The sequence below is a fragment of the Nocardiopsis sp. ATB16-24 genome (genome assembly GCF_030271535.1).
In the GTDB taxonomy this organism is placed as follows: Bacteria; Actinomycetota; Actinomycetes; order Streptosporangiales; family Streptosporangiaceae; genus Nocardiopsis.
Map to the genome: position 1 here is coordinate 114110 of NZ_JASCXJ010000011.1, position 56441 is coordinate 170550.

The following is a 56441-nucleotide window of genomic DNA, read 5'->3' on the forward strand; positions in this document are numbered from 1 at the left end:
ACATCGCGTTCGACGGGACCAGCCACACCGCGCCGAGTCTGGTCATGGCCACCCCGGTGGATCTGGCCGAACACGTCCCCGACCTGGCCCCGGTCAGTTACTGGAGCGGGCCCCACGGCCGGCTGTCGATGATCCGCACCCCCGACGTCTGGCGGATCGCGATGACCGTCGAACCCGACACGGGGCCCGAATCAGCGGTCGAGGACAGCGGTCGAGACCCCAGGGTGGCACGGGCGCTACGCCCCCTACTGGGTGGACGGAGCCTTCCGCTCCTCCAGCACCAGACCTACCGCAGCCATCAGCGCGTGGCCTCCCGCTTCCAGCGGGGGCGGGTGTTCCTGGTCGGCGACGCCGCCCACATCAGCGCCACGACCGGCGGCATGGGCCTCAACTCGGGGATACACGACGCCTGGTACCTGGCACGTCGCCTGGCCCCGCACCTGGACGCGGACCCCGCCCACATCGGCGACTACGAGCGCGTGCGGCGCGAGGTCGCACTCCGTGTGGTGCAACCGGCCACCGACGACAACCGCAGACAAGGCGACCTGTACATGCCCGAGGAGCGCCGTGAGCGACTCCGGAAGCTGAGGGCCCAGGCCGACGATCCGCAGGCCCACCGCTCCTTCGTCGAACGCATGAGCATGCTCGACGCCGTCCCCCGACCCGTCGTTTGATCGGCACACCCTGGAGTTTCCGTTGTCCCTGGTCCACTCGCCCATCACCGGTACCGTCCTCGCGGAGGTCGCCGACACCACCCCCGTGGGGGTGGACGAGGCCCTGAACGCCGCGGTGGCGGCCTTCCCCGCCTGGCGGGCGACCTCGCCCACCGAACGCGGTCGACTACTCCACGAGGTCGCCCGACGTATGCGAGGACACGTCCAGGAGGTCGCGGAGCTGGAGAGCCGGATGACCGGCAAACGGATCGCCGACACCCGGCGTGAGGCCGAACGCGCCGCGGCCTGCTTCGAGTACTACGCCGGGTACGCCGACAAGGTGACCGGGACGGTGATCCCCGTTCCGAGGGAACACCGGGTCCACACCGAACGGGAGCCCCACGGCGTCGTGGTGGGCATCGTCCCCTGGAACGTCCCCTACTTCTTCGCGGCCAAGAAGATCGCCCCCGCGCTGGCGTTCGGCAACACCGTCGTGCTCAAGCCAGCGGCCGAAACGCCGCTGACCGCCCAGTTCCTGGCACGGATCCTCCGTGAGGCGGGCCTACCCGAGGGCGTGGCCCAGGTCGTGCCCGGAGGGGCGGAGACGGGCCGCCTGTTGGTCGCCGATCCCCGCACGGACCTGGTCGTCTTCACCGGCTCCGACCAGGCCGGAGCCCACGTCGGCGCGGCCGCGGCCGGACACTTCGTGCCCTCGGTCCTGGAACTGGGAGGCAAGTCGCCCCAGCTCGTCTTCGACGACGCCGACATGGACGCCGCCCTGGAAGGGGTGGTGGAGGGGGTGGTGGGCTCCTGCGGCCAGATGTGCGTGGCGGGCTCACGCGTCTACGTCCAGGAGCGGATCTACCGGGAGTTCACCGAGCGCCTGCGAGAGCGCGTCGAGCGACTGCGGGTCGGCGACCCGACCAAGGAGGGGACCGACGTGGGCCCCCAGGTGACCAGGGCGCAGGCCGACAAGACCCTCGCCCACATCGCCGACGCCCGGGAACGGGGAGGCACCGTCCTGGCACAGTCCGACCTTCCCCGGGATCCCGCGCTCTCGGGAGGCTATTACGTCCCCCCGACCCTGTTCGAGAACCTTTCCCACGACGCCCCCGCGGTCCGGGAGGAGATCTTCGGTCCGGTCGCGGCGGTCTTCCCCTTCGGCGATGAGGAGGAGGCACTCCGGCTGGCGCACGAGAGCGACTTCGGGCTGGCCGCCGGAGTGTGGACCAACGACCTGGGCCGGGCCCATCGCATGGCCGCCGAACTGCGGGTGGGCACCGTGTGGGTCAACACCTACCGGGTGCTGTCCGACCTGGTCCCCTTCGGCGGCGTGGGGCGATCCGGCTACGGGCGGGAGAACGGCGCCGAGGCGGTCAACGTCTACACCTGGTCCAAGAGCGTCTGGATCGCCACCGAGCCCGGACTGCCCGCCGCCTACCGAGGAAAGAACACGGCATGAGCGGAACCGGAGAATTCACGCGCACGGAACTGTTCTGGGACGGGGCCTGGCGACGACCGCGAAGCACACGGCGGCTCGACCTGGTCTCCCCCTCCACCGAGGCCCTCCTGGGAAGTGTGCCCGACGCAGACGAGGAGGACGTGGACGCCGCGGTGCGGTCGGCCCGGACCGCTCTGGCCCCCGGGTCGGAGTGGACCCGCCTGCCGCAGGCGGACCGCGCCGAGGCCATCGAGCGCCTGGCCTTGGCGTTGCAGGCCCGCGACCAGCCGATCAAGGAACTGCTCGCGCATGAGATCGGCCGCCCCCTCCACACTCCGCCACGGCCCAACCGGGCGGCGGAGATCCTCCGCTACTACGCCACCTTGGCGCGCACCCGGGAGGTCGAACGCACCCGCCCCTCCCCCGACCCGCGACCGGCGGGAGCGGTCCGCTCCAGCAGGGTGCGGTACGAACCCGTGGGGGTGACCGCCGCGATCGTCCCCTACAACGGCACTTTGGAGATGGGGCTGTACAAGGTCGGCCCGGCTCTGGCCACCGGCGGGTCCGTGGTGTTCAAACCCTCCCCCCAGGCGCCGCTGGAGGCCTACCACCTGGCCGAGGCGGCCGTGGAGGCGGGGATCCCCCCGGGCGTGATCAACGTCGTCACCGGTGGAGCCCGCGCGGGTCGCGCCCTGGTGGAGCATCCGGGGACCGACCTGGTCGCCTTCACCGGCTCCACGCCGACCGGCCGAATGATCGCCGAGTCCTGTGGCCGGGCGCTCAAACCCGTGGTCCTGGAACTCGGTGGTAAATCCGCCGCCCTCGTCCTGGAGGACGCGGACCTGGACCACTTCTCCCGCATGGTCCCCTACCTGTGCTTCACCTTCGCCGGGCAGAACTGCTTCATCCACAGTCGGATCCTGGCCCCCCGTTCCCGCTACGACGAGGTCGTGGACGCGGTGGTCACCGCGGCGCGCTCCATCACCGTCGGCGACCCCTTCGATCCGGACACCCGCATGGGCCCGCTCATCAGCGCCGAGCACCGCGATCGCGTGGAGGACATGATCCGGACCGGCACCGCGGAGGGCGCCGTCGTCGCCACGGGAGGAGGACGCCCCGGGCACCTGTCCCGTGGCTGGTACCTGGAGCCCACCGTCTTCGCCCACGCCGACAACCACATGTCCATCAGCCGTGAAGAGGTGTTCGGTCCGGTCACCGCGGTCATCCCCTACGAGGACGAGGAGGAGGCCGTGGAACTGGCCAACGACTCCGAGTACGGGCTGGCCGGTTCGGTGTGGACGGCCGACCCGGCCCGGGGCGAGGCGCTCGCCGCCCGGATCGACAGCGGCTCCGTCGGAGTCAACACCTACGGCTTCAACAGCGCGGCGCCTTTGTGCGGGCGGCGCGCGAGCGGGCTCGGTGGCGAACTGGGACCGGAGTCCCTGCACGTCTACACCCGTTACCAATCCCTGCACTTGACCGACAGCGACCGGGCCACGGCCCCCGCATGAGGAGGAGGACGGCAGTGAGGCACACACCCGCCGCCACACCGGTGGACGCCGGGCGCGGCTTCATCGGAACGATGACGGCCCTGCCCGCCTATGACGACGAGAGCTACCTGGACTTCGTCGAGGGTCTACGTGGTTTCGCCCTACGCAAGGTCACGCCCGTGGCCGCCTCCCAGGTCCGGAGGGAGGCCGAACGGCGAGGTTCGCCTCAGGGCATCGAGGAGCTGCGGGCCCTGAGCGATCCCCTTCCGGCCGTGGCGGCCCGCAACCGTCTCCTGCGCAGTACGCAGGGCATGAACTGGGAGCGGGTCCTGGAGTCCTACCAGACCCGGCGCGAGGAGTTGGAGGCCGAGCTCGCCCGCTATGAGGACCAGGGCCCGGCACGCCTGGAACTGGACCCGGACTTCGTCTATCCGGAGTACTACGACTCCGTCCACTACCACCGCCAACCCGGCGGTTACCACGCCGACGCCCTGGCGGGGTACATCTACCACTACGGCACCAAGGTCTTCCACATCGGCGGCAACGACCACGACGAGTCGAAGATCGCCAACGCCGCCGCGGTCGCGGAGCCGGCCGACGGCCGTGTCTCACGGGTGCTGGACGTGGCCTGTGCCATCGGCAGCACGACCGTGGCCTTCAAGGATCGCTGGCCCGAGGCCGAGGTGTGGGGGGTGGAGGCCTCCGCGCCACTGCTGCGCTACGCCCACGCACGGGCCGTGCGGCTCGGCGCCGAGGTGACCTTCTCCCAAAGGCTCGCGGAAGACCTGCGCCTTCCCGACGCGCACTTCGACGTCGTCTACATGTCGACCCTGTTGCACGAGATGCCGGTCGAGGAAGGTCGTCGGGCCCTGCGCGAGGCGCACAGGGTCCTACGCCCGGGCGGGGTCCTGGAGATCCGGGACATGCAACAGGCCTCGTCGCCGATCGACCCCTGGGCCGACTACAGCCGCGACTTCGACTCGCGGTTCAACACCGAGCCCTACGCCTACCCCTTCGTCCATTCGAACGTGAGCGCGTTCCTCAAGGAGCTCTTCACCGAAGTGGACATCACCCCCGGCCACATGACGATCTGGAGGTGCACGCCTTGAGCACGCACACCCGAACCGAAGACGACCCCCGGGACAAGACCACCCCCGGCGTGGGCGACACCTGGAAGGTCTCCTATCCCGAACCGCTGGGCGCGCTCCTTCCGGACGGGGTCAACGACCAGTTGCTCCACATCAGCGTCGGCCTGGCCGCCGAACTGTGGGTGGTGCGGCGCAGACTGGCCGCGTTGGAGGACCAACTGGTGGACTCGGGTGCGGTCACCAGCCCCGACCAGGTGCGCCACGAGCCCGATGACGTCATCGGCACCCCCGAACGGGACGCGTTCATCGCGCGCGTCTTCGGTGCGTTGATCACACCCGTGGATCGATGAGTTCCTCGTCGTGGCGCCGAGGCCCGGTCCGGGCCGGACCGATCCTCGGTGCCACGGTCATCGTCGCCGACCCGGAGTCGGCCCGAACCGAGATCGCGCCGGCCCTGGGCTGGCCCTCCCCGGAGGAGGGCCCCCCGCTCTCGGTGGCGGAGGCCGAACGTTGGGGGACCCCCACGCTGGCCGGCGCCCCGACCCGGATCCTTCGCCCTTCCTCCGGTGAGGGGGGCTGGATCAGGGTGCTGGCCGGTGGCTCGGGGACTCCGGTTCCCCCGCCCCTGGCCACGGTGGGCTGGCGTGCTCTGGAACTGATGGTCCGGGACGCCGAGGCCGCCGTGGAGAGGGCGAAGGAACAAGGGTTCCGCGTACTGGGACGACCACGCCGTTTGGGGAACGACGGCTCGCTTCCGTTGACCGCAGGGCAAGTCATGAGTCGAGACGGTGTCATTCTTTATCTGACACAAGTCCTCAAACCAATCGACGGCTTTTCCCTCCCTCGCCTTCAAGGGGATGTCGACGGTATTTTCATAGCGGTCCTCGGGGCCCGGGACCTGGTGGCGACACGGGCCTTTTTGGAGGAGCGGATCCGCCTCTTTCGGGCCAGCGACAGGTCGTCCCCGGTCGGTGTGGTCAACGAGGTCCTCGGCCTGGCGAAGGACACCGCGCATCGACTCAGCAGTCTCCAGCTTGAGGGCTCTCACCTGGTAGAAGTCGATCAGGTGCCTCACCTGGGGTCGGCTCCCCCACCCCCGGGTGGGCCACCCTCACGAGGGGTGGCGGTGGTGGCCATGGAGGCCGACGTACGGCACGCCCACACGCTGCGCACCCCCGAGGGGGCGCTGGTCGATCTCATTCCACGAGTAACTTCAGAATATCATCCATAACCCTTCGGTTACTTTCAGGCGACTTTTTCCGCCTGTTTTTGTCGTGCGATCCTCCATCCTTAAAAGATCCCGGATGCGAGAAGAAAATCCTTGACTAGAGGTGTGACGTACTGCATGCTCCCATCCAAGGATAGAAACAGCGTTCCACTGAGAGGTACGGGTAGCTGCGATGTTGAGACGTAGACTAGGAGCCATCGGGGCGGCGACCGCCCTCCTTGCAGTGGCCGCGTGTGGCGGCGGAGCCGACAACGGCGACACCGCCGAAGGAGCGCCCGGAGGCACTCTCCGCGTCGCCGTACCCGACCTTCCCCCGGGTCAGGGGAACCCCTTCACCGCGGTCGGATCACCCAGCGTCTACACCTGGGCGGCGATCTTCGACTCCCTGACGGTGATCACGGCCGAAGGCGAGACCGATCCGGCCCTGGCCACCGAGTGGGAGAACGTCGACGAGACCACCTGGCGCTTCACCCTTCGCGAGGACGTCACCTTCTCCAACGGGGAATCCTTCGACGCCGAGGCCGTCGCCGCGACCGTGGACTACCTCCTCAGCGAGGAGGGCTCGACCACGGTCGTGGGCGGTGAGTTGAGCACCCTGGCCTCGGCCGAGGTCGAGGACGAGCACAGCGTCGTGATCACCACGGACGAACCCGACCCCATCCTGCCCACGCGCATCAGCGTCATGCCCATCGTGGCCCCCCAGGCGTGGGAGGAACTCGGCCCTGAGGGTTTTGCCACCGAACCGGTGGGCACGGGCCCCTTCAGCGTCGACTCCCTCACCCAGAACGAGGTCAACCTCAGCGCCTACGAGGACTCCTGGCGTGCCCCCGAGGTCGACTCCCTCAGCATCACCCGGTTGGCGGAGGTCACCCCCCGCACCCAGGCGCTCCAGTCCGGCCAGGTCGACCTGGCCATCCGCGTCGCACCCGACCAGATCGCCTCCCTGAGCGACGCCGGTTTCCAGATCGAGACCGCGCCCGCGCAGATCATGTCCCTGGCCTTCCGTCAGGTCGACGAGGACAGCCCCATCGCCGACCCCCGGGTGCGCATCGCCCTCAACCACGCGGTGGACCGCGAGGCCATGGTCGAGTCACTGCTCGGCGGAGAGGGCGGTGTCCCGACACAGGGCACCAGCGCCACCACCTTCGGGCACAACCCCGACCTGCCCGGATTCGAGTACGACCCGGATCTGGCCCGTGAACTGCTGGCCGAGGCCGGCTACGAGGACGGCATGGAGCTGACCTCCCAGATCGTCGTCGGCAGCTTCGCCGCCGACTCCGAGATCTACCAGTCCGCCGCCGCGAACCTGGCCGAGGTCGGCGTCGACCTGCACCTGGAACAGGTGAGCTTCGCCGAGTGGCTGGAGCGGTACCAGACCGACAACTGGGACCTGGACATGTTCGGACTGTCCTGGAACGCCGCGCCCATCCTCGACGCCAGCCGCCCCTACACCATCTTCTCCTGCCTCAAGCCGTCCGCGTTCTTCTGCGACGAAGAGGTCGCCGACCTGATCGGACAGGCCGACACCGAGTTCGACCCCGCCGCCCGGGAAGGCCTGTTGCAGGAGGTCGCCGCACGCATGCAGGAGAACCCGCCCTCCCTGCTCCTGGTGGAACAGGCCGACATCAACGCCACCAGCCCGCAGCTCCAGGGCTACGTGGACGAGAACCGACTCATCCGCTACGAGGACATCACCGTCCAGTAATCCCCATGTTCGAAGGGCCTGTCCATGGTTGACGTGCGAACCTCACCCCGAAGTCCCGGGGTCGAACTCGCCCTGTCGATGGCACGTAACGCGGCCGTACGGCTGTTGCAGGTGGCGATTCTCCTCTGGGTCATCTCCACGGCGCTCTTCTTCCTCCTGCGCCTGTCAGGAGACCCCGCGCACACCATGGCGGGGGAGAACGCCTCACCGGAGATGATCGAGCAGATCCGTGTCCAGTACGGACTCAACGGTACGTTCATCGAGCAGTACCAGGCCTTCGTCGGCCAGATGCTCGTGCTCGATTTCGGCGCCTCGCTCTCCACCGGGCGCGACGCCATGGAACTGGTCCTCGAACAACTTCCCCCGACGCTCTTCCTGGCGGTGGCCGCCATCGCGATCAACATCGTGGTGGCGCTCCCGCTGGGAGGGTGGCTGGGAACCCGTCCCGAGACCGGTGCCAAGCGGTTCACCGGCGTCCTGGTCGCCATCGTCCAGGGCGTGCCCGGGTACGTGATCGGTCTGGTGTTGATCCAGATCTTCGCGGTCTCCCTCGGGATACTGCCCTCCGTGACGGGAGGAGGAGCCGGTTCCGTCCTCCTCCCGGCACTGACGTTGGCCAGTTTCCAGGTTCCCAAACTGGTGCGCGTGGTCGCCTCCAGTGTGGCCGAGTCCATGGAACAGGACTACGTCCGTACCGCGCTGGCCAACGGTGCCACGCCCTCCGAGGTGCTGTTCCGGCACGCGATGCCCAACGCACTGCTGGCCACGACGGCCCTCATCGGCGCACAGTTCGCCTTCCTGCTCTCAGGCTCGCTCATCACCGAGTACCTGTTCAACTGGCCGGGTCTTGGCCTGCTCCTGGTCAACTCCGTGACGCGGCTGGACTTTCCCGTGGTGCAGGCCGCCGTGTTCGTGATCGCCCTGTTGGTGTTCGTGGTCAACACCGTCATGGACCTGCTCTTCCAGGTCGCCGACCCCAGGTTGAGAAGAAGGTGATCGAGCCAGTGACCGAACTCCGACAAGAGCGGCCCGCCCCGCGCGGACCCCTGTTCGCCAGACGGCGGACCTCCTCGACGCCGGCGGCGCTGTGGATCGGCGCGACCATCGCCGTGCTCATGCTCCTCACCACCCTCGTGACCCTCTTCCTTCCCCTGGACGGGGCCCAGACGACCGACCTGGCCGCACGTCTGTCTCCGCCCGGCTCCGAACATCCCCTGGGGACCGACCAGCTCGGCCGGGACATGGCCGCACGCCTGCTCAGCGGGTTCGCCTGGTCCCTGGGCATCGGTGCGGTCGCCACTCTCCTGGCCATGCTGATCGGCGTCGTGATCGGGATCCTGGGCGGCTGGTACCCGGGGATCGTCCGGGCCGTCCTGAACAGGGTCATCGACATCGGGATCTCCTTTCCGTTCCTGGTCGTGGCGGTCACCGTCGTGGCGGTGGTCGGTCGGGGCTTTTGGCCACTGGCACTCACCCTCGGCGCGGTCTCCTGGCCCACCGTGGCGCGCGTGGTCTACGCCGAGACCCTCAGCCTGCGCGAGCGCGAATTCATCGTCGCGGCGAAGTTGATCGGCGTGCGCGGACCGTGGTCGATCCTGACCCACCTGCTGCCCGCGCTACGGCCCACGCTCCAGGTGATCGCGGCCTTCACCTTCGCGGACCTCCTCGTCGCCGAGAGCGGTCTCTCCTTCCTCGGACTCGGGGCTCCTCTGGGCGACGCTACCTGGGGGAACATGCTGGCCGACAGCCGCGCCTTCCTGGCGTCGGCGCCGTGGATGATGCTCGCCCCCGCCACCGTGATCGTTCTGGCCGTGCTGGCGGCCAACCTTCTGGGCGATGGCCTCAGCGCCCGGGACCGCCTCAGAAACAAAAGGGGTACAACGGCATGACCTCCACACAGCACACCCCGGCTCTGCGGACGGAAGACCTGCGTGTGTCCTTCCCCGGGCCCGAAGGGCCGGTCGAAGTGGTCCGAGGGGTGTCCTTGGAAATCGGCCGCGGCGAACGCGTCGCGATCGTCGGCGAATCCGGATCCGGCAAGACCATGATGGGTCTGAGCATGCTCGGCATCGCCCCGGACCAGGCCCAGGTGAGCGGACGCGTCCTCGTCGGCGGTACCGACATGGTCACCGCCTCCCCCGCGACACTGCGCCGCATGCGCGGCGGGGCCGTCTCCATGGTCTTCCAGGACGCGCTCAGCTCCCTCAACCCTGTGCGCACGATCGGCTCCCAGCTGACCGAATCGGTGCGCCGACACAACGGCGTGTCCCGGCGGGCCGCCCGCGAGCGGGTGCTGGAGGTACTCGACGCCGTGGGCGTCCCCGCACCCACCGAACGCTTCGGGGCCTATCCGCACCAGCTCTCCGGCGGGCTCAGGCAACGGGCCATGATCGCCCTGGCCCTGGTCAACTCGCCCCTGCTGGTCATCGCCGACGAACCGACCACCGCCCTGGACGCGACCATCCAGGCACAGGTCCTCGACGTACTCCGCTCCGGGCTCAGCGGGGCGGCCCTGCTGCTCATCACACACGACCTGGCGGTGGCCGCGCGCGTGTGCGACCGGGTCAGCGTGGTCTACGCGGGCCGGGTCGTGGAGTACGGCCCGGTGGAGGAACTCCTCCACGACCCGCGTCATCCCTACACCCTCGGCCTCATCGGTGCCGTCCCCCGTTTCGATCCCGGCAGAGCCGACCTGCGGCCCATTCCCGGGAATCCGCCCACGCCGGGCAGCGGTGGGCACGGCTGCTGGTTCGCCCCACGTTGCGACTTCGTCCAGGACGACTGCCTCACCCGCGATCCGACGCTGTCAGAGCGCACACGAGCCGCGTGCTGGCACCCCAGGGAAGGAGTTTCGGCATGAGCCCGGACGCACCACCGCGACTGTTGGCCGCACAGGACGTCAGCGTCACCTTCGGTAGTGGAAGGCGCAGACTCCACGCCGTGGACGGGATCTCCCTGTCCCTGTCCCGAGGCCAGACCCTCGCCGTGGTGGGGGAATCGGGTTCGGGCAAGTCCACCTTGGCCTTCGCCCTGATGCGGGCTCGCAGACCCGACTCCGGCCGGATCCTCTTCGAGGGCGCGGACATCACGCGTGCGCGAGGAGGTTCACTGCGATCCTTCCGTCGCCGTGTCCAGATGGTGTTCCAGGACCCCTACTCCAGCCTCGATCCGAGGATGAGCGTGGAACGGATCATCGCCGAACCGCTCCGCGCCCACGGGGTGGGGTCCAAGGAACAGATCCGAGAACGTGTGCTGCAGCTGCTCACCCTGGTCGGTCTGGGCCCCGAGGTGCGGATGAGGCGTCCCTCCCAGTTCTCCGGAGGCCAGCGCCAGCGCATCGCGATCGCCCGGGCCATGGCGCTGGACCCGGACGTCCTCATCGCCGACGAACCGGTCTCCGCCTTGGACGTGTCGATCCAGGCGCAGATCGTCAACCTGTTGGGAGAACTGCGCCGAGAACGAGGCATCGCCTCGCTGATCATCTCCCACGACATGGCGCTGGTGTACCACCTGGCGGACCGGGTCGCCGTGATGTACCTGGGCCGGGTCGTGGAGGAGGCCGACTGTGACGACCTGGTCTCCTCCCCCCAGCACCCGTACACCGCGGCCCTGCTCTCGGCCACCCCGACCCTGGGAGAGGCCTCCCGAAGAGAGCGCATCGTCCTGCGCGGCAGTCCCCCTTCGGCCCTGGACCGGCCCACCGGGTGCTCCTTCCACCCGCGCTGTCCCATCGCGGTGGACCGATGCCGCGTCGAGACGCCGCCGCTGGCCGAGCTCGGAAACGGACGAAAGGTCGCCTGCTTCTTCCCCGGGGAACTGCCCGGCCCCCAACTGATCGAACACACGACCCTGAGGAGTTCACCTTGATGGACCGCCCGTTCATCGAGTTCATGCAGGTGCAGAGACTGCCCTGGACCGGTGAGGCGGCGCTGGGCCCCGGAGTCCGCGACGGGGCGCGTATCCGTCTGCTGAGCGTCGACCCGTCCGACGGCGGGTGCAGCCTGATGATCCAGTACCCGCCCGGGTGGCGGCGTGACCGAAGCGAAGTGCTCACCGCCGACGAGGAGTTCTTCGTCGTCTCGGGCACGCTGACCATCGGCGACCAGGTCTACGGCCGGTACGGATACGGACACCTTCCGGCCGGACACCACCGACACGGCATGTCCTCCTCCGAAGGGGCCGTCGTCCTGACCTTCTTCTCCGCCCACCCCGAGAGCAGGGAGGCCTCCTCCCACGCCGCCGGTTGGCAGGAGGAGCGCCTGGTCGCCCACGTCGACGCCCTGGCCGGAGAGTGGGGAGGCAACTTCCACCCCCAGTTCCCCCCGGGAGCCGGCCGCAAGTGGCTGCGCCGCGACCCCGTGACGGGAGACGACACGTGGATCCTGGGCACCATGCCGATCCGATCCGGCCGTCGCGCCGAGAAACACCCCGTGGTGGAGGAGATGTACCTGCTCTCGGGGGAGCTCCACGGTCACCTCGGGGTCATGCGGCCCGGTGCCTACTTCTGGCGCCCACCGGAGGAGTGGCACGGGCCCTTCGGATCCCTGACCGGAAACGTGTTGCTCTTTCGCACGGTCGGCGGTCCGCTGACCACCGAGTACCGAGAAGAGGAGACGGAGTTCTCCTGGTTCCCCCCGGACCGCCCGATCCTGCCCCCCGAGCTGGACTCGCTCCCGCAGTGGAGCGGCTGCTCGTGCACCGCCTACTGAAGACCGCCCGCAACCGTTGAGAGGAGAAGACGTGAAAGACGTCGAAGAGGGCCTGACGCTGGACGAGCGCTCGGCCGTGGACTTCGTCGCGGGCCTGCGCGGGCAATGGGCCAGGAGCGTGTACCCGGCCCTCGTCGCCGAGGCCGGGGAGGCGGGCGCCCGCGCGGGAGATATCGCCGAGGCCTCCGAACTGCTGCGCTCCCTGCGCCTGTACCCATGGTTCTCCTACCTGGAGCGACAGCAGCAGAAGATGATGTGGCGGGCGGCCGGGGACACGGTCCTGCGCCGGCGGGAGGAGCTGGTGACCGCGCTGTCGGCACCGGCCGACAAGGGCTCCGCCGTCCTCGAGCTCGACCCCGACCTGGAGCTTCCCTCCTGGTACACCGACGTGGACATCCACATCCAGCCCGGTTCCTTCCACGCCGACGACGCCTCCGCCTTCATCTACGAGTTGGGCGCGCGGGTGGTGATGCTGCGCGACAACGACGGCTACAAGTTCCACCGTCTGTTCTGCGAAACAGCGCTTCCCGACATCGCCGGGGCCACCCGCGTGGTGGACGTCGGCTGCGGTTTCGGCAAGAGCACCCGGCCCCTGCCGGCGCGTTACCCGGGCGCGGAGGTGGTGGGGATCGACCTGTCCGAGCCCAACCTGAAGCTGGCCCGCGCCGAGGCCGACGCCGAGGAGCTGCCGATCCGTTTCCGTCAGGCCCTGGGTTCTCGGACCGGACTCGAAGCGGGATCGGTCGACGTGGTGACCGGAACGATGGTCCTGCACGAGATGCCCCGCGAGGAGATCGAGGCGACCCTGCGGGAGGCCGCACGGCTGCTCCGCCCCGGAGGTGTGCTGCGCTTCCTGGAGTTCTGGCCCACCGGCGACCACCTGCGGGACGCGACCGTCTACGAGCACGCCGAACGCAACAACGAACCCTATTTCCGAGACCTGTTCGCCACGGACACGGCCTCGGTGTGCGCCGAGCTCGGCTTGGTGGGACACGCGTGGGTCCCCTTCGACGAGCGCGACGCCGGGCTGACCCCGCAGGGGCGCGAGCCTCGACCGGAGTGGCACTTCCCCTGGGCGGTGCTGTGCGCGACCAAGCCGACGGACGTCGAAGGAGGCGGCGGTGAGTGAATTCCGTTATCTGGGCCCCGAAGAGACCGACACGGTCGTGTCACTGGTGTGGCAGCTGGCCCAGGAGCTGCACGTGACCAGGCAGCGCCTCCTGGTCCTGGAGGACGTCCTGGCCGAGTCGGGGGTGCTGGGACCCGACGCGGTGGAGGAGCACACTCCGAAAAGCGCGACCCGCGTGCGACTGGCCCAGGACACCGAGCAGCTCCTCGGCCGCCTCGTCCGCGTCCTGACCGAGACCGACGACCACCGTGCGCCCATGCGTGAACAGTTCCTCTCGCAACTGGCACAGGCCGAGGACTGAGGGAGGGGCCCACCTCCCGTTCGCGCCCCCGTGCGGTCCGGCGTCCGTAGGGCCGCACGGGAACACCGGCAGACCGGTGGCCCCGTACGGGGAACGATCCACGCGAACGCGCGGTTCGGGCCCCTCGGGGGCTGCGGTGGAAGAAACCCGACGCTGAGGACACCCGTTCTCCGGAGAGGTCCGCCGGCTCCCTCGGATCGTGAATGACCGAGCCGGCAAGGGGAAGGGGCTTTTCGGCCATGATGTGGGCCTGATTCCACAGGAGCACGGGCAGCGGTGGCGCGAGGGTCGCCCTGGGCGAGCACCGTCCAAAGAACCGCCGTTCTCGTTCCCCTACATAGGGTAATGTTCTGCTCAAAGGAACAGCACGGTGCCCGGCTGTGTCAGCCACGTCGGCCACGAGGACCGAGACCTGAACCTTGCGCCAGGTAGGTCGATCGTTCCTGTGAAGAGAACGGAACACTGGCGGGACATCGTCGGCGGCGTCATCTACGGAGAATGGAGCCCGGTGTGGCACACGAGGTCGCGACAGCATCCTTCTCGGGTTCGGAGAGCAAGAAGGGACCCTCGTCTCCCACAAGCGGCTCCGGCCTGGAACGTGCCCTGCGGGTCATCAACACCGTCGCGGAGAGCCGGGCGCCGGGCGTGGGGGTGTCCGCCCTCGCCCGGGAGACCGGCCTTCCCAAGGCGGTCGCCCACCGTATCCTGAAGTCCCTGGTAGCACTGGAGTTCCTGACCTTCGACGAGAACACCAAGCTCTACAGCCTGGGTCCGGGAGCACTCGTCGTGGGCCTGGCCGCACTGCGTCAACTCGACGTGCCCGCGATCGCCAAACCCCACCTGCAACGACTGGTCGCGGAGACGGGCGAGACGGCGACCCTCTCCATCCTGCAAGGGTGGACCCGCCTGTACATCGACCAGAACCTCTCCCCCCAAGAGGTGCGCATGTCGGTGAAGATCGGAGAACCTTACAGCCTGCACGCCGGCTCCTCCTCCAAGGCGATCCTGGCGGCGCTGCCCGAGGCCAAGGTTCGGGAGTACCTGAAGCACCACGCCCTGGAACAGCTGACCGACGCCACGATCATCGACCCGGACGAACTGCTGGCGGAGATCCGCGTCATCCGCGAACGCGGTTACGCCATCAGCCGGGGAGAACGCCAGGCCGACGCGGGAAGCGTCGCGTGCGCCGTCCGCCGGCTTGACGGGGACGTCTTCGGCGCCATCTCGGTGTGCGGCCCCGTCATGCGCTTCGACAGCGCGGCGCAACGGCGGTTCGGTCTCCTGGTCAAAGAGGTCGCCGAGCACATCTCGGCCTCCATCGGCTACAACGCCTGATCGGGGTGAGGCGGGCGGAAGGTCTTGGAGCGGTGGGGCGGGAGCGTGCTCTCGTTCCGACTTCCTGGTTCTCGGCCCTCTGTAGAACGTTCGTGGGCCGGAGCGATCACGCCCGGCCCACGACGGCAAGGTATCAAGAGCCGCTCAAAGGAGCGGTGTGCACACCGAGGTCAAGGATGCTCTTTTCAGATCGGACTCAGCCGAGGGGCGTCTCGTCGACCTGAATGTCGAAATTGACGTCGGAACCCTCCACCGACGTCGTGGTGACGGTCACGCCGTAGGTCTCTCCGTCCATGAAAAGCTCACAGTAGATGGAAGCGTCCACCTCGGCCGGAAGGTCCTCTTCGCAGATGAAGCTCTCAGGGACCAGGCCGACCTCCTGCTCCAGGACGGCGGACGCCTGACGGGCGACCTCCTCGCTGTCGACGGCGGAACCGCCGACACTGAATTCGAACGAACATCCCGTCGCCAGAAGCACCGCCAGCGCTCCCAGGGTCGCTCCCAGCACAGCCCGGTCCTTCGTCATTCGCCGCATCCCGGCCTCCTTTTCCTCGGTTACCGCACATGGGACGCGAAGGAGGCCCGTTCCGTTCCCCAACGGCGACACCGAGATTCGGGAGCCGACCCGGGACGCTTCCCGTGAAGACCAGAAGGTCACGGCAGACCGTTGTCCGACTTCACCGCACCACGGGCGGTCAGGGCGAGCCCTGGCGTGAGGTGTCCGCGGCCTTCGAGAACTGGTGGCCGAACGCACCGAGCGTGCCGCCTCCTGAGCAGGCAGGTGCTGCTCCCGGGCACGCGGGCAAAGCACGGGTGGGAGCAGCCCAGAGAGATGGCTGGTGCTGATACGACCAATGAGACCTCTGGGGTCGATGCCCCGATGGGGGCGGCGTGCGTCCGGCCGCGCCTCGCCCCCACCGGGCGTGGGTCCGTGGAGCTCAGACCTGGTTCATGCCGCCGTCGACGTACAGGCTCGAACCGGTGGTGAAGCTGCTCTGTCCGGAGGCGAGAAAGGCCACGGCGGCCGCGGTCTCCTCGGGTCGTCCGAGCCGGCCCATCGGCACCTGCGCGGCCAGCTGCCGTTTGAAGTCGTCGACCTGCCCGGCGTCGGAAGCAGGCCCCGACAGTCCTGGGGTGTCGGTCGGGCCGGGGGTGACGGTGTTGACCCGGATGCCACGTCCCTTGAGTTCGTTGGCCCAGGTCCGGGCGAACGACCTGACGGCGGCCTTGGCCGCCGCGTACGCGCCGAACGCCTCCACGCCGACGTCCGCGTTGGTGGAGCCGTTCAGGATCACCGAGGCTCCGTCGTTGAGCAGCGGCAACGCCTTTTGAACGGTGAACAGCGTGCCCCGAACGTTGATGCCGAAGAGGGTGTCGAAGTGCTTCTCGGTGCTCTGTGCAAGTGTCGCGAGCTCGATGACGGCGGCGTTCGCGAACAGCACATCCAGTCCGTGTCCCCGATCGCGGACCGCCTGGTAGACGCGGTCCAGGTCGGCCGGCTTCGAGATGTCGCCGATCATCGCGGTGGCCGCTGGGCCGATCGCTTCGGCGGCTGCTTCGATTTCGGCCTTGCGTCGACCGGTGATGAACACGTGTGCGCCCTCGGCCGCCAGGCGTAAGGCACTGGCCAGGCCGATTCCGCTGCTTCCACCGGTGACCAGGGCGGTTTTGCCTTCGAGCAGTCCCATGTCCACAATCCCTGTCCTTTTCTGTATCGATCGCTACAGAATCAGAACAGTAGCACTTCTGTATCAACCAGTACAGAAGAGGTAGGGTGGGGGCATGAGGACCAGGCAGAGCGGCCGCACCGGCCGGCCCAGAGGATTCGACACCGAGGAGGCCTTGGAGCGCGCCATGCTGGTCTTCTGGGAGCACGGCTACGAGGGAGCCAGCCTGGCCGACCTGACCAGCGCGATGGGCATCTCCGCCACCAGCATGTACGCGGCCTTCGGCAACAAGGAGGAGCTGTTCCGCAAGGCCCTGGAGCGCTACAGCGATGGTCCGGGCTCGTACCTGGTCCGGGCACTGGAGGAGCCGACCGCCCTCGGCGTCGCCACCGCGATCCTGAACGGCACCGTCCGTACCACCACCCGCCCTGCCCATCCCCACGGGTGCATGGGCGTCCAGGGCGCGCTGACCACCGGTGATTCCGGGCGCGAGGTCCGCGACCTCCTCGCCGCCTGGCGCAACAACGGCTGCTCACGCGTGCGGGAACGGTTCCAGCGGGCCGTCGACGACGGCGACCTGCCTTCCCAGGCCGACCCGGGGCTGCTGGCCCGCTACGTCACCACCTTGTCGTTCGGCATCGCCGTGCAGGCCGCGAGCGGGGTCGGGCGCGACGAACTCCAGGAGGTGGCCGACGCCGCCCTGCGCGACTGGCCGCTCCACTGAGGGGCGGCCCTCAGCGGTGGAGGGCGGCGGGGGGGGCGGTCCCGTCCCGATCCCCTCGGTTCGGGCCCACGGCGTAGAAGCAGATGATGACCGGTACTGGCATGCCCATGAGCCCCGGACTCTACGCCCCTTCCGCGGCCAAAAAGCGGCTGAAAACCGACCGTGGAAGGGGGTCTCGTCAGGGCAACAGCAGCGCTGGCCGCGTCCACCGGCTTGTTCGGCGGGCATACGGCGTCCTGCTGTCAGCCCATACCGTCCTTGTCGAGGAAATGTTGGACCAGGTTCCTGCGCAAGTCCTCCTGGGTCTCGGAGCTGCCGGTTTCGGGACCGCGTTCCCGCCGAACTTCACCGATTACTTCGGTCTCCACTACGATCCCGTTCACGACCGTCTGCGTCACACCAAGGACAACGTCAAAGGCTCTATGAGAGAGGCCTGGCGGACGCGCCGAGCTCACAGTGGGCGGTTTCTGATCCATACCGAGAACGAGAGGCGACCGCCCATGAAGAATTCGACTCCTCTGGTGTTGGCCGCCTTGTCCATTATCGCAACCCTTCCCATTTCCGCCTGCGAGTCGCCCATTGCCCGAACAGGCGAAGATCAGACCGCTGAATCCCCGGTTCCGAGCGAGCAGGTGACTAAACTCTGGTTGAAGGTCACTGTTGACGCCCATGTACTCCAAGAGATGTTCGCCAGGGATGATGACGGCTCTGTCATGGAGAACATCAGGAACTACTACGACGAGCGGAGAGAGTTCGAAGAAGCCGAGGGTATCGCTCCATTCGATGGCATGGAGATACTGATGGGATCCGGCGCCGTCATCGAGACCGAGGGCGGGTATCGCGTGACCGTGGACCCCCAAGAATGGGACACCGGAAGCAGCACCGGCATCCAGGGAAGCGAAGTCCACCAAGCAATACTGCACTCCCTTGAGGTGAACGAAGTGGACTGGTGCGGTGAGATGAAGGGGTACGAGTTCTCGGACCTCTACGTTGATTCCTACTGGGGAGCGTTCGACACCCGGGAGGAGTACGTCGCGAGCATCGAGGGATACGTTTCCTGCGGTTCGGGGAAATGAGCCCCATGGCCGGCGCCCCGGCGCATGGCGGACGCAACGCGCCGCCATGTCGTCCGAGTGTTCTGTTTCGGTACGTCAACGCGCCCGTATGATCCCGTTCCCGGAGTCTTCGGACCCTCGACAGTATTTACAGCGACCTCAGGGACAAGAAATGGCCCGACTCCGAGAACGAACTGGGGTCCAAGGTCATCGGCGACTTCAGTCGTTTCAACTCGGCAGGACTCGAGGACCTGGCGAGACACCACCACACGACCGGCGCAACGGAAAAGCAAGAGAAGATGAGCCTGAGAGGCCTGGCGGCAGCCGCTGTTTGTATGACACTCATCGTGTCGGCCTGTTCTCCCTCACATGGGAGAGCTCGCACGGTCCACGAGGTCGCTGACGGCGAGGTACCGGCACCGGAGGCGGTCACCTCCGTGAGCGAGGTCGGCTGGGAGTGGCGGCCTGATGAGGAAGAGACCGCCTTGGCCGTGCACACCCAGAGCCGGGGAGCCGTGATCGAACTGGAGGACGGGCTGGTCGGCCTCCAGGGCGATACGGGAGACGAACTGTGGAGATACCAGATTCCCGAGGCGGCAGGACTCTCCACCTCCTTCTCACCCTCCGGAGAGCACGCCCTGGTGGCGGCCTCGGACGAACCAGCCATCCTGTTGGACACCTCGACCGGGGCGGTGGTGGCAGAGGACATCAACTGGGACGGTGAGGCCCACCTCCTGGACCACACACGCCTGATCCACCGCCAAGGCGAAGCGACGGAGGCTCTCTTCACGGTAAGTGACCTGGAGTCCGGGGAGACCCTCTGGCGGAAGGAAACCCCCGAGACCTGTTCCGGAGGCGGTCCCTCCTGGCTGGTCTCCAGGCTGCTCCACAGTGAGGCGATCGTCCTACTGCTCCACTGTTCGGAGAACACGTCTCAGGAGGCGCTCCGTGCCCCAGAACCCGACACCGTCAACGCCCTGGTCGCACTGAGCCCGAGCGACGGACGGGAGTTGTGGCGGCAGGAGTCCGCGGACTCCGAGGGCAGGGGGCTGGCAAGCGCGCTGATGCTCCAGGGCACCCTGGCGGCCGACTTTCCGGGAGAGGAAGGATGGCTGATCATCGACCCCGTCGACGGCACACTCATCGCCGAGTCGCCGAAACCGGTCCTTGAGGTCGGCGAGGACACCTACCTCGCGGGCCTCGACCCTTGGGCCGAGGACCCGGCCCACGAACTCCGGACGTTCGACGGCGAGGTGGCCGCATCGGTCACGCTCTCCGACGATCGGTGGGCCGGGGACACCCCCAAGACCGCTATCGGCCTGCCTGAGCAGTTGGTCAGTGTCGACATGGAGCGTGGCTCGCCCGAGGACACGGTCAACGCCGTGGTGACCCCTTGGGACGGGGGCAGGGACGACGTCATCAGCGGGACCACCACAGGTACGGCGAGCCGCATCGATCCCGGCAGGCTGCTTGCCGTCCCGGGGGCCGTGCTCGTCTACGTCCCGGTGGACCATGCGGCGGGTATCGATTCAGTGGAGCACGTGGTGGCACTTCGTTGACCTCGTGTATTCAGCGGGCTCTGGAGGAATTGAGGGGAAGCGAGAGAAGGGAGCCACTGGGCTGTGAGGACTCGAGTGTGGAGATCGGATTCACAGAAAGGGACAGAAGCATCTTTCTGGCGAAGGTCACTACACCTTGGGACCTCCCCCTGACAGCGCATAGCGATAGGAAGCGCATCATCGGCCATGCCGGAACCCTGGCCCTTTATGCCTGCGCGAACAGGACCGAGCTCACCACCACCCTGACCTACGTGCTACCCTCCAGCACCGCCGACGAGTGGCGCGACCGCGCCTCACGGAAGACTTGTGCCGGCCCTCGTAGGTCCTCCCGGCTCGGTTCGTCACTGCCTGCGAGATCAAGGCCCGCGGCCTGCTCGGGGCCGCCGTGGGTGCCTACGGCGACTCCGAGCAGGCCCTGATCCTGAAGGTGGCCAATGGGCTCGGAGCCGGGCAGACAGCGGTCTTCGATCGCCGGTTCTGCGACTACGGCCTGTCCGAGCGGGTCGGGTCGACGGCACCGAGGAGATCATGCGGGCCGGAGCCCGGTTCCCGCTCAAGCTCAGGGAACCCCTGCCCGACGAGTCATGGATCGAGCCTCTGAACAGCCCCAGCGGACGCGCCGAGCTCATGACAGGGGTTTCCTGATTCTGGTTCCGAAAGGATGGTTGATCGTCCGTGAAGAAGGCTCCGCCAACGCTGGCCGCCGTCTCCGCTGCTGTTCTTGTGCTTGTCTCCGCATGCACTTTTCCTGAAGGGTCATCGAGCGGAGGCGACTCCCCAGCCTTCGAGACTCCGAACGAGCGGGTGACAGGACTCTGGGTGTCGGGAACCGTGGACGTCCATGTCATCCAGGAGATGTTCGCCCGGGATACCGATGGATCCGTCATGGAGAACATCGAGAACTACTACGAGGAGCGCAGGGAGGTCGAGGAGGCCGAAGGCGTCGAACCGTTCGATGGCCTGGGGGTGCTCCTGGACTCCGGTGTCCTCGTGGGAACCGAGGAGGGCTATCACGTGGTGACCGACTGGGATGAGTGGGACACCGGAGGTTCCGGGCCAGGGGAAGCTGAGGTCCTCCAAGCGATGAGGCATGTCCTTGAAGTGAACACAGTGGACTGGTGCGGCGAGATGAAGGGGTATGAGTTCTCGGATCTCTACGTTGATTCCTACTGGGGAGCGTTCGACACCAGGGAGGAGTACGTCGCGAGCATCCAGGGATACGTCTCCTGCGGCTCGGGGGAATGAACCCTAGGAGCAGCGCACCGACGCGTGGTAGGCGTAACGCGACACCCAGTCGTCCGGGCGTTCTGGTCCGGTGCGCCAACATGCTCGCATGGCCTCGTTCTGTAACCTCAGCCCCGCGCGAATGGCAAGCAGGTGGAGGAGGGCGACGAGAGTGCCCGAGCTCTGCGTCTGCCCTTCAGTATTCAGACCACGAGCTGTGGTCAGGGGCACCCACTCATCAAGGCCCTCGTCGAACTCCGTCGAGTCCCTGAACAGTTCGATGTTCCGCCCCACGGCCACCTGAGAAAGGCTGCGAATCGTACGGAAAGAAGTCGGGGGTGACGGCTATGTCAGCTTTCCGGAGCTGACACGGCCATCGTGGTGTACGGACTGGGTTCTTCAGAGCAGGTTCGCGGTGAGGTGGTGGGCCAGGGCACCCCGGTCTGGGCGGCCAGGGTGCGGCGCCCAGATGCCAGGCCATGCGGCTCAACCGGCTGGGTTTGCGATGCCTGTGCGGATGTTCGGGGCGGCGGTCCTCCCCGGTGTGCCGGCGAACCCCACCCAAGGACATGTACGGCGTCGACAATGTCCCTGGGGTGGGGGTTCGCCGACGTTCGACCCTGTCAACAGCCGTACTTCCTCGTCCAGTACGGAGCACCGAGCCCGGCCAGGTGTGGAGTTCCATGGAACACAACTGACCGCATCCGGCCACGGAGAACACCGTGCACGTCGCCCAGAGTCATGCCGCGCTCAGCACAGCGGAGAGAATATTCTCGACTATGCGAAAGCGAGTCCCATGCGCCTGACATTCCTGGGAACCGACAGCGAAGGCGGCAAGTGCCCCACCCTCTACCAGACCGACCGGGGGACCATCGTGGTTCAGGGCTACAAGGTGACCGACGATGAAGCCCTCGGAGACGTCCGCGACCTGGCGGAGAACGAGACTCTGGTGGAGATCCCCCGTGAACTCCTGCGTTACGCCGACGAGGACTCCTGATGGGCCGCTTCCTGAGCGAGGAGGAGTTCTCCCAACAGTTCACCGACTTCGAACACAGCGCCTGGAAGCTGGAGGTCCGAGACCGCTACAACGTCCCGGAAGAGGCCGAGACCATCCGCCGCTTCCTGACCGACGGCGACCTCGGCCGCGGTGAGGACCACGCGCGCACCTCTCCCTGGCACCGCAACGTCACCGCCACCACCCACCAGGGCAAGATCTGGCAGCGCGTCCGCGTCGTCTCCGAACCTCTGAGCGACTACATCGCCTGGGAACACGCCGTCACCCGCTTCAACATCGAGGCGGGCGAGGACATCCGCTGGCTCCCCCGACACCACCCGACGGCGAGAGAACTCCCCGACCTGGACTTCTGGCTGTTCGACGAATCCTGGGCCTGCGTTCTGCACTTCGACGCCGACGATGTCCCTCAAAAATTGGAACGCCTCGGCGAGCCCGAGGAGATCGCCCGTCTCCTCCGGTGGCGTGATCTCGCCTGGGAACATGCGATCCCGCACCGCGAATTCACCCCTCGGGGCTCTGGGCGGTTCAATACCTAGGTGTCCCACAGCATCGAACGGGCTCGGCGAGATCTGGGCAGGAGACTCCGCGAGGTGCGCCGGTCGGCGGGGTTGACCGGCGTGCGTCTCGCGGAGCTGTTGTCGTGGAGCCAGCCCAAGGTCTCCAAGATCGAGACGGGCCGACAGTCTCCGACCGCGGCGGAGATCACCGCATGGGCCCGTGCCTGCGGCCGTGCTCACACGGCATCCGAACTCATCGACAGGTTGCACGACCTGGAGTCGATGTGGGTGGAGTGGAAGGACCAACTGCACGGCGGTCTGGGCGGCATCCAGTCCCGCATGGCGGTGGAGGAGAAACACGTCCGGCTCTTCCGGGTCTATGAGCCGATGATCGTTCCGGGACTCCTGCAGACCCCTGGGTACGCACGGGCGGTCCTTGAGGCGGCCGACCGCAAGAACGTCGTCTCCTGTGACATCGAGGGAGCCGTCGAACAGCGGATGCGCCAGCAGGAGATCCTCTACCAGCGGGACAAGAGGTTCCGTTTCGTCATCAGTGAGGCCGCAGTGCGCCATACGCGAGGCGACCGGGAGACGATGGCGGCCCAGATCGACCGGCTCATCACTGTTTCCACGCTTTCCACTGTTTCTTTGGGGATCATTCCCTTTGACTCTTCCCCTCCTTATCTCCCCCTGCATGGGTTCTGGATTCACGATGACGATTCCGTGGTGGTAGAAACCGTGTCAGCAGAACTGACCCTGACACACCGAAGTGAAATCGACCAATATGCCCATGTCTTCACCATGGCATCGTCGGGAGCCAGATTTCGGGGAGAGGCCAGGCAGGTGCTCCGACGTGCCGCCGAGACCATGGACGAGTAGAGTTCCTTCACCGGCCAGCCCGACAGCGCCTTGTTCTATTCCTGTTTATTCTCCTCCCTCGAAGGACAAAGCAAGGAAAGAGAATAAGGATGCATCCCACTGGCTCTCTCCTTTCATCCCCTCTACTTTCGTTTCAGTCCATCACGAAGGAGAGGTATGGAAGAGCAACAGGATGAGATGTCCACGGTGATCGACCTCGGCGATGCCGCCGTGTTGACTCTGGGCAGTGACGACCAGAGCATCGAGAGCAAGCAGTCCCCCTATGACTGAGCAGGTCGGCTTCGGTCATCACGGAGAGGATCTGGTGCGCTGGTTCGGCGGATGCGCTCCGTCGGGCCGGCGCGCCCCCATTCCCGTCCACGCCATTCCCGTCTGGGCCGGCCCTCCCCTGTGGACGGTCGGCCCCTGGCGCGAGCTGCACGTGCGCACGGTCGTCCAGGGAGACACCCGCTTTGCCGTCGTCGGGGTGTGCGCGGCCGACGACGACCAACTGGTCGAGGTCGCCCATGCATCCGACCTGGCCTCGGCCGCCGCATCGTGGGCTGGTTCCTTCACCATCGTTCGGTCGAGGCCGGGCATGGTGGAGGTGGTCACCGACACCTCCGGCGCGTGTCCCATGTACACGGTGCGTACGGACGACGGACACCTCGTGTGGGGGTCCAGCTCACGCGCCCTGGCCGCCCTGCGCGGTTCCCGGGTGGACCAACGGTGGCTGGCGGCCCACATCGGTGACAAGCACGCCACCCCTACAGGCCACAGCGCATGGGAAGGGGTGACACCGGTTCCACCAGGTCATCGCCTTCTCCTGCATTCAGGAACGGCCGACATCGAGCGATGGTGGCGACCTGTGTCCCGCTCACACGAAGAGGCTTTGAAGCGTGTCCGAACCTGTCTGGTGGAAGGGGTGCGCGTCAGAACAGGCGGGCTGCACGTGTCGACGGATCTGGCCGGGGTCGACTCCACGGTGTTGGCCGTCCTCGCCTCGCGTTTCGGGCCGGTCACGGGTGTGACCGCACACCCTGAGAACAGTCCCGAAGAAGGGGATCTCAGATATGCGCGCGCCCTGTCCATCCCGGGGCTCTCCCGCAGGCTCTTCACGATGAGTGAGGAACATCTTCCGTTCGGCGCCGCTCCCCTGGGCCTGCCGCCGACCGACGAACCTCCTCCCTCCGCCGTGAGCTGGGCCGCGTTGGCGGGACAGCTCCGCGTGACCCGGCACGGCACCGACGGCCTCCATCTCACCGGCGACGGCGGGGACAACCTGTTCCTGCCTCCTCCGACCCATCTGCTCACCCTGGCACGTGAACACCGGTGGGCCAGGTTGTGGAGCGACGCCTGTGCATGGGCACGGCTTCGTCGACGCAGTCCTTGGCCGTACGTGCGCGCGGCGCTCACCGGGGATGCGGACGCGCTGGCACGGTCCGCACCGAGCCCTCCACCGTGGTTGTGCGTGCCGCCGCCCAGACGTCGACAGGTCACCGACGCCGACGATGCCCTCGTGCTTCTGGTCCGATCCGTGGCGCGCTCCGCCGCGTCCGACACCCAACTGGCCGACCACGTGGGCGTGGAACAGCACAACCCCTATTTCGACGGGGCCTTGCTCGACGCCGTGGTCTCCCTGCCCCACCTTTTCGTTTCTCCGCGTACCGGTACAAGCCCGTACTGATGGACGCGCTCGGCGATCTGCTGCCCGCCGTGGTGCGCGAACGCACGACCAAGGGGTCCTTCGTCCGCGACTATCACCGCGCGATCCGCGTCCACCAGCGCTCGGTGCTGGACATGTGCGATGGGCCGTTGGCCGATGCGGGACTGGTCGATCCGAGGAAGTTGCGCTCGACGGTACGCGCGGCGGCACTGGGCGCCCGTATCCCCTGGGCACACCTGATCACCTCCTTGGGCGCGAATCTGTGGTGGAAGTCCGTGAGCGAGGCACCCTCCTGCGCTTGGGCGATGTCCGATGAGGTACGGGTATGACCGCCCCGGCCACGATCGTGGTCCACACCGGGCACGCCTTCGTGCTGGTCGACTACCGGACGGGGCGCGCCGAACTGCATGCGTCGATGCCCGCCGAGCACAGCGATCCCGTGGTCGACCTGGCACGCCGCCCTCGTTCTTGGGGCACGGAGGAGAACTCCGCGGTCCTCTCGCCACTCCCAGCGTGCGGTCTCATGTGGCGGCTTCTCTGCGTACCAGCGATCGCTGTGACCGCTGTGGTCCTGCACACCGGCCCTCGTCGTTTCCGCATGAGGCGCCTGGTCGCCTTGGCCCGGCTGGGCCGTGCGCTACCTCCGGCCCCGGTACGACACGTCCGCGCGGCGGTGGCCGCCGTCCACGCGACATCGGCCTTTCTGCCGGGCCGGTGGGCGTGCCTGGAACAGTCCGTCGCCGCCGCGTTCCTGCTCGCCCTGGCCGGCAGGCGCGCCGAATGGTGCCACGGTGTGGCCTCCGACCCCGTGAGGCTGCACGCGTGGATCGTCGACCCCGACGGAAGACCCGTGGGAGAAGGACCCGACATCAACGCCTTCACCCCCGTGCTCACACCCGATGGTCCTGCTGGGCCGACACAGGACACCGAACCGGAGACGACACCTTGAACGAACCGCACCTGCTGTTGACCGGCCCCGAACTCGCCCTGGGCATGCCCAGGAAGGAGATGCTGCGTACCTACCATGCCTGGGAGAACGACGCCGGAACCCTTCTGGGATTCGGCAACCAGGTCCCCCAGTCCTGGGAAACCCGTGAAGCCGGATGGGAACGCCAGCGTGGCAACATGAACTTCCCCCAGTTCGAGGTCGTCCGGATCCACGACCACGCCCCCATAGGCATGACCACCCTGGAGATCAATCGGTTCACCCGCAGCGCCGAATTCGTCATGGTCCTGGCTCCCGAAGAACGCGGCAAGGGACATGCCGCCGAAGCCGCCCGCCTCACCTTGAACTGGGCCTTCCACGTCGCCGCGCTGCGCACCGTGTGGCTCAAGGTCCTGGCCCCCAACACCGCCGGCACCCGCGCCTATGAAAAAGCGGGCTTTCGCCATGCGGGACGCCTACGCCGAGCGGGATTCTGGATGGGCCGACCCGTGGACGAACTGTTGATGGACGCCCTGCCTGAGGATTTTCCCTGGCCGTCGGTGCTCACTGGCACAAGCAGCGAGGGTCTCCAGAACACCTGACGGAAGGGAGGGAAGGAGGCGGTGACGGCCGTGCCGGGAGGAATTACCGGCGCGGCCGTCGTGGTGTGTGCAGGCCGGGTTCTTCAGAGCAGGCCCGTGACCAGGTGGTGGGCCAGGGCTCCAGCGAGGGTGGCCAGGGTGTAGCCGAGCAGGTGCCAAGCGGTGCGGCTCAGGCGTCTGGGCTTGCGGTGACTGTGCGGACGCGTGGAACGGCGGCGCGGCAGCGGCGGAGGCTCCCGGCGTGGACGCGGCAGGGACGGGCCGTCGTCCGGTGCCGGCCGAGGCCTGGGGAGCGCTGGCAGGGGACGGCGCTCCGGCACGGGTGCGGGTGTGCGCGGGCCATCGGGGGTGTTGGCGTCGCGTTCGGCCAGCCGGGCGGCGTGCAGGCGCATCCACAGCGGCAACTGGCCGTGGGCCTGACGGTAGGCCACCCGGGGGTTGTCCTTCATCTGGGCCAGCAGGCGCTGCTCTCGGGTGAGGGGCGGCTGCTCCCGATCCGGTGGTCGCTGCTCCCGGCTAAGCGGCGTAGAGCTGGGACGGGAGAAACGGCTGCCCCGGGGTGCGTCCAGCACCGTACGTATCCCCGAGGAGACCGGTGCGGCACTCATCGCACGGCCTCATCACCGGTGGCGGTGCTGCTCGTAGGGATGAGGGTGAACTCGGCCCACACCGCCGTACCCAACCCCGCACAGAACGGAAAGTCCACCACCGCCCGACTCCCCCAGGAGGTGACCAGGGAGTCGATGATCAACAGTCCCCGGCCACGTTCGGCCTCCTCCCACTCCTCCACCGTCCGCTGATACGGGATCTCCGGTCGAGTGGGGGTCTCGGCCCGGGCCCCGTCGTCCACGACGGACAGGTGCAGGGTGTCGGCGGTGGGCATGGACAGAGTGCGGACCACCCGACCACCTGCTTCGCCGGAGCGGGAGTGGGCGCAGGCATTGGCGAACATCTCACTGGCGCACAACACCACCGTCTCCGACAGGTCCGAGCACAACCCCTCCAGCCGGTACAGGTCGGCGCGTAGGTCCTCACGCACCCACGCAGCCTGGGCGAGGACGCCGGGGTAGACACGGGAGGCCCAGCGCCGCCCGGCGAAGGGCGGAGTGGGGGTGTGGAACGGCGCGCGAGGACGCGGCACAATGGTCATGTCGGCAAGCTCCTTCTGTGTCCAAACAGGTGTGGTTGTCGGCTTGGGCTCCGGGAGCGCCGCAATCGCTCCCGGAGCCGTTTTCATGCAGCCGCCTTCGACGAAGCGGCGGTGCCAGACTCAGAAGTCTGGCTCCCTAGTCATCATGACCACGCAAGACTGAGAATGCAAGGTATGCATTCGCACTGATGCAGAAACCTGGGTAGCTTGGGCACTGAGCACCATCGGAACGCGGACCTGCGTAGTCATGCCGAGGCAAGGGAGCAGCTGTGTCAGCCAAGAAGCCCACACGCACGCTACGCATGCGGCGACTCGCCGCCGAACTGCGGAGACTGCGCGAATCCGCTGACCTCAGCCGCGAGGACGTCACCGAAGCGACCAGGATCAACGCTTCGACGCTCTACCGCATCGAGTCGGCTCAGACCCGACCCCAGGTCCGCACCCTCCATACGCTGTGCGACCTCTACCGGGTGGACGATGGCAAGCGGAGCGAACTGCTGGCACTCACCAAGGACTCAGGAAAGCAGGGGTGGCTGGAAACCTATCCCTCAGAGCTGCCCGCGGAGTACACCAACTACATCCTCTTCGAGTCAGAGGCCCGGACCGTCCGCAACTACGAGTCCCTGTTCGTGCCCGGCCTTCTCCAGACCGAGGACTACGCCCGTGCCGTCATCAGAGGCACGCTGCCCTTGGCCACCGATGAACAGGTCGAGGCCCGTGTCCGTGCTCGCCTCCAGCGCCAAGAGTTGTTGCACAAACCCGAACCTCTGCGGTTCCGCGCCGTCGTGGACGAGGCCGTGCTCCATCGTGTGGTGGGTGGGCAGCGCGTCATGCGCGAACAGCTCCTCCACCTGGCCACCATGGCCAGGTTGCCCCATGTAGAACTACAGGTCATCAGGTTCGAAGCGGGCGCACACCCGGGTATGCCGGGGTCCTTCGTCCTGATCGACTTCCCCGACCTGGCCGACCCCGCCGTGGTCTACATCGACAGCATGGCCGGAGACCTCTTCCTGGAGGGCGAGGTCGAAGTCGACCGGTACTCGCTGATCATGGAGCACCTGGTGGGCGTAGCCCTCAGCCCTGAGCAATCGCGACGACTCGTCGGAGATCTCGCGGCGGGCATGATGGAAGGGAGCTAGGAGGACAAGATGGGGAAAAGCACCGCGAACGTCGGCGAATGGTTCACGAGTAGCTACAGCAGCGGGAACGGTCAGTGTGTCCAAGTCAGGTGCCAGGAGGAAAGCACCGGCGTTCGCGACTCGGTACATCCGGAGAGAGCCCTGCTGGACTTTCCGAAGAAGGAGTGGCAGGCCTTCATCGACAGCACCAAAGACGCCTGAACCCCCGCCGGCAGTCCCACCCTTCGACGACCGTGCCCCTGTGGTCACTTTCGGCGCTGAAAGTGACCACAGGGGCACGGTCACGGAAAGATGCGGTTTGGTAGAGGCTCTCTTGTGCCCAACCACGACCGACACCCCAACGACCGCACACGCCCCTCGCTCCCTGTGCGACGAGGGCACAACGTCCCGTCCCCGCCTACTCCCCCTCCAGCCGACGGAGAATGAACGCAAGAGGACCTCGGTAGGTGGTTCCCAGACCGGTGACGGTTCCCTCCATCGGCCCCGGCCCGTACTTCATACGGCTGACGTAGTTCTCGGGCAGGAGGACGCGGTCCCCGACTGCGAGCGGGGGTCTGCCACGCCAGCGGTAGGCGTATCCCCCGACCTGCACCACCTGGTCTCCTCCGATCTCGTGAATGCGTGTCTCCTTGTCGAGTTGCTGCCGGAGTTCCTCCACCTGGCTCTCCAGCTGCTCGATCCGGAACTTGGAGTAGCTGCCGGCAGAGCTGTTTCCAACCTCGTACCCTTCCCGGTAGCCGCGCCGGTGCGCCTCGGCCACCGCCCGGTCCTGTTCGGTGGCATGGGTACCGCAGGCGATGTCCGAGCTGCTCACACGAATCTTGCAGGGATGTCCGGCCTTGGTGGGGCGCCCACAGGTACGTACCTGGTCCTGGGTCATCGTTTTCCTCTCCACCCTCGAAGGGGTCGCACCGACAGGTCCGTTCAGAAGGGCAGCAGGCCCGGTGCGGCAGCCGTGACCGCCGCACCGGTGGCCATGAAAAGCAGTGCGGCGCCGGCGCAGCCGCCGCCCTTGGCCGGGGCGGGCTGAGAGCCGCGAGCGGGTGTCCGATGTTCGTAGGGCGCGACGAACTGTGCGTGGTATTCGGCGTCGGACAGTTCGCGAGACCGCCAGAACGACTGCCAGGGCTCGCTCTCCGCTTCCTCCTGCTGGTGTTCGGCTCTCACCCGAGCGGCGACCACGGCACCCGTACCGTCGTCGAAAAGACCGTGCTCGCGCTTGTGGATCTCGACTTTCAGCAGGTCCCATGCCTCGGCCGGGGCCGCCACTCGGATGCCCGACTCTTGAGCCTTGCGGATCTTGGGATTGTCCGTGCCGGGTTCGGCGATGACCAGGCGGACGGTCTTGGTGACGTTGACGCCGGCGGTCGCGCCGTTGGCGACGGCGTGGTCGATGACCGCGTTGACCGAGGCCCCTTCCCCGATCGGGACGATGCGCCATCCCTTGAGCGGGCCGTTCTTACGTGCCTTCTCCTGCTCGGAGACGTAGAGCAGGTCCTGGATGACATGTCCGGCGCCCAGGTTCTTGGCGGCTCGCTCCAGTTCCCTGAGTTCGGTGGAGGTGACGACACCGTCTGCTTCGGCTCGGGCGCGGGCCTCCAGGAGGACCTGTTCGTGCACGTGGCGGACCGTGTTCTGGGTGAACCCCGCCCGGGTGGCCAGCAACGCGAGTTGTTGGGCTTCGTCGCCGACGATCTTGCCGTCGGCCAGGGCGTGGCCCAGCACGGACCGGTAGGCCGCCGCGCCCTGCGGGTTCGGCTTCGGTGAAGGGTTCATGTCGGGCAGCCCAGAGGCGAGGTTGGCCAGCCAGCCCTCCTGGCCCTTGCGCAGCCCGGAGGTGCGCGGCGCGATACGCCCGGTGCGGTTGACCGCGGGTGCGGGCACGGGAGCCGAACCGGCCCAGCTCAGGGGCTGGGGACTCTCGTTGAGCAGTACGGAGAGCATGCGGGCGAGGTGGCGTGCGTCGGCCAGCGCGTTGTGCTGGTCGCGCATCCACCCCCCTGTCAGCAATTGGTAGAGCTGGGGCTGGCGGTAGGCGTACCGATCCAGGTGGGTGCGGAAGGTCTGCAGGGTGCACAGGCCGGGCAGTCCTCCGGGGCGCATGCCCAGAAGACCGAACTCGGTTTCGAGGAACTTCTCCTCGAAGGGCAGGTTGTGGGAGACCACCACCGCGTCGGACAGATAGGTGGCCAGGTCTCCGGCGATGTCGCCGAAAGCCGGCGCGTCGGCGACCTGGGTGGGGGTGATGCCGTGGAACTCCTCCCCGGTGAGCGGACGCATGGGGTTGACCAGGGTGGAGTACTCCTCGACGACCGTGCCGTCGCCGCGCATGCGCACCACCGCCACCTCGCAGATCCGATGCCCGCGATGCGCGTCGAGTCCGGTGGTCTCCAGGTCCAGGACGGCGAACAGCATTCGCCGGGGGTCGATGCCCTGGCCTCGTGTCAGGCGCCCTTGGGTGAACATGTCTCTCCGCTCGCTTCTGAGAAAGGGGAAGGGGTGAGTGATCCGTTGGTGTGATCCGTACGGGATTTTCCTGTCGAGGACTTTGATCAGGAAGGGTCGATGCCCATCGACCTACCGCTTTCGGCGGGAATCACGTTTCGCTGCTTCCAAGGCTTGGTCACGCAGGTCGAACCAGCGTTGGCGCTTGTTTTTCATGCCGGGAATTCCCTTGAAAGGGCGGAGTTCTCTCAGCACCTGGTTGCAGAAGGCGACAGTACGACGGGGATCTATCTGGAGGAGACGGCTTGCTTCGTCGAATCCTGCCGCGGCATAGGCGAGCTGCTTTGGTGTGGCCCCTCCCGCGTTCTTCCTGCTCTTCCCCGTTGATCCTCGTTTCGGGGTGTCCTTCACCACGGTTTTGGTTCTACGCTCGGCTGCACGCTGCCGTTCATCTCGGACGGCCTTCTGGGCTCGCTCTCGACATCTGACAAAAGCTTGTTTGAGATCAAGCCCCTTCTTGCCCTGCACGTCCATGACGAGGCCCCCCTCACGAAGTGCCTTTGTGCAGATAAGGGCTGCCTTGCGCGGATCTTTGCCAAGGAATCCCTCTGCGGTCCTCAGCGCTCGGGACAGAGTCTCCATGTCGATCCGAAGGCGTGGTGAACTTCTCTCATCGGGGCTGCTCCGCTTGCCACTTCGAACCCTCTGTTTCCTGCTTTCACTCCCGGCTGCTTGCATCTTTCGCGTAGAGGGTTCAAGACCTCCGCCCGCCTTCCAACCGGGGTCCACTGCAAGAGGCTTGGAATTCTTCCGCTTACGAGGCGCCTCCTTACCCCAGTGTTTCCGACACCGCAGCTCACGGTTGGTCCCGCCGAACTCATGTTCCTGATCGGGACGTTCCCACATGACGGACAGACTCGCGTTGCGGTCGTCGCAGCCGGGGTAGCCGCAGGGGTTTCCGGTGTGTCCGGTACCGACCGCGCGAGGCGCACGATCGCGGGGCCGAGGGGGCTCGTTCTTCGTCACCGCGTTCTCCGAATGGGCAGCGACAGGACTCTTATCCCTTTCGGGACCAAAGCCCTATCTGGGGGGGTTGAGGGGGCGAGCTAAGTGAACCCACACCCACGGGTCGGCGTCCTGGTGTACACAGACCTTGAGGGCGCCGTGGAGCACACTCTACGCCTCTTGCTTGTGAACCGGGTTAACAATAGAGTCTCGGGCATCGACGCGGCACCCCAACGCCCCTAGGTTGGGTGTCACGCTCTCCCCCGCCGCCACCCGCTCTCCCCGACGGCAGGGCCCCAACCCGGCGCAACGCAGGAAGACCCGATGCCCAGCACGACCCAAGCGCCCCCTGAGGCCGAGGAACTCACCACCGGTGCACTGGTGGAGGTACGCAGACAGAAGTGGGTGGTGAGCGGGGTCGAACCCAGCCCCGGCGCCACCCTCGTCACCCTTCAAAGCGTCGAGGTGGGAGATCGAGCCCGGCAGGCGCCTGCTCCCCAAGGGCGCGTTGCCCGAGATCACCGCTGAGGGACGCGACCGTCCCGACCCATTCACCGTCTTCCTGTCCGACCAACGGTTCATGTGGGGTGCTCCTGGGTAACGATGTTCGACGGTGGAGACCCTGGAAGGTGCCGCCGGAACCCTGGGAAGTCGGGAGCCGGGCATGGCCTTCCACGGGATCGAGGGGATACGGCTGTGGCACTGGCCGACGCGTCACCGCCCGGACCGTTACGCCCGCACCCATGCCAAACTCGCTGTGGCCGACCGGCGGTCCCTCCTGGTCTCCAGCGCCAACCTCACCCAGAGCGGGGTGTCGCGCAGCATCGAGGCGGGGCTGCTGGTGCGGGGCGGCGCGGCGCCGCGCCGGGTGGCCGAGCACATCGTCGAGCTGCGGGCCCGGGGTGTGCTGGAGCCTGTACGGATCGGGGAGGCCTGATGGACAGCGGTACCAGTGACAGACCCGTGGGCGCGCGGGCCCTGGTGGGGTCCGCCGACATCGCCCGGCTGGCCGGCGTGCGCCGACCCGCGGTGAGCAACTGGCGCAGGCGTTTCGCCGACTTCCCCGCCCCGGTGGCGGGCAGCTCCTCCCAGCCTCTGTTCGCCCTGGAGGAGGTGCGGGCGTGGTGCCGTGAGCACGACAGGCCCTTCGAGGCCGAGGGGGCCGACCTGGTGTGGCAGCGAGTGCGCGCCGAGGTGCCCGACGTCCGCCGAGCCGAGTTCCTGGCCTACCTCGGGCAGGTGCTCACCGAGGACCTGCCCGTCCCATCGCCCACGCCGGGCGTACCCGAGGAGTGGGGCGGACTGGCCCGGGAGCTGCTGTCGGGAGAGGATCCCGACAAGGACTACGAAGAGCTGTGCGGGCGCCTGGCCGGGGAGCGGGGACGGGCCGAGACCGATCCCGTCCTGGCCCGATGGATGGCCGAGCTCGGAGGTATCGACGAGGGCACGAAGGTGGCCGTTCCCGCCTGCGGTGTCGGCACGCTTCTGGTGGCCGCTCTCGCACGCGGTGCGACCGAGGGCTTCGCTCAGGACCGCGACCCCTTCGCGTGGAGGGTCGCGACCACACGCCTGCATCTGGGACACGGGAACGCCGTGTGCCTCACCGACGCCGAGGACTCTCTCCGGGACGAGGACGTTCCGTACGGACGGTTCGACGTGGTCCTGTGCGACCCGCCGTTCCGGGACCGGGAGTGGGGCCACGAGGAGTTGGCCGACGATCCCCGTTGGGTGTACGGAGTGCCGCCTCGTTCGGAGGGAGAGCTGGCGTGGGTTCAGCACTGTCTGAGCCTGGCACGGCCGGGCGGGCGTGTGGTCGTGCTGTTGCCCGCGTCGGTGTCCTACCGGCCGAGCGGGCGCAGGATCCGCGCCTCCCTGCTCCGTGCGGGTGCGCTGCGGGCCGTGTTGGAGGTTCCCCGTGAGGGACCCGCGCAGGCCGCCGGCCGCCAGGTGTGGATCCTGATCCGGCCTCAGGAGGGCGCGGACACCGACGGTCGGATCCTCCTGGTCGGAGAGGCCGAACCCACCGACTCGGTTCGAGCCTGGGAGGACTTCCTCGCGGGTGTCGACATGGACAGGGACCCACGCCGATCGGTCCTGGACGTCTCCTCCCTCATCGACGAGGAGGTGGACCTGCGCCCGGCCCGGTACCTGGATCGGGCACGGAAGACGCGAGCGTCCGTCCACTACCCGCCACTACTGACCGAGTTCACCGACACGCTGGAGCAGGCGCGGTCACTGGTGGAGGACCTGACGCTGTCCCCCGTGGAAGAAGTGCCCGAGACGACCGTGGGCGCATTGTTGGACGAGGGCGCCCTGGAACTACACCGGGCCCCGCTGGCCCTGGACACCGGGGCGGGGGAGGTTCCCGTGTTGACCGTGCGGGACGTGCGGTCCGGGGAGGCGCCCAGTGGAAGGTGCACCCGTGTGCCGGGGCTGGTGATGGCACTGCCGGGAGACGTGGTGGTGGCCGAGACCGTGCGGGAGACTCCTGTGCGGGTGATCACCGAGCCCGGTACGGCCCTGGGCCCTCGCCTGGTGCTGCTGCGCCCTGTGGAGGGGCGGATCGACGCCGCCTTCCTGTCCTGGGTTCTCCATCCTCGGTGCGTGGCCTCGGTGCGCACATCCAGCGGCAGGGCGGACGTGCGTGCACTCCGGCTTCCGGTGCTGTCCCTGGAGCGGCAACGGGCCCACGCACGGGTCTGGGAACGGCTGGCCCGCAACGCGCATCTGACGGAGCGGATCACAGAGCTGGGCGCCCGCCTGGCCGAGCTGGGCGACCGGGCTCTGCGCGAGGGCGGGCTGGGGCCGCGGGCGGGCTCCACATGAGCGGACTGGCGCGGCGGTCGGACGGGTTCCACGAAAACGACGTACGCCCCGGACGCCGCGATGCGTGCGGGAAGACGACCTGAGGCCACGGGAGTGCAGGAGATGACCGGACCGGTGCGGGGCAGGCGCCTGTTGGACGGACGCTACGAGATCGACACCACGCCGCTGGGACGGGGCGGTATGGGCGAGGTCTACGAGGGGCGTGACATCCGCCTGGAGCGCGAGGTCGCGGTCAAGTTCATCCGCTTCCCCTCCGACGCCGACCAGGCCGAGCGCGCCGAGATGGTGCGGCGGTTCGTGCGCGAGTCGCGCATCACCGCCGAGCTCCAGCACCCGGGGGTCCCCGCGGTCTTCGACGCCGGCAGCGGCGCGGACAAGCGCCCCTACCTGGTGATGCAGCGTATCCATGGGGTGAGCGTGTCCGACCTGCTCGCCGAGCAGGAGCGGTTGTCCGTGGGGTGGGCCGCGGCGCATGGGGCCTCCCTTGTCCACCGCGACCTCAAACCGAGCAACCTGATGTTGGAGTCCAGCGGAGCGGTCAAGGTCCTGGACTTCGGGTTGGCGGTGGCGTTGGACCGTACCGACATCTCCCAGATCACCAAGACCGGGCACACCCCCGGCACACCCGAGTACATGGCCCCCGAACAGTTGATGGCGGGGATGACCACCCCGCACAGCGACCTGTACGCGTTGGGTTGTGTCCTGTACGAGATGCTCACCGGCATGCGGCTGTTCACCGCTTCCACGCCCTTCGCAGTGGCCTCCAAGCAGGCCAACGAACGGCCCGGGGACGTACGGTCGGTGCGCCCGGACGTCCCCGCAGAGCTCGCGGAAGTGATCGGCGCCCTGTTGGAGAAGCGTCCCGAGGACCGACCGGGCGACGCCGTACAGGTATACGGGCGACTCATCGGCTTCGCCGACGGCTTGGGCCCGATCCCCGGTGTGCTGGGTCCCTCGTCGGTGCCGGAGCCGCAGCGGATGTACGCGGCGGCGCTCTCACGCGTCCTGGCCTCGGCCACCGCCCCCACGACGTCCGCGACTCCGGAACCGCCGCAGCCGTCGGGGGCCTCGGAGCCGGCGGTCTCCCCCCAGGCGGGACGGGAGCGCATCGAGAGGGCACGCGAGGAGGTGGCCGACCTGGTGGGCGCCTCCCGTTACCGGCAGGCCGCCGAGACCCTGCGCGGCGCCGTCGCGGACGCGGCGGCCGCTTTCGGTCACACCGATCCCGAGGTGGTGGACCTGCGCCTGGAGTGGGCGAACATCCTGTTCGAGGGCGGTGACTTCCGCCAGGCCGGTCCGCTGTACGCCGAGTTGGCGGGGGATCTGGCACGCGAACCCGGCAGGGAGCAGAGTCTGGTGTTCCGCTGCCGGTTGCAGGACGCCACCTGCCAGGCGCTGACCGGGGAGACCGCCCGTGCCTTGGAGCTGCTGCGCGCGCTATTGGAGGACGAGCTGGTCGCCTTCGGCGCCGAGGACCAGCGGACGCTGGAACTGCGGCGCCAGATCGGACTGTTGGAGCTGGGCGCGGGTCGACGTGAGGCGGCCGAGGCCACGCTCGCAGAGCTGCGGGAGGACCTGGTGCGGCTGCACGGGGAACGGCACCCCGCGGTGGCACAGATCGACGGGGTGTTGCAGGGAACGGGGTAAGGCGGGGTGGGCAGGACACGGATGTCCCGGTCTTCGTGCCTGCCCCGGTCTCGGCGCTACCACCGTGGTCGGAGGGTTCACTCGACGGAGCCGGAGAAGGTGACGGGACCGTAGGCGATCGCACCGTACTCGTCGTGGAACTCGACCGTGTACTGCAAGTGCCGGTCCTCCTCCGAAGCCCAACAGTCCTCCTCCCAGGTGGCGCTCTGCCCGTCCGCGAGCAGGTCGGGAGGGTTGATGCTCTCTCCCAGATGCGGGGACTCCCCCTCCCTGAGCGGGTCCCCCACCGAACAGCTCCGGATGCTCGCCCCTGTGTAGAGGGGCTCTCCGGTGCCGTTGGTGATCTCCACGTCCCACGCCAGGTACGGCAGAGCACCCTCCTCCCCTGTGGTGGGGTTGTAGCCGTCCTCGGCGATACGACGCTCGACACCGGTCAGACGTACGGTGAACCCGTCCCCGGCGTCGTACACCTCATCGAGGCCCAAGAGGTCCGGAGGCACCGGTTCCCCGGTCCCGGCGGGATCCTCCTCGTACCCGAGGTCCTCCGAAGGCTCGGAGGCCGACTCCTCCTGTTCTGCCATGGCATTCTCCGCCGCCGACTCCAGGGCGGAGGCCAGGTGGAGACGGTGGCCGAACCACCCGGTACCGAATCCGACGATCAACGCCACGGCCGCGGCCACGACGGTCACGGTCCATCCTGCTCTGGTCACGGCCTCCCCCGATCGTCCCCGCTGCTCAGATGTCGCTGTAGGCCCGCAGAACCCCGACCATGCTCCTGAGCTGAATGATGCAGTCCCCGGGCAGCGGATCCGGGTTGAAATGCATGACGATGTTGCGGATCTTGATGATCGTGACGAGCTGCTGGATGAAAAGACCGCGGTCCAGCGGCCATCCCAGACGCTGCCAGTTCTCCGGGGACTCCAGTACGGCCTTGTAGTCGCCCATGGTGAGGTTGTTGGCGTTCTCCAGGCCTTCACGCCCCTCATCGGCGCCACAGAATTTACGGATCACCTCCATGGAGAAATTCTCCGCGACGATACGACGCAGCAAGGTGTCGATCACACCGATGAGGAGGAAGGGCGTGGCCGCCTCGCTGTAGCGCTGGACGACATCGGAGGCGGTGACGATGCCGCTGAGACTCCCGTCCTCTCCATTGACCAGGACGTATCCCTTCTCTTGGATCTCCGGTAGGACCTCGATGAGTTCCTTGTGGAATTCCACCGGGTCGCAGGGTTCCACGGCGTCCCGAAGGCCGGCACCGGGATCTCGGCTCAAGGCCCGAGCCAAGCTCTTGAGCGTCACCACGCCCCGCAGGACGGGTTTCTTTCCTTTGCTCATGACGGGAAGCTGTGAGTAGTCCCGTAGAAGCATGGCGGTGAGTGCGCCTTGAAGGGAAGAGTTCTCCCGCACCCTCATCACGTTCGTGCTGGCCGAGGGCAGAGCACCCACGGCGGGACTCACCTGGTAGTGGCCCTCGACCGTGTGGACGAGTTTGACCCGGTCGTCCATGCCCTGGTCGCGAATGCTGGGTTTGGCGGTCAGGCCATGGTTGGCCAGGTCGGATTGAATGAGCTGTATGAGGTTGTGGCTTCGCCGGTCGGTGCCCCACAGCGCGAGCAGTTCACGGACGGTCATCTTCATGGGGGCGTGCCGATCCGCGCAGGCGCGTGCCTCGCGCAACTTTCCGTGGCGGCGCAGATTCAGGGAGAGGTGACCGCCGTCCTCCTCTCGGACGGACCTGTCGGCTTCCTTCTCCAACAGGATGCGACGTAACCGATCGAGGTCCCTGCCATCCTTGGTACGCCTCCAGGCGAACCACCCGTCCACGGAGGTGTTCCCCGTCACTTCCTGTGCGGCTTTCGTGGGATCGGGAAAAGGACGGGTGTCGGGCAGGATGAGCTGGGCGTCGGAAGAGACGGTGGCTCGGAATTCCCGCTCCGCCTCGGGAAGCTCCAGTACGAGTTCGTCTCCGGGTTCCAGAAGCCCTCGAAGGACGAGGTCGTGCAGGGTTATCGGGCGACCTCCGTCGAGATAGAAGGGTTCTGGCTCTTCTTCGGCATACGTGGACATTTTTCTCTCCTGACCCGTGAAGACGACCTGGTTCCAGAGTGGACTCATCCCCTGTGTTTTTTCCAGTGCCTTTTCCTCTCCCTTATCCCAAATTCGGGCATGGAACAGCTGTTTTCCTCCCTTGACGGAGGTCATGGAGGCCACGGCCTCGGAAGCCTCCCATCCCCTCGTTCCCAGAAGTACGGGCCCACCTTCTGTCACGGATGGGACAAGCGTTCTCGTTCACCCCTGCACGTGCGGCGGTGTCCGGGTAGGTTGGCCGGTGACTCCTGGTACTTGGAGCCGCCCTGCGGTTTCCCCCCGACCACGGAAGATCGATCGCCTTGCCGCAGCTGGCCATCCACAAGGACTTCCTCCACGAGTTCGCCAAGCTCGAAAAACCCGTGCAGAACAGGGTCACCGAGGTCTTCGCCAAGTTCGAGCAGGCCACCCACACCGGCCTGCACCTGGAGAAGATCACCGGCGCCCGGGACGACCGCTTCCGCACCATCCGCATCGACCAGTTCTGGCGGGGCGTGGTGCTGGCCCCCACCTCCGGCGACACCTACACGCTGCTGCGGGTGTTGCCCCACGACGACGCCTACGACTGGGCCAAGAGGCGTAAGGCCTCGGTGAACACGGCCACCGGTGGGATCGAGATCCGCGACGTGGCCGCGATCGACGCGAGCCTGCCGCACATGGAACGGATGGCCCAGAACACGCAGGACCGGCTCTTCGCCCACGTCAAGGACTCCGACCTGGAACGGCTGGGGGTGGACGAGCAGACACTGGCGTTCGCGCGTACGCTCACCGCCTCCTTCCAGTTGGACGCGGCCCGCGGGCTGCTGCCCCCGGTGCAGTGGGACGTGCTCTACGGCCTGGCGGCCGGGCTGAGCCCTGAGCAGGTCTGGCAGGAGTTGGGCGCGCAGATCACCGGGGAGGTCGACCCCGAGGACCTGGACGCGGCGGTCGAGCGCAGTCGCGACCGGGTGTTGTTGGTGGAGGGGCCGGCCGAGCTGATGGCGGCCCTGGAACACCCCTTCGACCTGTGGCGGATCTACCTGCATCCGGTGCAGCGCGCGGTGGTGGAGGCCTCCTACCGAGGGCCCGCCCGGATCAGCGGCGGACCGGGCACCGGCAAGACCGTGGTGGCCCTGCACCGTGCCCACCGGTTGGCCAGGGCGGGGGGACGGGTCCTGCTGACCACCTTCACCTCCACCTTGGCCGAGGCCTTGGATTCCAGTCTGCGCCTGCTCGCCGAGACCGATGGTGCGGGCGACTCCGCCACGGTGTTGGAGCGGGTCCGGGTGGAGCACATCGACCGTGTGGCCCACCGGGTGTTCCGGGAGGCGCACGGGCAGCCCGACCTGCTGAGCGCACAGCGTGAACGCCGGCTGTGGGAGCAGGTGATCGGGGAACTGGGCCTGGACCTGTCCCCTGCCTTCCTGGCCGAGGAGTGGCGTCAGGTCGTGCTGTCTCGGGGAGTGACCACCGCCGACGAGTACCTGGCGGCCAAGCGCACCGGTCGGGGACGAGGCCTCAGTGCCTCACACCGAGCCCGGGTGTGGCAGGCGGTCTCGGCGTTCGGTGAGAGGTCGGCCGAGCGTGGCCTGTGGACGCACGAGACCATCGCCGAGGAGGCGGCTCGGCTGCTCGAGGCCCGCGACGACAAGCCCTTCGACCATGTGGTGGTGGACGAGGCCCAGGACCTGCACCCGGGCCAGTGGCGTCTGCTGCGAGCCGCGGTCGCCGAGGGGCCGGATGACGTGTTCATCGCCGGTGACACCCATCAGCGCATCTACGGCCCCCAGGTGAGCCTGGCGGAGATGGGAATCGACATCCGTGGCCGCTCGTCCAAGCTGCGGATCAACTACCGCACCACCGCGCAGATCCTCGGTTGGAGTCTGGGACTGATGCACGGCCAGACCGTGGACGACATGGACGGCGGTCTGGACTCGGTCGCCGGATGCCGTTCGGAGATGCGCGGGGACGAGCCCCTACTTTCGGGGTTCACCACCTGGGAGGCGGAATTGCGCCACCTCGTCGACACCGTACGGGGCTGGACCGAGACAGGCGTCCTCCCCGCGGAGATCGGCGTGGCGGCACGGTCCAACCGAGCCGTGGACCAGGCGGTGTCCGCCCTGGAAGACTCCGGACTGCCCGCCCGGGCCCTGGCCAAGGGAACGGCGGACGGGGAGTCCGTCGCGGTCGGCACCATGCACCGGATGAAGGGCCTGGAGTTTCGTTGTCTGGCCGTGGTGGGAGCCGGTGGCCGACAGCTGCCCGCGCCCCACAGCGTCACCCCTGAGGAGGAGGATCCCGGCGCACACGCCCGCGACCTGCTGCGCGAGCGCAGTCTGTTGTTCGTGGCGTGCACCCGGGCCCGGGAGCAGCTGTACGTGAGCTGGCACCAGGCTCCCAGCCCCTTCATCGAGGCCCTCCTCGACAAGAACTGACTTCCCGCATACGCCGGTCCCGAACGGAAAGACGTCCTTCATGGCGAAACTGTCCACGCTTCTCGACCAGATCGACAACGGAACGGTCCTGCTGCCCGAGTTCCAGCGCGGCTACGTGTGGAACCGCGACCAGGTACGGGGGCTGCTGCGCTCCATGTATCTGGGCCATCCGGTCGGCAGCCTGCTGCTGTGGGAGACCTCCGCCGAGGACACGGCGGTGCGGGGAGGTTCCACCGGAAGTGGGACCCACCTGCTCCTGTTGGACGGCCAGCAACGCATCACCTCTCTGTACGGGGTGATCCGGGGGCGGGCTCCGGCGTTCTTCGAGGGCGACGCGTCCGCGTTCACCGGGTTGCACTTCAACGTCGAGGAGCAGGTGTTCGAGTTCCACCGCCCCCTGAAGATGAACGACAATCCGCACTGGGTGGACGTCACCGAACTCTTCGGCCAGGGGCCGGTCCCCTACCTGACCCGGTTCGCCGATGATCCCGAGCGGGCCAACACCTATCTGACACGGCTCAACCGCCTGCACCAGATCGTCGACAAGGACTTTCCCCAGGAGGTCATCACCGGAGCGGAGTGGACGACCGACGAGGTCGTCGAGATCTTCAACCGCGTCAACTCCGGCGGCACCAAGCTGTCCAAGGGCGACCTTGCTCTGGCGAAGCTGTGCGCGCAGTGGCCGGAGGCCCGCTCGACGATGCGCGCCAGCCTGGACCACTGGGCGGAGGCGGGGTTCGACTTCACCCTGGACTGGCTGCTGCGCAACGCCACCGCCGTGGCGACGGGCCGTGCTCTGTTCTCATCGCTGGACAACGTGAAGGTGGTGGAGTTCCAGAGGGCGCTGAAGGCTTCCGTCGACCACGTGGGAACGTTCTTGGACGCGGTGTCGGGGCGTCTGGGCCTGGACCACGACCGGGTGTTGATGAGCCGTTACTCGTTTCCGGTGGTGGCCCGGCTGTTGGAACTCAACGGCGGCCGGTTCGACGACGCGGCCCACCGGGACCGCGTCCTGTACTGGTACGTGCACAGTGCCCTGTGGGGACGGTACGCGGGCTCCACGGAGACGTTCCTGCAATTGGACTACGACGGGGTCAAGGAGGACGGTGTCGAGGGCGCGATCCGCCGCCTGTCGCGTTGGCGGGGCGGCAACCTGGAGGTCCGTCCGGACGATTTCGAGGGTTCCACGCGGGGTTCGCGGTTCTATCCGTTGCTGTACATGCTGACCCGGGTGCAGGGCGCACGGGACTTCGGCAGCGGGCTGGAGCTGAAGGCCGAGTCCCTGGGCAGGCTGTCCTCCCTGCAACTGCACCACATCTTCCCCAAGAGTGTGCTGCGCGACTCCTACGATCGCGGGCACGTCAACGCGATCGCCAACTTCTGTTTCCTCACCCAGCAGAGCAACCTCGAAGTGTCCGACCGCAGGCCCGAGGAGTACTTCCCCGAGGTGGAGGAACGCCACCCCGGGGTGCTGGCCTCCCAATGGATTCCGTTGGACCCGGACCTGTGGAAGGTGGAGAACTATCTGGACTTCCTGGCCGCGCGCCGGGAACTCCTGGCCGAGGCCGCGCAGACCTTCCTGGAGGAGCTCGCCACGGGTTCCCGACCTACGACGGAGGAGCCGTTGAGGCCGGTCACCGTGCTCTCCAACGAACCCGACGACGCGCGCAGCGTGCAGGTCCGGGAGATGGTGGAGGAACTGTTGCGCCGAGGTTACGCCGAGCCGGAGCTGGACGCGGTGATCGCCGACCCGGTCACCGGTCGGCCCGTCGCCGAGGCGGAAGCGTTCTGGCCGGAGGGGCTCCAACACGGGCTGGGCAAGCCGGTGGTGTTGGAACTGGACCCCGAGCAGGCCGACCTGCCGCGGCTCCAGGAGTTGGGGTATGAGGTGTTCACCTCGGTGGACTCCCTGCTGGGCTTCGTCAACCGCCTGGGACAGGAGGCGGCCGGGGTCGGCGAGGAGGAGGTGCCTCCTTCGGAGGAGGCCACGGCCGGTGTCGAGGCCGGCGACCTCCACCGCGCGATGGTGTCGATCTACGAGCGTGCCAGGAGCGAGGCCGGTTACACGCCGTCGTACTTCCTGGGGATGCTCGCCGAGCTGGGTGCGCTGGGGACGGCGCGCAAACTGCTCCACGCCCCCGCGGTCTCCGACGGATTCGCCAACCTGTGGGAGCGGGGCCGTCTCGATCTGACGGTGGAGGCGTTGGTGGTGCGGCCCGAGTACGCGCACCTGTTCACAGGTGAGGAGCTGGATCGGGCCCGGGGCCGTCTGGAGCAGTTCGGTTACCGCTTCCCGGACGAGTAGAACCTTCCTGTACGACGACGTTACTTCCAGCGTCACTGTGAGCCGTCGACGGTGACGCCGGGAGCAAGATCCACTGGTTCATGTCGCCGGCGCTCGCGCGCCCGCATGGTAGAGAAGCGCGCCTTTTCCCCGTGATCTTGCTCGGGGTGACACCGCCGAGCGCTCCCGGTGACGCTGGGAGCAAGATCACGGGGGAAGGTGGCGGGCCGGACCCCTTGCGTCCCCACGGAAACCGGAACGGGCCGGGGAGCGTCTGCAACAGTGCGGGGAGCACCTTCCCCCACGGGTGGCGGCCCGGCCAGGAGCCACCCGGCCGACCCCCGTCACCCGACCCCCGTCACCCGTGGCCTATGCGGCCCGGGCGTCTTCCTTCGAAGGACGAGGTCATGAACTCCACATCCCCCTCCCCCGATTCCGAACTCGCCGACTTCGTGAGGCAACAGCTGGTCCGCTGGACGAGCCGCGGTGTGTGCGGCTTCGTGTTGGGCGCCGTCGCGATCAACCTTCTGGCGGTGGTCATGGGCCTGGCGGGACCCTGGATCGCCTACCTGATCCTGCTCCTCATGGCTCCGCCGTGCGCGCTGGTGCTGATCGTGGAGAACGAACCCGAGACCGAGGGCGCGCTGCGCCGCACGGCGGGGATCTGGGCCCTGCTCCCGACCTACCTCTGTGTGCAGCTGGGCGTCCTGGGCGTGCTGCATCCGTGGTGGCTGGCGGGCTGGGTCGTCACCGGTCTGGTGAGTGCGCTGCTGTACTGGTGGGGCTCGCGGGACTGAGCCCGCGCCTTCCTCCGGTAGCCCCGGTGCCGGCCCCGGTGGGGAACGATCCCGTACCGGAACCGGCTGAGGCGGTGGCCGCACCGGCACACCTTGTCCGGATCTTTTGTGGGAGATGCACTCTCTTTCCGCGCCAGAAAGAACAGCACCTTTACGACGTAGATCAATAAAATTCTCCGGTGGGACCGCCACCCGCACGGTACTTTCACGATGAAGTGGCCTGACCTTCCTCCAGGCCTCGGCCGCCCGGGGTACGCGGCTGGGACCCGCTTCGACGGCGATCAGTCGAAGTGACGACAGGAAGGGGAATGACGCCTCGCCGAGGCCTCCGGGGAAGCGGACGACGCTTCCGGAAGTGATCGCCTCCCCACGGAGGCGCGGGACGTCGCCCCTCCCCTGACCCGGCGGTGAGGGCTCGGAGCAGCAATGGCCCGCCCCCGTCAGTCCCAGTGGCAGCGCGGATGGGGGACGATCCCGTACCGGTAGCGGTACCGGTGGACCCGGGGGCCGTGACCACACCGGCGGCCCTCTCCTCTTCCTCTGCGTGGGACCGTGTCCCTGTCCTCCATCGAGGCGAGGGCGCCCGTGGGCGCGGCGGGGGCGCGCGGCGCCAGGAGGGCGTGGGGGTCGCCGAGCACGGCGGTCAGGGCGAGTATGAGAAGTCCGGACCAGGTACGGAAGAACGTGCGGCGTCGCTCTGGCATGTCCACCAGCCTGACCTTTGTCGCGCTGGGTCGTGACCCGATCACGCAAAGGAGGGCTGTCCGCTTCAGGCCAAGGGTGGTGGGTGTGGGGCCGTGCCGGTCCGGGTAACCGGTGCGCCTCCTCGGCCCACCGACCGGCGCGAGCCCCCGGCCCACCGGCTCATGGGGCCGGGAACCAAGGGCTGCCGGTCACGTCCGGAGGGCCTGGGGTCACAGGGCGCGCAGCACCACCAGGTTGCAGGTGATGTTCTCCTTGACGTGGTAGACGCTCTGCGGGACGTTCTCCTCCAGGCGGACGGCCCCCGCCTTCTCCAGGGCCTCCACCTTGGCCTTGTACCCGGAGGGCTCCCAGATCCCTTCCAGGACGGTGACCACGATCGGGGCCCCCGGGCGGGCCGCGCGCACCAGTTCGTCGAAGGCCTCGGGGCCCACGTGTCCCTCGGTCATGGTGCCGACGCAGATCACCGCGTCGTAGGAGTCGTCCTCCACGGGCAGGCGCCGGGTCAGGTCGGCCTTGCCCAGGTCGCGGTAGACGCCCTTGTCGCGTGCCTTGTCCAGCATCGCGGTGGACAGGTCGAGACCGTCGATGACCTCCAGTCCGTGTCCGGCCAGGGCGGCGCCGACCAGCCCGGTCCCGCAGCCCGCGTCGAGGATCTCGGCGCGCGGCCGGTCCGCGAGCAGTCGGCTCAGGCGTTCGGCGGCGTGCTGGGGGGCGGCGTAGCCCATGCCCTCGGTGGTGTCGTGCTCGTAGGTCGCGGCCCACTCGTCGTAGGTGGCCTCGCACTCCTGCGGGCTCTTCAGGGCGTACACCCGGTCCAGGATCTTGCGGTGCTCGCTCATACTCGCTGCCTCCCTCGTCGTCGGCGTCCGGTCACCGGCGCTCCCCTATTTCCGGCGAAAAGGACGAAACACCTCATCGCCGACCATACAAGGCGGAGTGTTCGCGGATTCGGGGCGGCCTCTCCCCCACCACCGCACCCGGACAGGGAGGAGCCCCGCGGACGGGAGTGGGTCCGCGGGGCTCCGACGGCCGGGAGCGGTCGCTGTCGATGGGAGGGATGGGCGCGACCGTGGCCGCCTCGTCTACTTGCCCGAGCCGGCGAACACCCCCTGCACGAAGGACCGCTGGAAGGCGAAGAAGACCAGCAGCGGAACCAGCATGGAAAGGAAGGCGCCCGAGGCCAGGACGTCGATGTTGGTGCCGAACTGACGCAGCTGGGAGCGCAGGGCCACCGTCAGGGGGGCCGAGTCCGGGCTGGTGAACACCAGGGCGACCAGCATGTCGTTCCACACCCACAGGAACTGGAAGACCGCCAGTGAGGCCAGCGCGGGGCGGGCCACCGGCAGGACCACCCTGCGGAAGATCCGCCACTCACCGGCGCCGTCCATCCGGGCCGCCTCCAGCAGGTCCCGGGGGATGTTCACGAAGAAGTTGCGCAACAGGAACACCGCGAACGGCAGTCCGAAGGCGACGTGGAACAGGATCGCCCCGAGGATGGAGCCGAAGATCCCCAGGGCCCCGTACAGCTGGGAGATGGGGATCAGGGCCGCCTGGATGGGCAGCACCAGCAGGCCGACGACGCCGACCATGATCCAGTCGCGTCCGGGGAAGTCCATCCACACCAGCGCGTAGGCGGCCAGCGCCCCGATCCCCACCACCAGCAGGGTCGAGGGCACGGAGATGTAGACCGTGTTGAGGAAGGACCGGACCAGGACGTCGTTGTCGACCAGGCCTCGGTAGTTGTCCAGTGTCAGCTCGGCGGGTTTGAGCAGGACCGTCCACCAGCCGCTGTTGGTGTTGTCGGCCTCCGACCGCAGCGACACCAACAGCAGACCGATGACGGGCACCATCCAGAACAGGGCGACCAGGACCAGGACGGTCTGCAAGGCGCCCGAGCCCAGTCGGGACAGGAGTCGGGAGGCCATGCCCCGGCGCGGAGCGCCGGAGACGGACACCTCGACGACGGAAGGTGACTTCTGGGACGTGGTGGTCACGAGCGCTCCCGTCGGAATCGGCGGATGTTGAAGTACATGATCGGCAGGACCAGCACCAGGAGGAGGACCACGAGGGCGCTGCCCAGCCCCTGGTTCCCGCCGGCGCCGAAGGACACCTGCCACATCCGCAGGGCGACCACGCTGGCGTCGGCCTGGACCGATCCCGGAGCGATCACGAACACCAGGTCGAAGATCTTCAGGACGTTGATCATCAGGGTCACGAACACCACCAGCAGCAACGGCCCTAGGAGGGGGATGGTGATCTTGCGGAACACCTGCCACTCGGTGGCGCCGTCCACCCGGGCCGCCTCCAGGGCGTCCCGGGGGATGGCGGCCAGGCCCGCGGCGATGAAGGTGATGGCGAAGCCCGTCATGATCCACACCCACGAGGAGATGATCACGGGGGTGACCAGGGTGGGTCCCAGCCAGGTCAGGCCGCGGAAGGGTTCGGTGAAGTTGTCCGCGGTCAGGTGGATCTCGTACTCGCCCGCGCCCAGGCCCGTCAGGGTGAAGCGCCCGTCGTCGCCGGAGGTGGTGGTGGCGGCGACCTGACCGTCCCTGAGCGCCTCGATCGTCATGCGGGGCATGCCGTTCTCACCGTCGTCGACGGTGCCGGCCTCCCCGCCCAGGGCGATGTCCAGCCACACCACGCCCTCGATGGTCCCCTCCGCCGCGTCGGGTACCGCGGCGGGGGCGGCCTGTTCGGGCATCTCGCCGGGGCGGATGCCGACCAGGGGAAGGGCCGCGGTCTCCCCCACCGTGTAGGCCCGGGTGGTGGTGAAGCCGCCCAGGGCGGTGTCCTCGGCCAGTTCGTCGCCCCGCGGTCGTGCGCCGGGGTACTCCGAGGGGGAGGCGAAGACGTCGTGCACGGTCACCACGGCGGCGTTGACCACGCCCCGGTCGGGGTTCTCGTCGTAGACCAGTCGGAAGATGATGCCGGAGGCGAACAGGGAGATCGCCATGGGCATGAACAGCAGTACGCGGAAGGCGGTGGCCCAGCGGACCCGTTCGGTGAGTACCGCGAAGACCAGCCCCAGTCCGGTGACCAGCGCGGGGGCCACCAGCACCCAGATGCCCGTGTTGCGGATCGCGACGAGGGTGCGATCGTCGGTGAACATCCGGGTGTAGTTGCCAAGGCCCACGAACTGGGAGCCCGAGGCGTCGAAGAGGCTGCGCACCACGGAGTACAGGGCCGGGTAGGCCAGGAACACTCCGAGGAAGAGCAGGGCGGGGAGCAGGAACAGGGTGGCGGGTCCGAACAGGCGCCGCCAGGCGGGGGTTTCGCGGGGTGCGGTCATCGGTGGCCTCGGCCTACTCGCCGTGGGCACGGGCCGCCTCGTCCTCAAGGCGCTCCATCGTGCCCTCGACGTCGGAGGGGTCGGCCAGGAAGTCCTGGAGGGTCTGCCACATGCCGTCGCCGACGGTGGCGCCGAAGGCGGCGGGCTGGAGGTCGGACAGGTCGAAGCGCACGCTGTCGCCGGCCAGGACGATCTGCTCGGCGACCTGGCCCAGGACGGGGTCGGCGTAGTCGTCGGCGGTCAGGTTCCGGTTGGGCGAGACGAACCCGCCGATGGCGGCCCACTCCCGGGCGGCCTCCTCGGTGGCCAGGAAGCGCAGCAGCTCCATGGTGGCCTCACCGTCGGTCATGGCCACGGCCGCGTCTCCGGCCACGACGACGGCCTCGCCCTCACCGCCCACGTGGGGGAAGGGGAAGACCTGGGCCGTGTCGCCCACGGCGGCGTTGGTGCTGGCGGTGACGACCCCGCCGATGAAGTCGGCGCCCACCACCATGGCGGCGTCGGGGTCGTCGCTGTAGACGTTGACCACCGAGGTGGGGAAGTCGGTCTGGAGGCTGCCGTTCCCGCCGCCCAGCATGAGCTGTTCCTGTCCCCACACCTCGGCGAGGGTCTCCAGGGCGACCTCGACGCTCGGGTCGGTCCAGGGGATCTCGTGCGCGGCGAGCTGGTCGTACATCTCCGGTCCGGCGGTCTGGAGGTACACGTTCTCGAACCAGTCGGTGAGGACCCAACCGTCGGCCCCGGCGATCGACAGCGGGGGGATGCCGACGTCGGCCAGGTCCTCCGACAGTCCGACGAACTCCTCCCACGTCTGCGGCGGCGCGGCGCCGGTCTCGGCGAAGAGGTCGTCGTTGTACCAGACCAGGGACTTGTTGGCGACCTTGAGGTAGACGCCGTAGGCGGTGCCGTCGACGGAGCCGATCTCGGTCCAGGCCCCGGCCATGTTGTCGTCGAGCACCTGGGAGACCTCGTCGGAGAGCGGGACGAGGGCGCCCTCCTCGGCGAAGTGCTCGATGAGTCCGGCCTGCGGGATGAGCGCGACGTCGGGTTCGTCACCGCCCTGGATGCGGGTCTGTAGCACGGTCTGGAGGTCGTCTCCGGCTCCGCTGTAGGAGACGCTGGCCCCGGTCTGCTCCTCGAAGAGCGCCAGGACCTGTTCGAAGGCCTTCTGTTCGTCGCCCGCCCAGGGGCCGACGATCTCCAGGGCCTGGCCGTCCAGGTCGGCGCCGTCGGCGGACGCCGAGCCGCCGTCACCGCAGGCGGTGGCGACCAGGGTCAGGCAGAGCGCGGCGGCGCCCACGCCGAGCGGACGGAGGAGGCGGGAGTGGGTGGGGGTGGGTGCTGACATGGGGGAACACTCCTCAGGAGTCGTGGATTGCCGTGCCCGTGGCGGGGTCGAAGAACTGGAGCCTTGCGGTGTCCACCGCCACGGAGATGGTCTGGCCCTCGAACACGTGGGTGCGGGGGCTGAAGCGGCCGACGAGGACGACACCGTCGTCGGTGGCCGGGAGGGTCTCGTCCGCTCCCGTGTCACGGGCGAGTTCACGGGTGTCCTCGGTGACGACGGGGGCGGCGTCCAGGGGAAAGTGCACGAGGACGTCGGAGCCCATGGCCTCGACCAGGTCCGCCACGGAGGTGAGGGTGGCCCCCTCGGTGGAGCCGACGATCTCGGCGTCCTCCATGTCCTCGGGGCGGATGCCCAGGACGACCTTCGCCCCGGCGTAGCCGCGCAGGGCGGGCCGTCGGTGCAGGAGACCGTCGGGCAGGTCGAGGTACTGCTCGCCCACCCGGACGCGGAACCGTCCGTCGTCCTCGACGAGTTCGACGCAGATCAGGTTCATGCCGGGTGAGCCGACGAAACCGGCGACGAACAGGTTGCACGGGTGGTCGTACAGTTCCTGGGGCGGTCCGACCTGTTGGAGGACGCCCCTTTTCATCACGGCCACCCGGTCGCCCAGGGTCATCGCCTCGGTCTGGTCGTGGGTGACGTAGACCGTGGTGACGCCGAGGTCGCGTTGGATCCGGGCGATCTGGGCGCGCATCTGCACGCGGAGTTTGGCGTCCAGGTTGGACAGGGGTTCGTCCATCAGGAACGCCCGGGGCTCGCGGACGATGGCCCGGCCCATCGCCACCCGTTGGCGTTGGCCGCCGGAGAGGTTGCCGGGTTTGCGGGTGAGGTGCTCCTGGAGTTCCAGGACGTGCGCGACCTCGCGGACACGTCTGTCGATCTGGTCCTTGGGGAGTTTGCGCAGACGTAGTCCGAACGCGATGTTCTCGAAGACGTTGAGGTGCGGGTACAGGGCGTAGGACTGGAAGACCATCGCCACGTCCCGGTCGCGGGCGGGCACACCGTTGACCACCTGGTCACCGATGCGCACGGTGCCCTCACTGATTTCCTCCAGTCCCGCGATCATGCGCAGCGCCGTGGTCTTGCCGCAGCCCGAGGGGCCGACCAGTACCAGGAACTCGCCGTCCTGGATGTCGAGTGAGAGGTCGTCGACCGCGCGAGTGCCGTCCGGGTACACCTTGCCCAGGCGGTCGATCACGATTTCTGCCACGACACCTCCGTGGAGCGGGCACGGGGGTGCCCGACAACAGGCCGTGCCGGTGCGCGACCCGCGTGATGTGACGCGCGCCACCACCGGCGATGTGTGACGACAGTAGTTCCGCCCTCCCTAAGGAAGCCTTAACGAAGCGTCTCGTTCGACTTAAGCTCCCCGGGTTCGACCGTGCCGGTCACCCGAACGTCACGCCTGCGTACCGTGGGTTCCCGGGCTCGTAGGCGCGGTCGGTGTTGGCTAACGTGTGCGCATGGCAAGGGTCTTGCTGGTCGAGGACGATCAGATGGTGCGCGACGCCCTGGTGCGGGCGCTGAGCGGTCTGGGGCACGCGGTGCTGCCCGTGGGGACGGCGTTGGACGCTCTGCGCGAGGCCGCCGAGCACGAACCCGACCTGGTCATCCTGGACCTGGGGTTGCCCGATCTGGACGGGGCGGCGGCCCTGCGGATGCTGCGCGGTCACAGCGACGTCCCGGTGATCGTGGCCACGGCGCGCGGCGACGAGCGGTCGATCGTGCGTCTGCTCAACGACGGTGCCGACGACTATGTGGTCAAACCCTTCTCCAGTACCCAGCTGGCCGCGCGGATGAACGCGCTGCTGCGCCGCTCGGGCAGGGCCTCCTCCACCACCGGCTCCCCCGGCGACCTGACGGTCGGCGAGCTGTCGATCAGCCTGACGCGCCGTCAGGCGGTGCTGGCGGGCAGGCCCCTGGAACTCTCCCGCCGCGAGTTCGACCTGTTGGCGTACCTGGCGGAACACGCGGGGCGGGTGGTGAGCCGCCGGGAGTTGGTGGAGGCGGTCTGGCACCAGCGGCCGTTCGTGGGCCACGACCAGACCATCGACGTGCACATGTCGTGGCTGCGACGCAAGCTCGGGGAGAGCGCGAGCCGTCCCAGGTACCTGCACACGGTGCGGGGCGTGGGGTTGAAGTTGGTGGAACCGAGTTGAGACGGCTGCTGACACGCGCGGTCACCCTGGCCACGGTCCTGGTCGCGGTGGTGATGATCGCCGTGACGGGCCTGTGGGCCTGGCGGAAGGCGCACGAGAGGGCCGAGGTCGACATCCGTTCCCAGGCGGAGGCGGTGGCGGCGGTGGCCGGGGCGGGGACCGGCCCCGAGGTGCTGCGCAGGGTGGTGGCCTCGACCCCCGCCGGGGCACGCGGTCACCTGGCGGTGCACCTGCCCGACGGCACGACCGTGGGGGCCGGCCGTGCGCGCAGGGCCGATGTGGCCTCTTTGGCCGCGGAGGCCGAAGGGCCCTTCGAGCACACGGTCCCGGTGGAGGAGGGGACCGTGTACCTGGTGACGGTGCCCGCCTCCGAGGGCGGTGTGTCGGTGGTGGAGGTGTACCAGCCCCGGTGGGAGGCGACCGCCGGGCTGGGCCGGGCCCTGCTCGGGCTGGTCCTGGTGGCGTTGGTGGTGGTGTCGGGGTCGGTGCTGATCACCGATCGTCTGAGCCGGCCCGCGCGGCGTGCGCTGCGCGCGCTGGCGGACACGGCCGTGGCGATCGGGGAGGGCCGGTTGAACGCCCGGATAAGGGTGCACGGACCACCGGACCTGGTGCTGTTGGGGGAGTCGATCAACGCCATCGGCGAGCGTGTGCAGGAGCTGCTGGCCAAGGAGCGGGAGATGGCGGCCGACGTCTCGCACCGGTTGCGCACCCCGTTGACGGCGCTGCGTCTGGACACCGAGCTCGTGCCCGGGGCGGAGGGCGAGCGGATACGGGGGGCGATCGCGGCGTTGGAGCGCGACGTGGACGACATCATCCGCGACGTGCGTCCGCACGAGCCGGTTCCGGAGGCCGAGCGCGCCTGCGACCTGTCCGGGGCGGTGGCCGATCGGATGGGTTTTTGGTCGATGCTCGCCTCCGACCAGGGCCGTCAGGTCACCTTGGACCTTCCCGACTCCCCCGCCCGGGTGGCGTTGACCCAGGAGGAGTGCGTCGCGGTACTGGACGCGTTGGTGGGCAACGTCTTCCGGTACACCCCCTCCGGTGGTCCGTTCGCGGTCGTGGTGGTCCGGTACGCGGGGTGGGTGACCCTGATCGTGGAGGACGCCGGACCGGGTTTCGCCGATCCCGCCGCCGCCCTGCGGCGTGGCAGCAGCGGGGGCGGATCGACGGGGCTGGGGTTGGACATCGTGCGGCACGCGGTGGAGGCGACCGGGGGGACCGTGTACCTGGAGCGCGGCAGGCTCGGTGGAGCACGGGTGCGGGCGCGCTTCGCCCAGTTGGACGTGGCGCACCAGGAGGAGCAGCCACGGGCCTGGAGGCTGCGCCGCTCCGGTTGAGGCCCCTGTTCGAGGTCTCTGCGGTGGTCCGGCTCCCGACGGGGGCGCCCGCGTGGTCAGGGGTTCTGGTCGGCTCCCCGGGTGCCGGTCTCGGTGCCCTCGGGCACGCGGCGGGCCCAGTAGGTGGCCACGAGCGCGCCGGACATGTTGTGCCAGACCGAGAACAGGGCGCCGGGGAGGGCGGCGAGTGGCGCGAAGTGGGCCGTGGCCAGGGCGGCGGCCAGGCCGGAGTTCTGCATGCCCACCTCGACGCTGATCGCGCGGCGGGCGGTCTCGGGCAGCCTGACGGCCATGCCGACCAGGTAGCCCAGTCCCAGACCCAGGCAGTTGTGCAGCACCACGGCCAGGGCGACCAGGAGTCCGGTGGAGAGCACGGCGTCGGCGTTGGCGCCCACCACGGCGGCGACCACCACGACGATGCCGGTGACCGACACCAGCGGCATCGCGGGCAGGATCCGCTCCACGAACCGGTCGGCCGCCATGCGCAGCAGCAGTCCGGCGACCACGGGCAGCAGGACGACCTGCGAGATCGAGACGAACAGGTCCCCTGCGGGGACGGGCAGGGTCGATCCGGCCAGTCCCAGGACCAGCAGCGGGGTCACCAGGGGCGCGAGCAGGGTGGACAGCGAGGTCATCGCCACCGACAGGGCCACGTCGCCTCGGGCGAGGTAGACGATGACGTTGGAGGCGGTGCCGCCGGGGGCCGAGCCGACCAGGACCATGCCCACGACCAGCAGCGGCGGCAGGCTCAGGGTGTGGGCGATGGCCCACGCCAGGAGCGGCATGACGGTGTACTGGGCCAGGATTCCGAAGATGACGGCCTTGGGGTGCTTGACGAGTACGGCGAAGTCCACCGGGCGCATCGTCAGTCCCATGCCGAACATGATGACGCCCAGGAGCAGGGAGATGTGCGGGGCGACGAGGGAGGCCTGCTCGGGGACGAGCAGACCCGCGATCCCGCCGAGCAGGACCAGCGGGGCGAACCACCGGCCGACGAGGTCGGCGATGTTCGTGATGACGTTCATGGTCGCTTCTTCCCGTGTGCGTCCCCGGGCGGTCGCCGGTGCGAGGGGTGGGCATCGCGCGGTCATGGTAGTCCCACGGAGTCGTCGGGTGTCCGGTCGGGGCGGCCCGTGTGTCCGGGGACGGGCGCGGTGTCGGCCCCGGAAGGGTGCGGGGCGTGGTGAGGGCCACAGGGGCGGGGCTCGGCGTGCGGTGACGATCCGCGTGCGCGGGGAAGGTGCCTTCTCATGACGGACATCTCCCCAGACGACGAGACGAAGGCGAACAACGGCCCTCGGGAGTGGCGGTTCGTGTGGCGCCACCGGTACGCGATGGTGCTGGCCCTGGTCGTGGCACTGATGGTCGGCACGTGGGTGGCGCAGAGCGCGGCGCGCCCCCTGCTGTGGGTGGCGGGGGCCCTGGTGGTGGCGGCCCTGGTGTGGTGGTGCCGTGGGCGGATGGTCCTGGCCCGTGAGCGCAGGGCATTGGGCAGGGTGGACCTTTCCGAGGTCGACCGGATGTCGGGCCGAGAGTTCGAGGAGCACGTCGCCGCGTTGATGCGGGTGCACGGCTACACGGCGGTGACCGTGGTGGGCGGCGCCGACGACGGAGGGGTGGACGTTCTGGGGCGCGCCCCGGACGGGCGGGCGGTCGTGGTGCAGTGCAAGCGGTGGAACGACCCGGTGCCGCCCAACGACGTGCGCGCCTTCATCGGCGTGTTGAACAGCGGATACGAGGGCTACCAGGGGATCTTCGTGGCCTCGTCCGGGTTCACCGCGACGGCCGCGGAGGAGGGAAAGGGCCACATGACCTTGGTGGACCGGGACGGACTGGCCCGGTGGATGGCCGGTGTGGAGGTGCCCGAGCCGCCGCGAGGGTGAGGGCGTGGACCCGGCGTCCCCGCCGAACGGGTCTCAGCGCGCCTTCCCCGCGAAGACCGCGCCCGTGTGGCGCTTGCGCCCGGAGGGGTCTGCCAAGGAGAGCGAGGAGAGGCGCCGTCGTCCCGGGCCGGGAGAGGGGCGGGGGTCCGACCGGGAGCGGGGCGGGGGTCCGGCCGGGAGCGGGGGCGAGTGGGAGGGATCGGGGCCCGAGGAGGGCACGGGGGGCGAAGGGAAGGGCATGTTCGGCTCGGGGGGCACCGTGTTCTCCGTGGTGATAGGGGATTTTCTTCGGACGAGGCCGGAGAGGAATTCCTATCACGCCTGCGGGCGCGGTACCTCCGGAAATACCGGAAAGAAGCTCTTTTTCCTTGGCACGTTCCCCATCCCCGTTGTCACCCGACGGAAGTGACTCCGGTGTCACCATCGACCGCCGACAGTGACCATAAGGGCGAGATCATCGCAATTCAGCACCCTGAAGCCAACGGACCGCACGGCTCGGAGTGCACGGAAAGGAAGAGCACGATAGCCTTCCTTTGCTGAGAAAAGCCTCGGAAAGGCATCAATGCGACATTCCCCCATGTTCGCCCGCTCCCTGTTCCTGGCCGGTCTCCTGACGGCGCTGCTGTCCCTTCCCTCCCCGACGTACGCGATGACCGATCCGCTCGGCGCGTTCTACGCCCGCATGCTGGAGGAACACGACGGGGTCTTCGTGGAGGAGGAACTCGCGGGGCTCCTCGACCGGGAGGAGACCGCCGACATACTGCGCTCCCTGCTCGACGACCATCACGTTGACGTCCACCTGGTGGTCATCGCGGGTCGGGGCGAGTACTTCGCCGCACATGAGTTGGCCGAGGCCGTCCACTGGCACACCAGTCATCCGATCATGGTGCTGTCCATGGACAGCCTCCACATCGGCACTGCGGACATCGCCAGGGCGGGGATCCCGCAGAGCGCGGCGGAGTACGCGGGCCTCACCGGCGGCTGGTACGAGCACCCCGAGGACAAGCTCGAACGTGTGCTGCGGATGGCCGGACACCCGGATCTG

At 68.2% G+C, this 56441-nt stretch carries 56 protein-coding genes (2 of these 56 running past the window's edge); 40 read left to right on the plus strand and 16 right to left on the minus strand.

Going from position 1 to position 56441, the window contains the following annotated elements; translation table 11 throughout:
* From PFX91_RS13955 to PFX91_RS14025, 15 genes are all read left to right on the plus strand, one after another.
* Positions 1–674, plus strand: partial view of an FAD-dependent oxidoreductase gene (locus tag PFX91_RS13955; RefSeq protein ID WP_285731954.1) — the 3' portion only. The gene continues 523 nt to the left of window position 1, outside the view; 674 of the gene's 1197 nt are visible here — the last part of the coding sequence; its start codon lies off the left edge, out of view; it ends in the stop codon at positions 672–674.
* 22 nt (positions 675–696) lie between these two features.
* Positions 697–2115: an aldehyde dehydrogenase family protein gene (locus PFX91_RS13960; RefSeq protein WP_285731955.1), complete on the plus strand. Its 1419-nt coding sequence runs from the start codon at positions 697–699 to the stop codon at positions 2113–2115.
* On the plus strand, positions 2112–3605 hold the full coding sequence (locus tag PFX91_RS13965; RefSeq protein WP_285731956.1) for an aldehyde dehydrogenase: 1494 nt from the start codon (positions 2112–2114) through the stop codon (positions 3603–3605). Before PFX91_RS13960 ends, PFX91_RS13965 begins: the two co-directional genes overlap by 4 nt.
* A gap of 14 nt (positions 3606–3619) precedes the next feature.
* The gene (locus tag PFX91_RS13970; RefSeq protein ID WP_285731957.1) at positions 3620–4693 is read left to right on the plus strand and encodes a class I SAM-dependent methyltransferase; all 1074 of its coding nucleotides are present in this window, start codon (positions 3620–3622) and stop codon (positions 4691–4693) included.
* Positions 4690–5022 (plus strand): hypothetical protein, encoded by a 333-nt coding sequence (locus PFX91_RS13975; RefSeq protein ID WP_285731958.1) that lies wholly within the window; start codon positions 4690–4692, stop codon positions 5020–5022. The genes PFX91_RS13970 and PFX91_RS13975 overlap by 4 nt, the downstream gene beginning before the upstream one ends.
* Complete coding sequence (locus PFX91_RS13980; protein WP_285731959.1) at positions 5019–5903, plus strand: VOC family protein; 885 nt, start codon at positions 5019–5021, stop codon at positions 5901–5903. The genes PFX91_RS13975 and PFX91_RS13980 overlap by 4 nt, the downstream gene beginning before the upstream one ends.
* Before the next feature lie 169 nt (positions 5904–6072).
* Positions 6073–7605 carry an ABC transporter substrate-binding protein gene (locus PFX91_RS13985; RefSeq protein ID WP_285731960.1) on the plus strand — a complete coding sequence of 511 codons (1533 nt, stop codon included), beginning with the start codon at positions 6073–6075 and terminating at the stop codon, positions 7603–7605.
* A 24-nt stretch (positions 7606–7629) separates the two neighbouring features.
* Positions 7630–8601 (plus strand): ABC transporter permease, encoded by a 972-nt coding sequence (locus PFX91_RS13990; RefSeq protein ID WP_285731961.1) that lies wholly within the window; start codon positions 7630–7632, stop codon positions 8599–8601.
* Positions 8602–8609: 8 nt separating this feature from the next.
* On the plus strand, positions 8610–9494 hold the full coding sequence (locus PFX91_RS13995) for an ABC transporter permease (RefSeq protein ID WP_285731962.1): 885 nt from the start codon (positions 8610–8612) through the stop codon (positions 9492–9494).
* Positions 9491–10465, plus strand: coding sequence for an ABC transporter ATP-binding protein (locus PFX91_RS14000; protein ID WP_285731963.1), 975 nt, complete (start codon positions 9491–9493; stop codon positions 10463–10465). The genes PFX91_RS13995 and PFX91_RS14000 overlap by 4 nt, the downstream gene beginning before the upstream one ends.
* Positions 10462–11472: an ABC transporter ATP-binding protein gene (locus PFX91_RS14005; RefSeq protein WP_285731964.1), complete on the plus strand. Its 1011-nt coding sequence runs from the start codon at positions 10462–10464 to the stop codon at positions 11470–11472. The genes PFX91_RS14000 and PFX91_RS14005 overlap by 4 nt, the downstream gene beginning before the upstream one ends.
* A complete protein-coding gene (locus PFX91_RS14010; RefSeq protein WP_285731965.1) occupies positions 11472–12314 on the plus strand; it encodes a cupin domain-containing protein in 843 nt (280 codons plus the stop codon). Before PFX91_RS14005 ends, PFX91_RS14010 begins: the two co-directional genes overlap by 1 nt.
* Positions 12315–12345: 31 nt before the next feature.
* Positions 12346–13443 (plus strand): class I SAM-dependent methyltransferase, encoded by a 1098-nt coding sequence (locus tag PFX91_RS14015; RefSeq protein WP_285731966.1) that lies wholly within the window; start codon positions 12346–12348, stop codon positions 13441–13443.
* Entirely contained in the window at positions 13436–13744 is a 309-nt protein-coding gene (locus tag PFX91_RS14020) for a hypothetical protein (protein WP_285731967.1), read from the plus strand. Before PFX91_RS14015 ends, PFX91_RS14020 begins: the two co-directional genes overlap by 8 nt.
* A 510-nt stretch (positions 13745–14254) precedes the next feature.
* Positions 14255–15079: an IclR family transcriptional regulator gene (locus PFX91_RS14025; RefSeq protein WP_285731968.1), complete on the plus strand. Its 825-nt coding sequence runs from the start codon at positions 14255–14257 to the stop codon at positions 15077–15079.
* A 196-nt stretch (positions 15080–15275) separates the two neighbouring features.
* Here PFX91_RS14025 and PFX91_RS14030 read toward each other — a convergent pair whose 3' ends face one another.
* Positions 15276–15614: a DUF4333 domain-containing protein gene (locus PFX91_RS14030; protein WP_285731969.1), complete on the minus strand. Its 339-nt coding sequence runs from the start codon at positions 15612–15614 to the stop codon at positions 15276–15278.
* A 403-nt stretch (positions 15615–16017) separates the two neighbouring features.
* On the minus strand, positions 16018–16767 hold the full coding sequence (locus tag PFX91_RS14035; RefSeq protein ID WP_285731970.1) for an SDR family oxidoreductase: 750 nt from the start codon (positions 16765–16767) through the stop codon (positions 16018–16020).
* Positions 16768–16861: 94 nt separating this feature from the next.
* Between PFX91_RS14035 and PFX91_RS14040 the strand changes: the two genes are divergently transcribed.
* The 12 genes from PFX91_RS14040 (at position 16862) to PFX91_RS14095 (ending at position 26871) form a co-directional block, all read left to right on the plus strand.
* Positions 16862–17470, plus strand: a complete 609-nt coding sequence (locus PFX91_RS14040; protein ID WP_285731971.1) for a TetR/AcrR family transcriptional regulator — start codon at positions 16862–16864, stop codon at positions 17468–17470.
* Positions 17471–17577: 107 nt separating this feature from the next.
* Positions 17578–18546, plus strand: a complete 969-nt coding sequence (locus PFX91_RS14045) for a hypothetical protein (protein WP_285731972.1) — start codon at positions 17578–17580, stop codon at positions 18544–18546.
* 416 nt (positions 18547–18962) lie between these two features.
* The gene (locus PFX91_RS14050) at positions 18963–20084 is read left to right on the plus strand and encodes a PQQ-binding-like beta-propeller repeat protein (RefSeq protein WP_285731973.1); all 1122 of its coding nucleotides are present in this window, start codon (positions 18963–18965) and stop codon (positions 20082–20084) included.
* Positions 20085–20759: 675 nt separating this feature from the next.
* Positions 20760–21329 carry a hypothetical protein gene (locus PFX91_RS14055; RefSeq protein WP_285731974.1) on the plus strand — a complete coding sequence of 190 codons (570 nt, stop codon included), beginning with the start codon at positions 20760–20762 and terminating at the stop codon, positions 21327–21329.
* Positions 21330–22104: 775 nt separating this feature from the next.
* The gene (locus PFX91_RS14060; RefSeq protein ID WP_285731975.1) at positions 22105–22305 is read left to right on the plus strand and encodes a hypothetical protein; all 201 of its coding nucleotides are present in this window, start codon (positions 22105–22107) and stop codon (positions 22303–22305) included.
* On the plus strand, positions 22305–22859 hold the full coding sequence (locus PFX91_RS14065) for a DUF6879 family protein (RefSeq protein WP_285731976.1): 555 nt from the start codon (positions 22305–22307) through the stop codon (positions 22857–22859). Before PFX91_RS14060 ends, PFX91_RS14065 begins: the two co-directional genes overlap by 1 nt.
* Complete coding sequence (locus tag PFX91_RS14070; RefSeq protein ID WP_285731977.1) at positions 22860–23699, plus strand: helix-turn-helix domain-containing protein; 840 nt, start codon at positions 22860–22862, stop codon at positions 23697–23699.
* Between the two features lie 156 nt (positions 23700–23855).
* Complete coding sequence (locus tag PFX91_RS14075) at positions 23856–23969, plus strand: albusnodin family lasso peptide (protein ID WP_285731978.1); 114 nt, start codon at positions 23856–23858, stop codon at positions 23967–23969.
* The gene (locus tag PFX91_RS14080) at positions 23962–25365 is read left to right on the plus strand and encodes an albusnodin/ikarugamycin family macrolactam cyclase (RefSeq protein WP_285731979.1); all 1404 of its coding nucleotides are present in this window, start codon (positions 23962–23964) and stop codon (positions 25363–25365) included. The genes PFX91_RS14075 and PFX91_RS14080 overlap by 8 nt, the downstream gene beginning before the upstream one ends.
* Positions 25365–25673, plus strand: a complete 309-nt coding sequence (locus tag PFX91_RS14085; RefSeq protein ID WP_285731980.1) for a hypothetical protein — start codon at positions 25365–25367, stop codon at positions 25671–25673. The genes PFX91_RS14080 and PFX91_RS14085 overlap by 1 nt, the downstream gene beginning before the upstream one ends.
* Positions 25670–26293, plus strand: a complete 624-nt coding sequence (locus tag PFX91_RS14090) for a lasso peptide biosynthesis B2 protein (RefSeq protein ID WP_285731981.1) — start codon at positions 25670–25672, stop codon at positions 26291–26293. The genes PFX91_RS14085 and PFX91_RS14090 overlap by 4 nt, the downstream gene beginning before the upstream one ends.
* Positions 26290–26871: a GNAT family N-acetyltransferase gene (locus PFX91_RS14095; RefSeq protein ID WP_285731982.1), complete on the plus strand. Its 582-nt coding sequence runs from the start codon at positions 26290–26292 to the stop codon at positions 26869–26871. The genes PFX91_RS14090 and PFX91_RS14095 overlap by 4 nt, the downstream gene beginning before the upstream one ends.
* 83 nt (positions 26872–26954) lie before the next feature.
* Here PFX91_RS14095 and PFX91_RS14100 read toward each other — a convergent pair whose 3' ends face one another.
* The gene (locus PFX91_RS14100) at positions 26955–27479 is read right to left on the minus strand and encodes a hypothetical protein (RefSeq protein ID WP_285731983.1); all 525 of its coding nucleotides are present in this window, start codon (positions 27477–27479) and stop codon (positions 26955–26957) included.
* A complete protein-coding gene (locus tag PFX91_RS14105) occupies positions 27476–28021 on the minus strand; it encodes an ATP-binding protein (RefSeq protein WP_285731984.1) in 546 nt (181 codons plus the stop codon). Before PFX91_RS14105 ends, PFX91_RS14100 begins: the two co-directional genes overlap by 4 nt.
* A gap of 269 nt (positions 28022–28290) precedes the next feature.
* Here PFX91_RS14105 and PFX91_RS14110 point away from each other — a divergent pair, with 269 nt between their 5' ends.
* Entirely contained in the window at positions 28291–29160 is an 870-nt protein-coding gene (locus PFX91_RS14110; RefSeq protein ID WP_285731985.1) for a helix-turn-helix domain-containing protein, read from the plus strand.
* A gap of 9 nt (positions 29161–29169) precedes the next feature.
* Entirely contained in the window at positions 29170–29361 is a 192-nt protein-coding gene (locus PFX91_RS14115; RefSeq protein WP_285731986.1) for a DUF397 domain-containing protein, read from the plus strand.
* A gap of 196 nt (positions 29362–29557) precedes the next feature.
* Here PFX91_RS14115 and PFX91_RS14120 read toward each other — a convergent pair whose 3' ends face one another.
* The 3 genes from PFX91_RS14120 to PFX91_RS14130 form a co-directional block, all read right to left on the minus strand.
* The gene (locus PFX91_RS14120) at positions 29558–30040 is read right to left on the minus strand and encodes a hypothetical protein (RefSeq protein ID WP_285731987.1); all 483 of its coding nucleotides are present in this window, start codon (positions 30038–30040) and stop codon (positions 29558–29560) included.
* 44 nt (positions 30041–30084) lie between these two features.
* On the minus strand, positions 30085–31626 hold the full coding sequence (locus PFX91_RS14125; RefSeq protein ID WP_285731988.1) for a 3'-5' exonuclease: 1542 nt from the start codon (positions 31624–31626) through the stop codon (positions 30085–30087).
* Between the two features lie 111 nt (positions 31627–31737).
* Positions 31738–32139, minus strand: coding sequence for a hypothetical protein (locus PFX91_RS14130; protein ID WP_285731989.1), 402 nt, complete (start codon positions 32137–32139; stop codon positions 31738–31740).
* A gap of 795 nt (positions 32140–32934) precedes the next feature.
* Here PFX91_RS14130 and PFX91_RS14135 point away from each other — a divergent pair.
* From PFX91_RS14135 to PFX91_RS14150, 4 genes are all read left to right on the plus strand, one after another.
* Complete coding sequence (locus tag PFX91_RS14135; protein ID WP_285731990.1) at positions 32935–33138, plus strand: hypothetical protein; 204 nt, start codon at positions 32935–32937, stop codon at positions 33136–33138.
* Between the two features lie 85 nt (positions 33139–33223).
* On the plus strand, positions 33224–33547 hold the full coding sequence (locus tag PFX91_RS14140) for a phospholipase D-like domain-containing protein (protein WP_285731991.1): 324 nt from the start codon (positions 33224–33226) through the stop codon (positions 33545–33547).
* Positions 33547–35436: an HsdM family class I SAM-dependent methyltransferase gene (locus PFX91_RS14145; protein ID WP_285731992.1), complete on the plus strand. Its 1890-nt coding sequence runs from the start codon at positions 33547–33549 to the stop codon at positions 35434–35436. The genes PFX91_RS14140 and PFX91_RS14145 overlap by 1 nt, the downstream gene beginning before the upstream one ends.
* A gap of 102 nt (positions 35437–35538) precedes the next feature.
* Positions 35539–37083 carry a serine/threonine-protein kinase gene (locus PFX91_RS14150; RefSeq protein WP_285731993.1) on the plus strand — a complete coding sequence of 515 codons (1545 nt, stop codon included), beginning with the start codon at positions 35539–35541 and terminating at the stop codon, positions 37081–37083.
* A gap of 77 nt (positions 37084–37160) precedes the next feature.
* Here the strand turns inward: PFX91_RS14150 and PFX91_RS14155 are convergent, their stop codons facing one another.
* Together PFX91_RS14155 and PFX91_RS14160 are read right to left on the minus strand one after the other, a co-directional pair.
* On the minus strand, positions 37161–37793 hold the full coding sequence (locus tag PFX91_RS14155; protein ID WP_285731994.1) for a hypothetical protein: 633 nt from the start codon (positions 37791–37793) through the stop codon (positions 37161–37163).
* A gap of 25 nt (positions 37794–37818) precedes the next feature.
* A complete protein-coding gene (locus PFX91_RS14160; RefSeq protein WP_285731995.1) occupies positions 37819–39153 on the minus strand; it encodes a restriction system modified-DNA reader domain-containing protein in 1335 nt (444 codons plus the stop codon).
* Positions 39154–39476: 323 nt separating this feature from the next.
* Between PFX91_RS14160 and PFX91_RS14165 the strand changes: the two genes are divergently transcribed.
* From PFX91_RS14165 to PFX91_RS14175, 3 genes are all read left to right on the plus strand, one after another.
* Positions 39477–41588, plus strand: a complete 2112-nt coding sequence (locus PFX91_RS14165; RefSeq protein ID WP_285731996.1) for a UvrD-helicase domain-containing protein — start codon at positions 39477–39479, stop codon at positions 41586–41588.
* 40 nt (positions 41589–41628) lie between these two features.
* Positions 41629–43893, plus strand: a complete 2265-nt coding sequence (locus tag PFX91_RS14170) for a GmrSD restriction endonuclease domain-containing protein (RefSeq protein WP_285731997.1) — start codon at positions 41629–41631, stop codon at positions 43891–43893.
* 386 nt (positions 43894–44279) lie between these two features.
* On the plus strand, positions 44280–44669 hold the full coding sequence (locus PFX91_RS14175) for a hypothetical protein (protein WP_285731998.1): 390 nt from the start codon (positions 44280–44282) through the stop codon (positions 44667–44669).
* Between the two features lie 440 nt (positions 44670–45109).
* Here the strand turns inward: PFX91_RS14175 and PFX91_RS14180 are convergent, their stop codons facing one another.
* The 6 genes from PFX91_RS14180 to PFX91_RS14205 all read right to left on the minus strand — a co-directional run bounded on the left by PFX91_RS14180 (position 45110) and on the right by PFX91_RS14205 (position 51224).
* The gene (locus tag PFX91_RS14180) at positions 45110–45373 is read right to left on the minus strand and encodes a hypothetical protein (protein WP_285731999.1); all 264 of its coding nucleotides are present in this window, start codon (positions 45371–45373) and stop codon (positions 45110–45112) included.
* 210 nt (positions 45374–45583) lie between these two features.
* Complete coding sequence (locus PFX91_RS14185) at positions 45584–46213, minus strand: class I SAM-dependent DNA methyltransferase (RefSeq protein ID WP_285732000.1); 630 nt, start codon at positions 46211–46213, stop codon at positions 45584–45586.
* Between the two features lie 243 nt (positions 46214–46456).
* Positions 46457–47368, minus strand: coding sequence for a carbohydrate ABC transporter permease (locus PFX91_RS14190; protein WP_285732001.1), 912 nt, complete (start codon positions 47366–47368; stop codon positions 46457–46459).
* Positions 47365–48666 (minus strand): ABC transporter permease, encoded by a 1302-nt coding sequence (locus tag PFX91_RS14195; RefSeq protein WP_285732002.1) that lies wholly within the window; start codon positions 48664–48666, stop codon positions 47365–47367. The genes PFX91_RS14190 and PFX91_RS14195 overlap by 4 nt, the downstream gene beginning before the upstream one ends.
* A gap of 13 nt (positions 48667–48679) precedes the next feature.
* Complete coding sequence (locus PFX91_RS14200; RefSeq protein ID WP_285732003.1) at positions 48680–50014, minus strand: ABC transporter substrate-binding protein; 1335 nt, start codon at positions 50012–50014, stop codon at positions 48680–48682.
* Between the two features lie 13 nt (positions 50015–50027).
* A complete protein-coding gene (locus tag PFX91_RS14205) occupies positions 50028–51224 on the minus strand; it encodes an ABC transporter ATP-binding protein (RefSeq protein WP_285732004.1) in 1197 nt (398 codons plus the stop codon).
* 253 nt (positions 51225–51477) lie between these two features.
* Between PFX91_RS14205 and PFX91_RS14210 the strand changes: the two genes are divergently transcribed.
* A complete protein-coding gene (locus tag PFX91_RS14210; protein ID WP_285732005.1) occupies positions 51478–52173 on the plus strand; it encodes a response regulator transcription factor in 696 nt (231 codons plus the stop codon).
* The gene (locus PFX91_RS14215; protein WP_285732006.1) at positions 52170–53513 is read left to right on the plus strand and encodes a sensor histidine kinase; all 1344 of its coding nucleotides are present in this window, start codon (positions 52170–52172) and stop codon (positions 53511–53513) included. Before PFX91_RS14210 ends, PFX91_RS14215 begins: the two co-directional genes overlap by 4 nt.
* Positions 53514–53569: 56 nt before the next feature.
* Here the strand turns inward: PFX91_RS14215 and PFX91_RS14220 are convergent, their stop codons facing one another.
* Positions 53570–54538 (minus strand): bile acid:sodium symporter family protein, encoded by a 969-nt coding sequence (locus PFX91_RS14220; RefSeq protein WP_285732007.1) that lies wholly within the window; start codon positions 54536–54538, stop codon positions 53570–53572.
* 225 nt (positions 54539–54763) lie between these two features.
* On the opposite strand from PFX91_RS14220, the gene PFX91_RS14225 reads away from it, so the two are divergent.
* Both PFX91_RS14225 and PFX91_RS14230 read left to right on the plus strand, forming a co-directional pair.
* Entirely contained in the window at positions 54764–55396 is a 633-nt protein-coding gene (locus tag PFX91_RS14225; protein ID WP_285732008.1) for a restriction endonuclease, read from the plus strand.
* Between the two features lie 562 nt (positions 55397–55958).
* Positions 55959–56441 carry the 5' portion of a hypothetical protein gene (locus PFX91_RS14230; RefSeq protein ID WP_285732009.1) on the plus strand. The gene runs 219 nt beyond the window's last position, so only the first 483 of its 702 coding nucleotides appear in the window; the start codon lies at positions 55959–55961; its stop codon lies beyond the right edge, outside the window.

Excerpts from the sequence above, each read along its gene's own strand:
- PFX91_RS14030 (WP_285731969.1), bottom strand. The coding sequence starts at position 15,614 with ATGCGGCGAATGACGAAGGACCGGGCTGTGCTGGGAGCGACCCTGGGA.
- PFX91_RS14075 (WP_285731978.1), top strand. The coding sequence starts at position 23,856 with ATGGAAGAGCAACAGGATGAGATGTCCACGGTGATCGACCTCGGCGAT.
- PFX91_RS14000 (WP_285731963.1), top strand. The coding sequence starts at position 9,491 with ATGACCTCCACACAGCACACCCCGGCTCTGCGGACGGAAGACCTGCGT.
- PFX91_RS14160 (WP_285731995.1), bottom strand. The coding sequence starts at position 39,153 with ATGTCCACGTATGCCGAAGAAGAGCCAGAACCCTTCTATCTCGACGGA.
- PFX91_RS13990 (WP_285731961.1), top strand. The coding sequence starts at position 7,630 with ATGGTTGACGTGCGAACCTCACCCCGAAGTCCCGGGGTCGAACTCGCC.
- PFX91_RS14175 (WP_285731998.1), top strand. The coding sequence starts at position 44,280 with ATGAACTCCACATCCCCCTCCCCCGATTCCGAACTCGCCGACTTCGTG.
- PFX91_RS14085 (WP_285731980.1), top strand. The coding sequence starts at position 25,365 with ATGGACGCGCTCGGCGATCTGCTGCCCGCCGTGGTGCGCGAACGCACG.
- PFX91_RS14145 (WP_285731992.1), top strand. The coding sequence starts at position 33,547 with ATGGACAGCGGTACCAGTGACAGACCCGTGGGCGCGCGGGCCCTGGTG.
- PFX91_RS14040 (WP_285731971.1), top strand. The coding sequence starts at position 16,862 with ATGAGGACCAGGCAGAGCGGCCGCACCGGCCGGCCCAGAGGATTCGAC.
- PFX91_RS14005 (WP_285731964.1), top strand. The coding sequence starts at position 10,462 with ATGAGCCCGGACGCACCACCGCGACTGTTGGCCGCACAGGACGTCAGC.
- PFX91_RS14060 (WP_285731975.1), top strand. The coding sequence starts at position 22,105 with ATGCGCCTGACATTCCTGGGAACCGACAGCGAAGGCGGCAAGTGCCCC.
- PFX91_RS14200 (WP_285732003.1), bottom strand. The coding sequence starts at position 50,014 with ATGTCAGCACCCACCCCCACCCACTCCCGCCTCCTCCGTCCGCTCGGC.
- PFX91_RS14220 (WP_285732007.1), bottom strand. The coding sequence starts at position 54,538 with ATGAACGTCATCACGAACATCGCCGACCTCGTCGGCCGGTGGTTCGCC.
- PFX91_RS14225 (WP_285732008.1), top strand. The coding sequence starts at position 54,764 with ATGACGGACATCTCCCCAGACGACGAGACGAAGGCGAACAACGGCCCT.
- PFX91_RS14065 (WP_285731976.1), top strand. The coding sequence starts at position 22,305 with ATGGGCCGCTTCCTGAGCGAGGAGGAGTTCTCCCAACAGTTCACCGAC.
- PFX91_RS13965 (WP_285731956.1), top strand. The coding sequence starts at position 2,112 with ATGAGCGGAACCGGAGAATTCACGCGCACGGAACTGTTCTGGGACGGG.
- PFX91_RS14150 (WP_285731993.1), top strand. The coding sequence starts at position 35,539 with ATGACCGGACCGGTGCGGGGCAGGCGCCTGTTGGACGGACGCTACGAG.
- PFX91_RS14185 (WP_285732000.1), bottom strand. The coding sequence starts at position 46,213 with ATGAGCGAGCACCGCAAGATCCTGGACCGGGTGTACGCCCTGAAGAGC.
- PFX91_RS14180 (WP_285731999.1), bottom strand. The coding sequence starts at position 45,373 with ATGCCAGAGCGACGCCGCACGTTCTTCCGTACCTGGTCCGGACTTCTC.
- PFX91_RS14105 (WP_285731984.1), bottom strand. The coding sequence starts at position 28,021 with ATGACCATTGTGCCGCGTCCTCGCGCGCCGTTCCACACCCCCACTCCG.
- PFX91_RS14080 (WP_285731979.1), top strand. The coding sequence starts at position 23,962 with ATGACTGAGCAGGTCGGCTTCGGTCATCACGGAGAGGATCTGGTGCGC.
- PFX91_RS14035 (WP_285731970.1), bottom strand. The coding sequence starts at position 16,767 with ATGGGACTGCTCGAAGGCAAAACCGCCCTGGTCACCGGTGGAAGCAGC.
- PFX91_RS14090 (WP_285731981.1), top strand. The coding sequence starts at position 25,670 with ATGACCGCCCCGGCCACGATCGTGGTCCACACCGGGCACGCCTTCGTG.
- PFX91_RS14170 (WP_285731997.1), top strand. The coding sequence starts at position 41,629 with ATGGCGAAACTGTCCACGCTTCTCGACCAGATCGACAACGGAACGGTC.
- PFX91_RS14195 (WP_285732002.1), bottom strand. The coding sequence starts at position 48,666 with ATGACCGCACCCCGCGAAACCCCCGCCTGGCGGCGCCTGTTCGGACCC.
- PFX91_RS14210 (WP_285732005.1), top strand. The coding sequence starts at position 51,478 with ATGGCAAGGGTCTTGCTGGTCGAGGACGATCAGATGGTGCGCGACGCC.
- PFX91_RS14120 (WP_285731987.1), bottom strand. The coding sequence starts at position 30,040 with ATGACCCAGGACCAGGTACGTACCTGTGGGCGCCCCACCAAGGCCGGA.
- PFX91_RS13985 (WP_285731960.1), top strand. The coding sequence starts at position 6,073 with ATGTTGAGACGTAGACTAGGAGCCATCGGGGCGGCGACCGCCCTCCTT.
- PFX91_RS13980 (WP_285731959.1), top strand. The coding sequence starts at position 5,019 with ATGAGTTCCTCGTCGTGGCGCCGAGGCCCGGTCCGGGCCGGACCGATC.
- PFX91_RS14010 (WP_285731965.1), top strand. The coding sequence starts at position 11,472 with ATGGACCGCCCGTTCATCGAGTTCATGCAGGTGCAGAGACTGCCCTGG.
- PFX91_RS14115 (WP_285731986.1), top strand. The coding sequence starts at position 29,170 with ATGGGGAAAAGCACCGCGAACGTCGGCGAATGGTTCACGAGTAGCTAC.
- PFX91_RS14135 (WP_285731990.1), top strand. The coding sequence starts at position 32,935 with ATGCCCAGCACGACCCAAGCGCCCCCTGAGGCCGAGGAACTCACCACC.
- PFX91_RS14045 (WP_285731972.1), top strand. The coding sequence starts at position 17,578 with ATGAGCCCCGGACTCTACGCCCCTTCCGCGGCCAAAAAGCGGCTGAAA.
- PFX91_RS14125 (WP_285731988.1), bottom strand. The coding sequence starts at position 31,626 with ATGTTCACCCAAGGGCGCCTGACACGAGGCCAGGGCATCGACCCCCGG.
- PFX91_RS14130 (WP_285731989.1), bottom strand. The coding sequence starts at position 32,139 with ATGGACGTGCAGGGCAAGAAGGGGCTTGATCTCAAACAAGCTTTTGTC.
- PFX91_RS14100 (WP_285731983.1), bottom strand. The coding sequence starts at position 27,479 with ATGAGTGCCGCACCGGTCTCCTCGGGGATACGTACGGTGCTGGACGCA.